The organism is Streptomyces violaceoruber (genome assembly GCF_033406955.1).
In the GTDB taxonomy this organism is placed as follows: Bacteria; Actinomycetota; Actinomycetes; order Streptomycetales; family Streptomycetaceae; genus Streptomyces; species Streptomyces violaceoruber.
Genome location: NZ_CP137734.1, coordinates 2,059,026 through 2,116,696, shown reverse-complemented (window position 1 = coordinate 2,116,696; position 57,671 = coordinate 2,059,026). Strand labels below are relative to the sequence as shown.

Annotated in this window: 43 protein-coding genes and 1 pseudogene (1 of these 44 only partly in view); 19 read left to right on the top strand and 25 right to left on the bottom strand. The window is 69.5% G+C overall.

Annotated elements, in window-relative coordinates; translation table 11 throughout:
• The 8 genes from R2E43_RS09150 to R2E43_RS09115 all read left to right on the top strand — a co-directional run.
• Positions 1-207, top strand: partial view of a thioesterase II family protein gene (locus tag R2E43_RS09150; protein WP_003973126.1) — the final stretch only. It extends 636 nt beyond the left edge of the window; 207 of the gene's 843 nt are visible here — the last part of the coding sequence; its start codon lies off the left edge, out of view; its stop codon occupies positions 205-207.
• Complete coding sequence (locus tag R2E43_RS09145; protein WP_003973125.1) at positions 195-1,283, top strand: SAM-dependent methyltransferase; 1,089 nt, start codon at positions 195-197, stop codon at positions 1,281-1,283. The genes R2E43_RS09150 and R2E43_RS09145 overlap by 13 nt, the downstream gene beginning before the upstream one ends.
• Before the next feature lie 22 nt (positions 1,284-1,305).
• Positions 1,306-4,107 (top strand): PEP/pyruvate-binding domain-containing protein, encoded by a 2,802-nt coding sequence (locus R2E43_RS09140; protein WP_030864001.1) that lies wholly within the window; start codon positions 1,306-1,308, stop codon positions 4,105-4,107.
• Positions 4,108-4,184: 77 nt separating this feature from the next.
• Positions 4,185-5,372 (top strand): aromatic ring-hydroxylating oxygenase subunit alpha, encoded by a 1,188-nt coding sequence (locus tag R2E43_RS09135; RefSeq protein WP_011030519.1) that lies wholly within the window; start codon positions 4,185-4,187, stop codon positions 5,370-5,372.
• A gap of 42 nt (positions 5,373-5,414) precedes the next feature.
• Positions 5,415-6,095 (top strand): DUF1295 domain-containing protein, encoded by a 681-nt coding sequence (locus R2E43_RS09130; RefSeq protein WP_011030520.1) that lies wholly within the window; start codon positions 5,415-5,417, stop codon positions 6,093-6,095.
• Positions 6,096-6,259: 164 nt separating this feature from the next.
• The gene (locus R2E43_RS09125; protein WP_011030521.1) at positions 6,260-7,147 is read left to right on the top strand and encodes a lysophospholipid acyltransferase family protein; all 888 of its coding nucleotides are present in this window, start codon (positions 6,260-6,262) and stop codon (positions 7,145-7,147) included.
• Positions 7,148-7,515: 368 nt separating this feature from the next.
• Positions 7,516-9,591, top strand: coding sequence for an APC family permease (locus R2E43_RS09120; RefSeq protein WP_003973119.1), 2,076 nt, complete (start codon positions 7,516-7,518; stop codon positions 9,589-9,591).
• 52 nt (positions 9,592-9,643) lie between these two features.
• Positions 9,644-11,020 (top strand): class I SAM-dependent RNA methyltransferase, encoded by a 1,377-nt coding sequence (locus tag R2E43_RS09115; RefSeq protein ID WP_332056100.1) that lies wholly within the window; start codon positions 9,644-9,646, stop codon positions 11,018-11,020.
• 283 nt (positions 11,021-11,303) lie between these two features.
• On the opposite strand, the gene R2E43_RS09110 is transcribed toward R2E43_RS09115, so the two are convergent.
• From R2E43_RS09110 to R2E43_RS09035, 16 genes are all read right to left on the bottom strand, one after another.
• Entirely contained in the window at positions 11,304-12,689 is a 1,386-nt protein-coding gene (locus R2E43_RS09110) for an MFS transporter (RefSeq protein ID WP_332056099.1), read from the bottom strand.
• Positions 12,690-12,863: 174 nt separating this feature from the next.
• Positions 12,864-13,679 carry an IclR family transcriptional regulator gene (locus R2E43_RS09105; protein WP_229846770.1) on the bottom strand — a complete coding sequence of 272 codons (816 nt, stop codon included), beginning with the start codon at positions 13,677-13,679 and terminating at the stop codon, positions 12,864-12,866.
• 47 nt (positions 13,680-13,726) lie between these two features.
• Positions 13,727-14,176: a MarR family winged helix-turn-helix transcriptional regulator gene (locus tag R2E43_RS09100; protein ID WP_189557666.1), complete on the bottom strand. Its 450-nt coding sequence runs from the start codon at positions 14,174-14,176 to the stop codon at positions 13,727-13,729.
• A gap of 96 nt (positions 14,177-14,272) precedes the next feature.
• A complete protein-coding gene (locus R2E43_RS09095; protein ID WP_189557665.1) occupies positions 14,273-15,139 on the bottom strand; it encodes a fumarylacetoacetate hydrolase family protein in 867 nt (288 codons plus the stop codon).
• 32 nt (positions 15,140-15,171) lie between these two features.
• Positions 15,172-16,212, bottom strand: a complete 1,041-nt coding sequence (locus tag R2E43_RS09090; RefSeq protein WP_189557664.1) for a cupin domain-containing protein — start codon at positions 16,210-16,212, stop codon at positions 15,172-15,174.
• A 23-nt stretch (positions 16,213-16,235) separates the two neighbouring features.
• Positions 16,236-17,450, bottom strand: coding sequence for an FAD-dependent monooxygenase (locus tag R2E43_RS09085; RefSeq protein WP_332056098.1), 1,215 nt, complete (start codon positions 17,448-17,450; stop codon positions 16,236-16,238).
• A gap of 155 nt (positions 17,451-17,605) precedes the next feature.
• Positions 17,606-18,256 (bottom strand): CoA transferase subunit B, encoded by a 651-nt coding sequence (locus R2E43_RS09080; protein WP_332056097.1) that lies wholly within the window; start codon positions 18,254-18,256, stop codon positions 17,606-17,608.
• A complete protein-coding gene (locus tag R2E43_RS09075) occupies positions 18,253-19,008 on the bottom strand; it encodes a CoA transferase subunit A (protein WP_189557661.1) in 756 nt (251 codons plus the stop codon). The genes R2E43_RS09080 and R2E43_RS09075 overlap by 4 nt, the downstream gene beginning before the upstream one ends.
• Complete coding sequence (locus R2E43_RS09070; protein WP_189557660.1) at positions 19,005-19,802, bottom strand: SDR family NAD(P)-dependent oxidoreductase; 798 nt, start codon at positions 19,800-19,802, stop codon at positions 19,005-19,007. The genes R2E43_RS09075 and R2E43_RS09070 overlap by 4 nt, the downstream gene beginning before the upstream one ends.
• The gene (locus R2E43_RS09065; RefSeq protein ID WP_189557659.1) at positions 19,799-20,551 is read right to left on the bottom strand and encodes an SDR family NAD(P)-dependent oxidoreductase; all 753 of its coding nucleotides are present in this window, start codon (positions 20,549-20,551) and stop codon (positions 19,799-19,801) included. The genes R2E43_RS09070 and R2E43_RS09065 overlap by 4 nt, the downstream gene beginning before the upstream one ends.
• Positions 20,548-21,519, bottom strand: coding sequence for a fumarylacetoacetate hydrolase family protein (locus R2E43_RS09060; protein ID WP_189557658.1), 972 nt, complete (start codon positions 21,517-21,519; stop codon positions 20,548-20,550). The genes R2E43_RS09065 and R2E43_RS09060 overlap by 4 nt, the downstream gene beginning before the upstream one ends.
• 264 nt (positions 21,520-21,783) lie before the next feature.
• Entirely contained in the window at positions 21,784-22,716 is a 933-nt protein-coding gene (locus tag R2E43_RS09055) for a VOC family protein (protein WP_332056096.1), read from the bottom strand.
• A 5-nt stretch (positions 22,717-22,721) separates the two neighbouring features.
• Positions 22,722-23,720: an amidohydrolase family protein gene (locus tag R2E43_RS09050; RefSeq protein ID WP_189558138.1), complete on the bottom strand. Its 999-nt coding sequence runs from the start codon at positions 23,718-23,720 to the stop codon at positions 22,722-22,724.
• Between the two features lie 35 nt (positions 23,721-23,755).
• Positions 23,756-24,886, bottom strand: a complete 1,131-nt coding sequence (locus tag R2E43_RS09045) for an FAD-dependent oxidoreductase (protein ID WP_189557656.1) — start codon at positions 24,884-24,886, stop codon at positions 23,756-23,758.
• A gap of 23 nt (positions 24,887-24,909) precedes the next feature.
• The gene (locus R2E43_RS09040; protein ID WP_332056095.1) at positions 24,910-25,872 is read right to left on the bottom strand and encodes a cyclase family protein; all 963 of its coding nucleotides are present in this window, start codon (positions 25,870-25,872) and stop codon (positions 24,910-24,912) included.
• On the bottom strand, positions 25,869-26,870 hold the full coding sequence (locus R2E43_RS09035; RefSeq protein ID WP_189557654.1) for a fumarylacetoacetate hydrolase family protein: 1,002 nt from the start codon (positions 26,868-26,870) through the stop codon (positions 25,869-25,871). The genes R2E43_RS09040 and R2E43_RS09035 overlap by 4 nt, the downstream gene beginning before the upstream one ends.
• 127 nt (positions 26,871-26,997) lie before the next feature.
• On the opposite strand from R2E43_RS09035, the gene R2E43_RS09030 reads away from it, so the two are divergent.
• Positions 26,998-27,915 (top strand): LysR family transcriptional regulator, encoded by a 918-nt coding sequence (locus R2E43_RS09030; protein ID WP_189557653.1) that lies wholly within the window; start codon positions 26,998-27,000, stop codon positions 27,913-27,915.
• 284 nt (positions 27,916-28,199) lie between these two features.
• On the opposite strand, the gene R2E43_RS09025 is transcribed toward R2E43_RS09030, so the two are convergent.
• Together R2E43_RS09025 and R2E43_RS09020 are read right to left on the bottom strand one after the other, a co-directional pair.
• Positions 28,200-29,243: a LacI family DNA-binding transcriptional regulator gene (locus R2E43_RS09025; protein ID WP_229846769.1), complete on the bottom strand. Its 1,044-nt coding sequence runs from the start codon at positions 29,241-29,243 to the stop codon at positions 28,200-28,202.
• Positions 29,244-29,312: 69 nt separating this feature from the next.
• Entirely contained in the window at positions 29,313-30,362 is a 1,050-nt protein-coding gene (locus R2E43_RS09020; protein WP_332056094.1) for a LacI family DNA-binding transcriptional regulator, read from the bottom strand.
• Positions 30,363-30,631: 269 nt separating this feature from the next.
• Here R2E43_RS09020 and R2E43_RS09015 point away from each other — a divergent pair, with 269 nt between their 5' ends.
• The 6 genes from R2E43_RS09015 (at position 30,632) to R2E43_RS08990 (ending at position 40,931) form a co-directional block, all read left to right on the top strand.
• Entirely contained in the window at positions 30,632-31,951 is a 1,320-nt protein-coding gene (locus tag R2E43_RS09015) for an ABC transporter substrate-binding protein (RefSeq protein ID WP_332056093.1), read from the top strand.
• Positions 31,952-32,036: 85 nt separating this feature from the next.
• The gene (locus R2E43_RS09010) at positions 32,037-32,921 is read left to right on the top strand and encodes a carbohydrate ABC transporter permease (protein ID WP_189557649.1); all 885 of its coding nucleotides are present in this window, start codon (positions 32,037-32,039) and stop codon (positions 32,919-32,921) included.
• Positions 32,922-32,926: 5 nt separating this feature from the next.
• Positions 32,927-33,835: a carbohydrate ABC transporter permease gene (locus tag R2E43_RS09005; protein WP_189557648.1), complete on the top strand. Its 909-nt coding sequence runs from the start codon at positions 32,927-32,929 to the stop codon at positions 33,833-33,835.
• 110 nt (positions 33,836-33,945) lie between these two features.
• Positions 33,946-36,537, top strand: a complete 2,592-nt coding sequence (locus R2E43_RS09000; RefSeq protein WP_332056092.1) for an alpha-L-rhamnosidase — start codon at positions 33,946-33,948, stop codon at positions 36,535-36,537.
• 498 nt (positions 36,538-37,035) lie between these two features.
• Positions 37,036-39,513 (top strand): glycoside hydrolase family 3 protein, encoded by a 2,478-nt coding sequence (locus R2E43_RS08995; protein WP_332056091.1) that lies wholly within the window; start codon positions 37,036-37,038, stop codon positions 39,511-39,513.
• Positions 39,514-39,662: 149 nt separating this feature from the next.
• Complete coding sequence (locus R2E43_RS08990; RefSeq protein WP_332056090.1) at positions 39,663-40,931, top strand: ABC transporter substrate-binding protein; 1,269 nt, start codon at positions 39,663-39,665, stop codon at positions 40,929-40,931.
• Between the two features lie 123 nt (positions 40,932-41,054).
• Here R2E43_RS08990 and R2E43_RS08985 read toward each other — a convergent pair.
• Positions 41,055-41,235: pseudogene (locus tag R2E43_RS08985) on the bottom strand (LysE family translocator); the annotation flags it as partial.
• A gap of 716 nt (positions 41,236-41,951) precedes the next feature.
• Between R2E43_RS08985 and R2E43_RS08980 the strand changes: the two are divergent.
• Positions 41,952-46,544, top strand: coding sequence for a sacsin N-terminal ATP-binding-like domain-containing protein (locus R2E43_RS08980; RefSeq protein ID WP_332056089.1), 4,593 nt, complete (start codon positions 41,952-41,954; stop codon positions 46,542-46,544).
• A 259-nt stretch (positions 46,545-46,803) separates the two neighbouring features.
• Here the strand turns inward: R2E43_RS08980 and R2E43_RS08975 are convergent, their stop codons facing one another.
• The 4 genes from R2E43_RS08975 to R2E43_RS08960 form a co-directional block, all read right to left on the bottom strand.
• Positions 46,804-47,754, bottom strand: a complete 951-nt coding sequence (locus R2E43_RS08975) for a hypothetical protein (RefSeq protein WP_332056088.1) — start codon at positions 47,752-47,754, stop codon at positions 46,804-46,806.
• Positions 47,742-48,911, bottom strand: coding sequence for a restriction endonuclease subunit S domain-containing protein (locus R2E43_RS08970; RefSeq protein ID WP_332056087.1), 1,170 nt, complete (start codon positions 48,909-48,911; stop codon positions 47,742-47,744). The genes R2E43_RS08975 and R2E43_RS08970 overlap by 13 nt, the downstream gene beginning before the upstream one ends.
• Complete coding sequence (locus R2E43_RS08965) at positions 48,908-50,215, bottom strand: HsdM family class I SAM-dependent methyltransferase (RefSeq protein WP_332056086.1); 1,308 nt, start codon at positions 50,213-50,215, stop codon at positions 48,908-48,910. Before R2E43_RS08965 ends, R2E43_RS08970 begins: the two co-directional genes overlap by 4 nt.
• A gap of 390 nt (positions 50,216-50,605) precedes the next feature.
• Positions 50,606-51,730, bottom strand: a complete 1,125-nt coding sequence (locus tag R2E43_RS08960; RefSeq protein ID WP_332056085.1) for a DUF4062 domain-containing protein — start codon at positions 51,728-51,730, stop codon at positions 50,606-50,608.
• 78 nt (positions 51,731-51,808) lie between these two features.
• Here R2E43_RS08960 and R2E43_RS08955 point away from each other — a divergent pair, with 78 nt between their 5' ends.
• The 3 genes from R2E43_RS08955 to R2E43_RS08945 all read left to right on the top strand — a co-directional run bounded on the left by R2E43_RS08955 (position 51,809) and on the right by R2E43_RS08945 (position 54,496).
• The gene (locus R2E43_RS08955; RefSeq protein ID WP_332056084.1) at positions 51,809-52,261 is read left to right on the top strand and encodes a hypothetical protein; all 453 of its coding nucleotides are present in this window, start codon (positions 51,809-51,811) and stop codon (positions 52,259-52,261) included.
• Between the two features lie 184 nt (positions 52,262-52,445).
• A complete protein-coding gene (locus R2E43_RS08950) occupies positions 52,446-53,048 on the top strand; it encodes a hypothetical protein (protein ID WP_332056083.1) in 603 nt (200 codons plus the stop codon).
• Positions 53,045-54,496 carry a hypothetical protein gene (locus tag R2E43_RS08945; protein ID WP_332056082.1) on the top strand — a complete coding sequence of 484 codons (1,452 nt, stop codon included), beginning with the start codon at positions 53,045-53,047 and terminating at the stop codon, positions 54,494-54,496. The genes R2E43_RS08950 and R2E43_RS08945 overlap by 4 nt, the downstream gene beginning before the upstream one ends.
• Before the next feature lie 160 nt (positions 54,497-54,656).
• Here the strand turns inward: R2E43_RS08945 and R2E43_RS08940 are convergent, their stop codons facing one another.
• Positions 54,657-55,691: an IS630 family transposase gene (locus tag R2E43_RS08940; RefSeq protein ID WP_332056081.1), complete on the bottom strand. Its 1,035-nt coding sequence runs from the start codon at positions 55,689-55,691 to the stop codon at positions 54,657-54,659.
• 202 nt (positions 55,692-55,893) lie between these two features.
• Complete coding sequence (locus R2E43_RS08935; protein ID WP_332056080.1) at positions 55,894-57,123, bottom strand: PIN domain-containing protein; 1,230 nt, start codon at positions 57,121-57,123, stop codon at positions 55,894-55,896.
• Positions 57,124-57,671: the final 548 nt, after the last annotated feature.

Sequence of the window (57,671 nt, the reverse complement as noted above, 5' to 3'; positions counted from 1 at the left end):
GACCCCATCGCCACCCCGGAGATGGTCGAGGCCTGGCGGCCCTACACCACCGGCTCGTTCCTGCGGCGCCACCTGCCGGGCAACCACTTCTTCCTGAACGGCGGCCCGTCCCGCGACCGGCTCCTCGCCCACCTGGGCACCGAACTCGACGCCCTCGGCACCACCCCGCACAGGAAGGCAACTAGGGAAGCAACATGGACATTCTGAGCCTGGCCAAGAGCGTCGGCAGCCGCGTCGAGGCGCCGCTGACCGACCTGCGCACCGTGACCAAGGTGCTCGGCAATCCGCACATGCCGCTGCTCCTGGCCCTGTCCAAGGGCTTCGTCGAGCCGGTGTACCGGGCCGCCTTCCTGGCCTCGGCGGCGAGTTCCGGCGTGCTCGCCGCCCTCGCCGTACGCCCCTGCGACCTGGAGTCGCTGGCGGAACGGCTCGACATCGACGACGAGGACCTGCCGCGCCTCAAGGAGTGGCTGGACATGGGCATCCGCCTCGGCGACCTGGGCAAGCGCGAGGGCTGCTACAAGCTGCGCAGCCTGCCCGCCAAGGCGCTCGCCCAGCCCGGCAACGACGCGATCGCCGCCGCGCTGGAGGAGGTCCTGCGCTTCCACGTGCCCGCACTGCTGAACGGCCCCCGCATGCTGCGCGAGGGCCGCCGCTTCTCCCTCGACGACCAGGACGGCCTGGTCATCGCCCGCTCCACCCGGGTGATCCAGCCGCTGGTCGAGGAGGCCATCGCCCGCACCCTGGACCGGAACGCGCCCGTACGGCTCCTGGAGGTCGGCTGCGGCAGCGGCACCTACGTCCGCTACGCCGCCGAGCTCAACCCCCGCCTGTCGGCGCTCGCCGTCGACCTCCAGCAGGACGTGGCCGACAGCGCCGCGGCGAACATGGCCGAGTGGGGGCTGACCGACCGGGTCGAGACCCGGCAGGCCGACCTGCGCACCCTCGACGCGCAGCCCCAGTTCGACCTGGTCACCCTGCACAACAACATCTACTACTTCCCCGAGGCCGAGCGGGTCGAGGCCCTGCGCCGGGCCCACGACCTGCTGGCACCGGGGGGCAGGCTGCTGCTCACCACCTCCTGCAAGGGCGGGAACGTCGGTCTGGAAGCGCTCAACCTCTGGTTCACCTACGCCGACTTCGGCGGCCCGCTGCCGCAGGCCGACGCACTGGCCGACCAGCTCCGCCAGGCCGGGTTCGACGACGTCGAGGCCACCCGGATCGTCCCGGGCGAGCAGTTCCACGCCTTCACGGGCACCAGCAAGCGCGTCGCGCACGCCTGACCGCCGAGGAGACACACCCGCCATGGACACGCACGTCAGCGACACGACGACCCCCGCCGGAGCAGGCGAAGGCCCCGCCGGCCCGGTCACCGACCCGGCCGGGCACGCCGCCTGCGTCGTCACCCTGGGCGCGGGCGGCCCGGCCGGAGGCCACCGGGGGGAACTGGGCGGCAAGGGCACCCGCCTCGCGGAGCTGTCCGCCGCGGGTCTGCCCGTCCCGCCCGCCTTCTGCCTGACCACCGCCCTCTTCGACGCCTACCTGCGGGAGACCGGGATCGCCGCCGAGGCGGCGGGCGCCGACCCCCGCACCCTGCGCGAGCGCATCCTGGGCACCCGGATGCCCGCCGCGATCGCGGACGCCGTCCTCGACGCCTACGGCAGCATGGGCCGCCCCCGCGTGGCGGTGCGCTCCTCCGGACTGCGGGAGGACTCCGCCGCACAGTCCTTCGCCGGCCAGCACGACACGGTCCTCGACGTCTGCGGCGACGAGGACGTACTGGACGCGGTCCTGCGGTGCTGGGCCTCGCTGTGGTCCGACCGCGCCACGGTGTACCGGGACAGGGACGCCCCCGACGCCCTCGCCGTGGTCGTCCAGGAGATGATCCACACCGACGTCAGCGGCGTGATGTTCACCGTCGACCCGGTCAACCCCCGCCCGCACCGCCTCGTGGTGGAGGCCTGCCAGGGCCTGGGCGAAGGGCTGGTCTCCGGGCAGGTCTCCAGCGACTTCTTCGTCGTCGACGACGAGAAGCTGGAGGTCGTCGAGGAACGGGTCCGCTACAAGGTCACCAAGTGCGCGCCCCTGGAGCCCGGCCGCATCGGCATGACGAAGGTCGACGCGGCGGCCCGCAGCGTCCCCTGCCTCACCCACGACCAACTGCGCGAACTCGGCGCCCTGGCCGTCCGCATCCGCGACCTGTACGGCAGCGAGCAGGACATCGAGTGGGGCGTGCGCGACGGCGTCTTCCACCTGTTCCAGACCCGCCCGATCACCACCCGGCCCGCCGCCCCCGCGGCCCCGTCCGGCGCGCTCAGCCCGTACGTCGCCCCGCAGCCGGAGCCGGTCCTCAACGGCACCCTGTGGTCGCGCATGGACATCGGGGAGATCTTCGTCGGCCTGATGACCCCGCTCGGCCTGAGCTTCGCCCGCTACTACCAGCGCAACGTGCACACCGACTGCGCGGGCGCCCTCGGCGTGCGCGACACCGGCGAGGCCGACCTGCACATGGGCTTCTACCAGGGCCACGTCTACCTCAACATCTCCTACAGCTCCTACCTGCTGGCCCAGTGCCTGCCCACCCGCGACCAGCGCCACTTCACCAGCCGCTTCGTCAGCGAGGAGGTCGACCTCGCCGACTACGAGAACCCGTTCGGCACCTTCCCCGGCGGCATGGAGGACCTGCTCTCCACCGTCCACTGGCTCCAGCACACGGCCCGTGAGATGACGCAGATGAAGTCCCGCTCCCAGCAGATGGTCGACGCCCGGCTCTACGAGTTCGACCGGGCCCGCGGCCTCGACCTGACCCGGATGAGCAGGCGCGAACTGCACGGCGAACTCCACCGCGACCTCGCCTGGTTCCACGACATGCACATCGGCTACATGCCGTACTACATCAACGCGTTCGCCTTCTACGGCCTGCTCACCGAGCTGTGCGCCCGCTGGCTCGGCAGCGACGGCGTGGGCCTGCAGAACCGCGTCAAGACCGACATGTCCAGCCTGCGCACCGTCGAGTCGGCCAAGGAGGTCTGGTCGGTCGCCCAGGCCGCCAAGAACGACCCGGCCGTCCTGCGGATCATCAAGGACGAACCGCTGGAGGACATCGCCCGGCTGCTGCGCGAGGACCCCGCCGGACAGCGCTTCTGGGACCGGCACATGGAGCCGTTCCTGCGCGCCAACGGCACCCGCGGCCACCAGGAGATGGAGATCACCCACCCGAGGTGGATCGACGACCCCTCCTACATCTTCCAGATGATCCGGCGCTACGTCGCCGACGGCTTCTCCATCGACGACATCCTCCGCCGCAGCAGCGGCTGGTCCGACGACTCCCGCGAGGTGCTGGGCCGGCTGCCGATGCCCAAGCGCCAGGTCCTGGACACCGTCATCTCCCTCTACGCCCTGTGCAGCGAGCTGCGGGAGACCACCCGGATGTCCATGATCACGTCCATCTGGCTGGTGCGGAACGTGGTCTACGAGGTCGGCCGGCGCCTGGTCGCCGACGGTGTCCTGCACTCCCCGGACGAGATCGCCCACCTGGACTTCGAGGACGTGCGCCGCTACCTCGCCGGCGACGAGGACGCCGTACGCGTCTTCGACCGGGCCCGCATCGACGCGGCCCGCCGGCTGCACGAACACAACAAGCGGCTCCCGGAACCGCCGTTGACCTTCGTCGGCGTCCACGACATCACCGCCTCGGTCCGGCCCGCCGCCGACGGCGCCCGGCTCGAAGGCCTCGCCGCCAGCCCCGGACGGATCGTGGGCCGCGCCCGCATCGTCGAGGACCTGGTGTGGCAGGCCGACGAGTTCGAGGCCGGGGAGATCCTCGTGACCGGGTACACCGACGCCTCCTGGACGCCGCTGTTCGCCATCGCGGGCGGGGTCGTCACCGACATCGGGTCGATGCTCTCGCACAGTTCCATCGTGGCCCGCGAGTTCCACGTCCCGTCGGTGGTGAACACCAAGGACGCCACCCAGCGCATCAACACCGGCGACCTGATCGTGGTGGACGGCGACGCGGGCACGGTCGAGGTCGTCGAGAGCGCGGACACCGACCCGCAGGGCCCGCCCGGGGCCGCCGGGACCCCGGCCGGAGCCACCACCGACTGAAGCCGGCCACCGCCGCAACACCGGACCACGACCGCCCCCCCGAGGGGCGGACCACACCCCAGACGGGAGACGACCCGATGATCCCCAACCAGTGGTATCCCATCGTCGAGGCGCAGGAGGTGGGCAACGACAAACCGCTCGGTGTGCGCCGCATGGGCCAGGACCTCGTGCTCTGGCGCGACATCGACGGCAACCTCGTCTGCCAGGGCGCCCGCTGCCCGCACAAGGGCGCCAACCTCGGCGACGGCCGCATGAAGGGCAACACCATCGAATGCCCGTACCACGGCTTCCGCTACGGAGCCGACGGTGCCTGCCGGGTGATCCCGGCGATGGGCTCCGAGGCCCGCATCCCCGGCTCGCTGCGGGTACCCACCTACCCGGTCCGGGAGCAGTTCGGCCTGGTGTGGATGTGGTGGGGCGACGAGCGCCCGACGGCCGACCTGCCGCCGGTGGCGGCCCCGGCCGAGGTGACGGACAACCGGAAGCTGTACGCCACCAAGCGCTGGACCCGCCCGGTGCACTACACCCGTTACATCGAGAGCCTGCTCGAGTTCTACCACGTGACCTACGTGCACCGGGACCACTGGTTCAACTACATCGACTACCTGCTCCTGTACGGAACCCCGAGCAAGTTCGGCCTCGACGGCCGCGAGCGGTACCTGGCCGCCACCCGGATCACCAACCACCGGGTGGAGACGGAGGCGGAGGGGCAGACCATCCGCTACTCCTTCGACCACTGCCAGGAGGACGACCCCACCAACACCACCCACTACGTCATCACGTTCACCTTCCCGTGCATGGTGCACGTGCAGACCGAGCAGTTCGAGACCACCTCCTGGCTGGTGCCCATCGACGACCAGAACACCGAGCACATCCTGCGCTGGTACGAGTACGAACAGGTCAAGCCCGTCCTGAGGTTCGAACCGCTGCGCCGTCTGCTGCCCTGGGCGTCCCTCTACATGGAGAAGTGGGTGCAGGACCCCCAGGACGTCCGCATCATGGAACACCAGGAACCCAAGATCAGCGCCGGCGGCGTGAACAAGTTCATCCCCGTCGACGAGATGAACGCCAAGTACATCTCGATGCGCGCCAAGCTGATCGCGGACGCCTCGGCCGCGCCCTCGTCACCGGCGCGGGCGGCGGAGCCCGAGCCGGAAGCGGCGGGGCGGGGCGGATCAGCGGCCCGTGCCACGGGCAACGGCAGGGGAGCGGCCGGCGGACGACGCGGCACCAAGCCCAAGGAGGACGCCGCCGCGCGCCCGTAGACCCGAAGACGGGGGACGGACAAGAGAGAGCGAGAGTGAGAGATGTACGGCGGATACGACGCGTCGACCGGCCCCAAGGCCCTGGTGACGGCCTTCAACACCGTCGCCGTGGCCGGCGCCGTGTGGTTCCTGTTCGGCGGCGCGGACACCGTGGCCGACTGGTTCGGCACCGACTTCGACGAGGCGGTGACCCTGCGCCGGGTCCTGCTGGCGACCCTGTCGGTGCTCTACCTGCTGCGCTTCATCGCCACGAACTTCGTGATGCTCCAGCGCAAGATGGAGTGGTCGGAGTCGGCCACCATCGGGATCTGGGTCCTGGTGATCCACGGCACGATGGCGTACTTCGGCGGCACCAACGACGCCGGCGTGAGCGCGTTCACCTGGCTGGGCGTCGTGCTGTACCTCCTCGGGTCCTACCTGAACACGGGGTCGGAGTACCAGCGCAAACTCTGGAAGAAGCGCCCGGAGAACAAGGGCAAGCTCTACACCGAAGGCCTGTTCAAGCACTCGATGCACATCAACTACTTCGGTGACGCCGTGCTCTTCTCCGGGTTCGCGCTGGTCACGGGCACCCCGTGGGCCTTCGCCATCCCCCTGATCATGGTCTGCATGTTCGTCTTCCTGAACATCCCCATGCTCGACAAGTACCTCGCCGAGCGATACGGCGAGGCCTTCGACGAGTACGCGTCCCGGACGGCGAAGTTCGTCCCCTACGTGTACTGACCCCGCCCGTCACGCGCGTACGGCGGCCTCCCCGGGCGAGGGGGGCCGCCGTACCGGGTGGCAACCACAGATCCCACAGATCCCCACAGATCCCCACAGAGCCCCTCCACAGACCCCCTCCAGAGATCCACAGATCCCCTCCACAGATCCGAGACGAGGCACGTATGACCGGAGACATTCCCTTCGGAGAGGCCGAGGCGTCCCTGACCGCCGAGGTGCTGCGCGAGGTCCTGGCCGGCGGCGCCGAGGCGTTCGCCCGGCTGACCTCCGACGAGGGCGCCGTCGACGACTTCGGCTTCGACCCGGAGCTGACCGACGACTACCTGCTCCCCGCCCTGCGCCTGCTGTACGAGAAGTACTTCCGGGTCGACCTGGAGGGACTGGAGAACGTGCCGGCCGAGGGGGGCGCACTCCTGGTCGCCAACCACTCCGGCACCCTGCCGCTCGACGCCCTGATGCTCCAGGTGGCGCTGCACGACCATCACAGCACGCACCGCAGGCTCCGGCTGCTCGCCGCCGACCTTGCCTTCGACCTCCCCGTCGTCCGTGACCTCGCCCGCAAGGCCGGCCACGTACGCGCCTGCCCCGAGAACGCGCTGCGGTTGCTCGGCTCCGGCGAACTGGTCGGCGTGATGCCGGAGGGCTACAAGGGGCTCGGCAAGCCCTTCGAGGAGCGCTACCGGCTGCAGCGCTTCGGCCGGGGAGGCTTCGCGGCGGTGGCACTGCGGTCGCGGCGCCCCATGGTGCCGTGCTCGATCGTCGGCGCCGAGGAGATCTACCCGATGATCGGCTCGGCCCCCACCCTGGCCCGGATGCTGAAGCTGCCGTACTTCCCGATCACCCCGACCTTCCCGCTGCTGGGCGCGCTGGGCCTGATCCCGATGCCGACCAAGTGGACCATCCGCTTCGGTGCCCCGATCCACACGGACGGCTTCCCCGAGGACGCCGCGGAGGACCCGCTGGTGGTCGAGAAGCTCGCCGGCGAGGTGAAGGACACCATCCAGCACACGCTCAACGAGATGCTGGAGGGCCGCGGCTCCCCGTTCGTCTGAGGGCCGCGGCTCCCGGTTCGCCCGAGGGCGGCGGCTCCCGGTTCGCCCGAGGACCGTCCCTCTCGTCCGGGGCCCCGCCTCAGCCCCCCGCCGACGACCCCCGGCGGCAGATGCTGCGAACGCTGGCGAAGGCCAGAACGGCGAGGCCGACGAGCGTGACGCCGCCGCCGACCAGCTCCGCGGACAGATGCATGGGATCTCCCTCAGGGGGACGACGGACGGTGATGGTCATATAGCCATGCGAACCCCGCCGTCCGCCCGATCCGCAGCCGCACCGCCCCGCGAATTCACCCGTAGAGCAGACCGGTGCGGCCGAGGAGGGGTGGCGATTGGGTGGTCGCGCGTTCGAACGCTTACGATCCTCTGTTGTGTCCAAACTGACCGACGTGCCCAAGCGGATCCTCATCGGGCGCGCACTGCGCAGCGACCGGCTGGGTGAAACGCTCCTGCCGAAGCGCATCGCGCTTCCCGTGTTCGCGTCCGACCCGCTGTCCTCCGTGGCGTACGCGCCCGGCGAGGTGCTGCTCGTCCTGTCCATCGCGGGCGTGTCGGCCTACCACTTCAGCCCGTGGATCGCGGTCGCGGTCGTGGTCCTGATGTTCACCGTGGTCGCCTCCTACCGGCAGAACGTGCACGCCTACCCGAGCGGCGGCGGCGACTACGAGGTGGCCACCACCAACCTCGGGCCCAAGGCCGGTCTGACCGTCGCCAGCGCCCTGCTGGTCGACTACGTCCTGACCGTCGCGGTCTCCATCTCCTCCGGCATCGAGAACCTGGGCTCCGCGATCCCCTTCGTCGTCGAGCACAAGGTCCTGTGCGCGGTCGCCGTGATCCTGCTGCTCACGCTGATGAACCTGCGCGGGGTCAGGGAGTCGGGCACCCTGTTCGCGATTCCGACGTACGTCTTCGTCGCGGGCGTCTTCATCATGATCGTGTGGGGGGCGTTCCGCGGACTGGTCCTGGACGACACCATGCGTGCCCCGACCGCGGACTACGAGATCAAGCCGGAGCACGGCGGCCTGGCCGGCTTCGCCCTGATCTTCCTCCTCCTGCGCGCCTTCTCCTCCGGCTGTGCCGCGCTCACCGGTGTCGAGGCGATCTCCAACGGCGTCCCGGCCTTCCGCAAGCCCAAGTCCAAGAACGCGGGGAACACCCTCGCGATGATGGGTCTGCTGGCCGTCACCATGTTCTGCGGCATCATCGCGCTGGCCGCCGCGACCGACGTGCGGATGTCGGAGAACCCGGCCACCGACCTCTTCCACAACGGCGTCGCGGTCGGCGCGGACTACGTCCAGCACCCGGTGATCTCGCAGGTCGCCGAGGCGGTCTTCGGCGAGGGCAGCTTCCTGTTCATCGTGCTGGCCGCAGCCACCGCGCTGGTCCTCTTCCTCGCCGCCAACACCGCGTACAACGGCTTCCCGCTGCTCGGCTCGATCCTCGCCCAGGACCGCTACCTGCCGCGCCAGCTGCACACCCGCGGCGACCGCCTGGCCTTCTCCAACGGCATCGTGCTCCTCGCCGGAGCCGCCATGCTCCTGGTCGTCGTCTACGGCGCCGACTCGACCCGGCTGATCCAGCTCTACATCGTCGGCGTCTTCGTGTCCTTCACGCTCAGCCAGATCGGCATGGTCCGCCACTGGAACCGCAACCTGGCCGGCGAGCGGGACCAGTCCAAGCGACGCCACATGATGCGCTCCCGCGCGATCAACGCCTTCGGCGCCTTCTTCACCGGCCTCGTCCTGGTGGTGGTGCTGGCGACCAAGTTCACGCACGGCGCCTGGGTCGCGCTGCTCGGCATGTGCATCTTCTTCGCGACCATGACGGCGATCCGCAAGCACTACGACCGGGTCGCCGAGGAGATCGCGGCCCCGGAGGACCCCGAGGAGGCACAGAGCGACGACATGGTGCGCCCCTCACGCGTTCACTCGGTGGTCCTGATCTCCAAGATCCACCGCCCCACGCTCCGCGCCCTCGCCTACGCCAAGCTGATGCGCTCCGACAGCCTGGAGGCGCTCAGCGTCAACGTCGACCCGGCCGAGACGAAGGCGCTGCGCGAGGAGTGGGAGCGCCGCGGCATCGCCGTACCGCTGAAGGTCCTGGACTCGCCGTACCGCGAGATCACCCGGCCGGTCATCGAGTACGTCAAGAGCCTGCGCAAGGAGTCCCCGCGCGACGCGGTCTCGGTGATCATCCCCGAGTACGTGGTCGGCCACTGGTACGAGCACCTGCTGCACAACCAGAGCGCCCTGCGCCTCAAGGGCCGGCTGCTGTTCACGCCGGGCGTCATGGTCACGTCGGTCCCGTACCAGCTGGAGTCCTCCGAGGCCGCCAGGCGCCGGGCGCGCAAGCGCCAGGACTGGAGCGCGCCGGGTGCGGTGCGGCGCGGACCGGCCCACCACCACCAGGACCGTGACCGTACGAAGGACTCCTCCTCGTCCACGTAGACTGGACGGCTGTTGTCCCTGTCATCCCCCCGTTCTCTGGAGTCACCCCGCCATGCAGGCAGAACCGAAGAAGTCGCAGGCGGAACAGCGAGCGGTCGCGGAGCCGGTCTCGGAGCCGGTCTCGCTGGTGGGCGAGGAGTACGAGGTCGAGGTCGGCCCCGTCGCCCACGGCGGCCACTGCATCGCCCGCACGTCCGAGGGCCAGGTGCTGTTCGTCCGGCACACGCTGCCCGGCGAGCGGGTCGTGGCCCGGGTGACGGAGGGCGAGGAGGGTGCCCGCTTCCTGCGGGCGGACGCGGTCGAGATCCTGGACCCCTCCAAGGACCGCATCGAAGCCCCCTGCCCCTTCGCCGGCCCCGGCCGCTGCGGCGGCTGCGACTGGCAGCACGCCAAGCCGGGCGCCCAGCGACGCCTGAAGGGCGAGGTGGTCGCCGAGCAGTTGCAGCGCCTGGCGGGTCTCACCCCGGAGGAGGCCGGCTGGGACGGCACGGTGATGCCGGCCGAGGGCGACAAGCTGCCGGCCGGCCAGGTCCCGTCGTGGCGCACGCGCGTGCAGTTCGCGGTGGACGCCGACGGTCGCGCCGGTCTGCGCCGCCACCGCTCCCACGAGATCGAGCCGATCGACCACTGCATGATCGCGGCGGAGGGCGTCAGCGAACTGGGCATCGAGCGCCGTGACTGGCCCGGCATGGCGACGGTCGAGGCGATCGCGGCGACGGGCTCCCAGGACCGCCAGGTCATCCTGACCCCGCGCCCCGGCGCCCGCCTCCCCATCGTCGAACTGGACCGCCCGGTCTCGGTCATGCGCGTCGGGGAGAAGGACGGCGGCGTCCACCGCGTCCACGGCCGCCCCTTCGTCCGCGAGCGCGCCGACGACCGCACCTACCGCGTCGGCTCCGGCGGCTTCTGGCAGGTCCACCCGAAGGCCGCCGACACCCTGGTCACCGCGGTCATGCAGGGCCTGCTGCCCCGCAAGGGCGACATGGCCCTGGACCTCTACTGCGGCGTCGGCCTCTTCGCCGGCGCCCTGGCCGACCGCGTCGGGGACCAGGGAGCGGTCCTCGGCATCGAGTCCGGCAAGCGCGCCGTCGAGGACGCCCGCCACAACCTCGCCGCCTTCGACCGCGTCCGCATCGAGCAGGGCAAGGTCGAGTCCGTCCTGCCCCGCACCGGCATCGACGAGGTCGACCTCATCGTCCTCGACCCGCCCCGCGCCGGCGCCGGCCGCAAGACGGTCCAGCACCTCTCGACCCTGGGCGCCCGCAGGATCGCCTACGTGGCCTGCGACCCGGCCGCGCTGGCCCGGGACCTGGGGTACTTCCAGGACGGGGGGTACCGGGTGCGGACGCTGCGGGTGTTCGATCTGTTTCCGATGACGTCGCACGTGGAGTGCGTGGCGATTCTTGAGCCTGCCCAGAAGGGGCTCTGACCTGCGGTTTTATCGGGTTCTTCAGGTGTGCTCGACGGTGCTCGACCTGTTTTCCGAAGTGGAACGGTTTCAGTGACGGATCGATTTTTGTAGATCGCTGACCTGCGAGTTCGTGAGTGAGGTCTCTGCATGGGCGACGCCCTCAGAAGGGCTTTCGGAAATTCTTGACGCTCGGATGACGCTCGAAGCGGAAGTCTCTGCTGTGCCTCCGCAGGCGCTGCGAGCCGCTATCTTTGGCCCACGCTTTTGGAGCACGGGACTCGACCGCGCCACGTGATACCGGTCATAGGGGCGTCGATGTCCGCTCGGAGCCGCGCGCGACCTTTGCTGTCGGCTGTTCTGCACGCATGGCCAGCAGAAGCAAGCCGGCCGCGCAGAACACCGCACCCGTCGTGATGTACAGGGCCAGTGGTGTCCAGCCCGCGTCCAGCAGCCAGCCAGCCGTGGTGGGTGCGATGATGGCACCCACGCGGCCGACACTGATCGCCGCTCCCACACCTGTCGCCCGCAGCGGCGCCGGATAGACGCTCGGCGTCAGGGCGTAGAGGCCGGCGATGCAGCCGTTGACCGCGACTCCGATGACCGCTCCGATGCAGAAGGCCAGGACGAGTGTGTCGGTGGAGGCCGCGAAGGCCACGGCGAGTGCTGCGGACACGAAGAGGTAGGTACGCAGGACGCTGCCGAGCGCGTACCGCGCGGCCAGTGCGCCCAGGAGTGCGGTGCCGAAGACACCGCCCAGGTTGAGCAGCGTTCCGCCGGTCAGGCTCTGTGTCGCGGACATCCCGGCCTCCACGAGGAGAGTCGGCGTCCAGCTTGTGACGAAGTAGAAGGCGGCCATGACGAGGAAGAAGGCACCCCACAGCACCAGGGTGGGGCGGCGGAGATCCGGCGCCAGAAGGCGGCGGAACCCGCCTGCGGAGGTGAGCGTCGTCGGTTCCTTGTCCGGGAGCGTGGACAGGTGTGGCTGCCCCATGCGGCGGGCCAGCTCGTTGACACGGCTCAGGGCATTGGCGGGTCTCCTGCTGAGGAGGAAGTCGAGCGATTCCGGCAGGAGACGGAAGGCAAGGGGAATGACGGCCAGGGTGGCGAGTCCGCCGGCCAGGAACACCGAGCGCCAGCCGTAGCGGTCGATGAGGGCGACCGAAGAGACGCCGCCGATTGTCGCTCCCACGGCGTACCCGGTGGAGTTGAGGCTGACGGCCAGACCGCGCCAGCGGCGGGAGGCGAACTCACCGGCGATGACGTTGCTGCAGGCGAGAACGGCGCCGATGCCGACGCCTGTGAGCAGGCGCAGCGCCCCCAACTGCTGCCAGTTCTGACTGACCGAGGACAGCAGCATGCCCGCGGCTGCGAGGGCCAGGCCGGCCAGGATGACGGGGCGCCGGCCGATCCGGTCGGCCTGGGGAGCGATGAGCAGGGCGCCCAACGCCATGCCCGCCAGCCCGCTGCTCAGCAGCAGCCCGAGGGTACCGGCATCGAGGTGCCACTCGCCGGAGATCGTCTTCCCGGTGAAGGACATGACCAGCACGTCGAAGCCGTCAAGGGTGTTGAGCAGCACGCAGATGGCGATCGCACCCCACTGGAAGCGGCTCATGGGCCCGTCGTCCAGGGCCTGCGTGAGGCGGGCGGTCACCGGACGGCCTGCGGGGCGGTGGGGCGGTGGGGGCACTTCTCCATGGCAGCACTCCGTTGTCGACTGCGGGATGGCCGAACCGGCTCGTCGGCGCGCCGTGGGCGGCAGCCTCGGGTTCGGCAGTGGGAGCAGTCATGGTGCGAGCGGCGCTCTCGCGCGGCCAGGTGGTTTCCCGGATGCCGGGAAACAAGTGTGGCGGGCCGATGTCCTTCAGAGGTCGGGTGTGTCAAGAGCTCGCGAAATGGCGCGGCCGCATGAGCGGACCAGATCGGCGAGCGCTCCGACGGACGTGGACCCGTGCCGGACCACCGCGGAGACGGCTGCGGTCACCTCGCCGTCGTCGGTGGTGACGGGCGCGGCGACGGAGAGGGTGTCGGTGGACAGTTGCCGGTCGCTGACCGCGTAGCCGCACGTGCGTGCCTGGGCGAGGACCGCCCTGAGCCGGCCGCTGTCGGTGAGCGTGAACGGGGTGTGCCGGGGTATCGTCCGCGCGAGAGCTTCCTCCTGAACGGCTGCCGGTGCGTGAGCGAGCAGCACCAGTCCAGCCGCTGTCGTGGTGATGCCCAGCCGTCCTCCCACTCGTGTCAGCGTGGGCACGGCACAGCTCGGCGCGATGCGTTCGATGAAGACCACCTCGCTTGCGTCACGGACGGCGAGCTGGACGTTCTCACGGACGAGGGAGGAGAGGTCTTCCAGGTAGGGCAGTGCGCGCTCGCGCAGCCCTTGACTGCGCGGAGCCAAGGATGCGACCTCCCACAGCCGCAGCCCGATGCGGTAGCGGCCTTGCGCGTCGCGTTCCAGAGCGCCCCACACGAGCAGGTCACCCAGCATGCGGTGCACGGTGGACACGGGCAGACCTGATCGCCGGGCCAGCTCGCTCAGGGACAGGTGAGGACGTTGTGCGCTGAAGGCACCGAGGATGCGCAGAGCCCGGCCGATGACGGGCCCTGTTGCGGTGGCGGGCGGGGAACCGGATTCCTGCGGGGAAGGGGAGGAAGGCGCGCTGCGCAGGGTGTGACGGGTCAAGGCGTGAGTCCTTCCTCGCTACCTGGACGTCCCGCGCTTCACCGAGCTCACTGGCCGTCGCTGAGTGCCTCGGCGTCCAGCGACGCGATCTTGCGAAGGACGTCGACGGCCAGCTTGCGTTCGTCACCGGGAAGCGCCTCGAGCAGTTGCTCGTTGACGGCCTCGGCCGGACCGATCAGGGAGTCGAGCAGTTCGGCTCCCTGATCGGTGAGACTCAGCAAGGTCCGCCGACGGTCCTCCTCGTCGCGTACCTGACTGACGTAGTGCTGCTCGGTAAGCCGGCGGACGATGTGGTTGACCGTCGAACGGTCCAGTGAGGTGAAGCGCGCCAGGGTGCGTTGGTCGATGCCGGGGTCACGGCTGAGGGCGTTGAGGACGGCGAACTGCTGGGAGGTGATCTCCCTGGACACGTGCCGGTACCACAGGGCGGTGTGCACCTGTTCCGCGCGTCGGATCAGGTGTCCGACGTAGTTGTGCAGTTCCAGTGCGTGCGCCACAGTCTTCCGTCCGTCTGTCGCCGGGGTGGTGCCGGCCGGGTGCCGGCCGGTGGGGGGAGTCTACGAGTGCCGGCACCACCTGGCGGCGAGCGGCGGTCAGCGGCCGCGGTGGCCGGGGCGCTGGTCGTAGGGGGTGGCACGGGAGCCGTCGACACCGACCTCCAGGCGACCGACCTTCTCGATGTCCAGGACCACGCGGTCTCCGTGGCTGAGCGGTCCCACTCCGGCCGGGGTGCCGGTCGCGATCACGTCGCCCGGGTGCAGGGTCATGACGGAGGAGGTGTAGGCGATCAGTTCGCGGACGCCGAAGATGAGGTCCGTCGTGTTGGTGCGCTGCCGGGTGGTGCCGCCGACGTCGCAGCGCAGGTCGAGGGCGTCCGGGTCCGGGATCTCGTCGGCGGTCACGATCCAGGGGCCGAGCGGGGTGAACGTGTCGAAAGACTTGCGGGTGGAGCGGTCCTCGCCGGAGCGGACGGTGATGTCCAGGACGCAGGTGTAGCCGAAGACGTGGTCCAGGGCTTCGTCCGTGCTCACGTGCGAGGCAGTGCGGCCGATGACGACGCCCAGTTCGCCTTCCTGGTCGGTGCGCTTGTCGGAGTAGGGGAGGAGGATGTCCTGGCCCGGGCCGATGACGGAGGAGTTCGCCTTGAGGAACACACCGAGGTCGGCCACCGAGGTGGTGTACTCCATCTCGGCCTTGTGGTCGAGGTAGTTGACCGGCGCGCCGATGATCTTCCCGGGGCGGGGGAGCGGGGCCTCCAGGACCGCTTCGGCCAGGGGGATGCGGGGCCGGCCGGCTGCTTCGAAACGGGCCGTCTCCCCGTCGGCGACCGCCTCGACGTACCGCTGGAGCGCACCGACGGGGCCGGCGGTGTCGGCTCCGGCGACCTGGTCGGTCACGTCGACGAGGTCGTCACCGACGACGAGTCCGAGGCGTCCCTTGTTGAACAGTGCCAGACGCATGCTGGCCTCCTTGTGGGTGTCGGGTGGGAGGGTCAGGCGCCGGGGTCGGCGTCTTCGGTGCGGTAGAGGCCGAGGGAGCGCATGACCGGCTCGTCGCTGTAGGAGAAGAGGACGGCGTCCGCGGAGGCCGAGGTGTTGACGTGCCGGTAGGAGGCCCAGCCGGGGACGGCGAAGGTGTCGTGCTCGGACCACTCCAGCCGCTCGCCGTCGACGATCGTGGCACCCTCGCCGCGGACGACGTTGAAGATGGTCGAGGCCGTGTGGCGGCGGCCGGCTCCCTCGAAGCCGGGGCGCAGCCGCTGGACGCGGCAGCCGATGGTGGGCATGACCGGTCCCCCGGTCCAGGGGTTGGTGTACTCCAGGACGACACCGTCGACGTCGCTGCCGTCGGCCGTGTCGGCGACGGCGTCCAGAGCGCGCTCCGTCTCCTGCCAGGTGTACCGGGTGACGGGGGAGTTGGGGCCCTCCTGGGTGAGCCAGGCGGGCGTGAGCCGGCCGTGCAGGAACTGGCGGCTGCCGGCGTCGTCGGGCTTGGTCACGGCCTGGAGCCGCTGCGGGTACTGCTCGTAGAAGCCGGCTTCCAGGGCGTTGACCAGGGGGTAGTCGAGGGCGTCGAGCCAGATCATCGGCGCGTCACCTCGGTGGGTGTGGTCGTGCCAGTGCCAGCCGGGAGTGAGCAGGAGGTCGCCGGGGGCCATGAAGACCCGCTCGCCGTTGACGGTGGTCCAGGCACCGTCGCCTTCCAGGATGAAGCGGAAGGCATTGGAGGTGTGCCGGTGTGCCTGTGCGGTCTCGCCGGGCAGGATGATCTGGAGGCCCGCGTAGAGGGTGTTGACCGTGGCCGGGGGGTCGGTCAGGCCGGGGTTGACGAGCATGAGGACCCGTCGTTCGGCCTCCTCCAGAGACAGAGTCTTGGAGAAGTGCAGCAGATGCGGGCGGAGTTCACGCCAGTCCCAGCGGTAGGGGACGGCGCGGCTCTTGGGCTGGGCGGGGAACAGGTTGCCGTAGAAGCGCCACAGCGGGGCGGCTCCCAGGCCCTCCAGGGCCTTGTAGGCGAGTTCGTCGGTTGTCATAGTGTCCTCCTACGCGAGCCGGATCACAGGGCGGGAGCAGGTGCGGGGGTGGGGGTCCACACCCAGGAGATGTCGTCGAACGCCTCGGGGCCGCGCGACGAGAGGAGCATGTTGCGCAGGGTGGCTCCCATGCCTTCGAGGTGGCAGATCTCGCCGAAGCGGCGGGCGTTGATCTGGATGAGAGTCGCCCGTTCCCGACGCCGGTCCGCGTATGCGGCGAAGGCTTCGGCGGGGTCCGCGCTCCGGCCGAGAGCCTGGCCGAGCGCCACGGCGTCCTCCAGTGCCTGGCAGGCGCCCTGCGCGAGGTACTGGAGCATGGGGTGGGCGGCGTCTCCGAGCAGCGCGATCCGCCCGTGCACCCAGGTGCTGATCGGGGCACGGTCGTACAGCGGCCAGCGCCGGTCGCGGGAGACGAGCGGCAGCGCGTCGCGCACGGCCCGGCAGGCGCCGGCGAAGCGCTCCTCCAGCTCGGCCTCGGTGCCCCAGTCGTCGGAATCCGGCGTGTAGTGGTCGCTCTCGAACACGGCGACCTGGTTGTACAGCTCGCCGCGACGTACGGGGTACTGCACCAGGTGCATGCGCGGCCCGGTCCACACCATCACCGCTTCCGAGGCGGCGTGCTGGGACATCCGGCCGGTCATCTTCCCGGTGGGCAGGGCGCCGCGGAAGGCGACGTAGCGCGAGCAGACCGGTTCCCCGTCACCGACCAGTACCTGGCGCAGCCGGGAGTGCAGTCCGTCCGCGGCGACGACCGCGTCGGCCGTCAGCGGGGCGTGGCCCTCCGCGAAGTGCAGGTGTACCCCGGATCCGTCCTGGTCTGCCTCGGCGACGGTGTGTCCCGTGCGCAGCGTGACGGCCGGGTGCTCCTGACAGGCGGTCAGCAGTGCGGCGTGCAGGTCGGTGCGGTGGGTGACCAGGTACGGGTGCGCGAAACGGTCGGTGTAGGCCGAGCTGCGCAGATCGAGGGAGGTGACCTCGTCACCGGTCAGGGCATCCATCATGACCAGCCGGGGCGGGGCTACCGCGGATGCCCGGACGGCCGGCAGTACGCCGAGTTCGTCGAGGGCTAGGGAGGCGTTCGGGGCGAGCTGCAGGCCGGCCCCGATCTCGCCGAAGCGGGCGGCCCGCTCCACGAGCGTCACGCGATGGCCGGCGCGGGCAGTCGCCAGCGCGGCGGCCAGTCCGCCGATGCCGCCTCCGACTACGGCGATGTGGAGTGGAGAGGTGAGGACGGGCATCTGGCCTCCAAAAGTCAGCTCGGGAGGACATCGGGAGCGGAGGCGGTCAGACCCGGCCTCCGATGGTCCGTACACCAATCATTGGTGTACGGAATATATTCCGAGAGTGTTTCCCCCGTGTCAATGGATCGTGGAGAAACTCTTCCGACCGCCGGTCAGCACGCGGCGGAGACACTGTCCACCTTCAGGGCGGTGCCGGTGCGGGCGGTGATGTCCTCGACGGTGACGCCGGGTGCGGTTTCGACCAGGGCGAGGCCCTGGGGGGTGACATCGAGAACGCCGAGGTCGGTGATGATCCGGTGGACGCACTGCTCGCCGGTGAGGGGGAGGGCGCACTCGTCGACGATCTTGGGGGTGCCGTCCTTGGCGGTGTGTTCCATGAGGACGATGACGCGGCGTGCGCCGTGGACGAGGTCCATGGCACCGCCCATGCCCTTGACCATCTTGCCGGGGATCATCCAGTTGGCGAGGCCGCCGCGGGCGGAGACCTGCATGGCGCCGAGGACGGCGGTGTCGATGTGACCGCCGCGGATCATGCCGAAGGAGAGCGCGGAGTCGAAGAAGGAGGCGCCCGGCAGGACGGTGACCGTTTCCTTGCCGGCGTTGATCAGGTCGGGGTCGACTTCGTCCTCGGTGGGGTAGGGGCCGGTGCCGAGGATGCCGTTCTCGGAGTGCAGGACGACGTGGACGCCGCGTGGGAGGTGTCCGGGGATCAGGGTGGGCAGGCCGATGCCCAGGTTGACGTAGGAGCCGTCGGTGAGTTCGGCGGCGGCGCGGGCGGCCATCTGCTCGCGGGTCCAGCTCATGGACGTACGGTCCTCTTCTCTATGGGCTTGTCGGCGGCCTGGCCCGCGGTGAGCGCCACGACCCGCTGAACGTAGATCCCGGGCACGTGGACCTCATCGGGTCGGAGCGCGCCCGGTTCGACGAGTTCCTCGACCTCGGCGACGGTGACGCGGCCGGCCATGGCGGCGAGGGGGTTGAAGTTGGCGGCGGCCCGGCGGAAGACGAGATTGCCGTGGTGGTCGCCGCGCCAGGCCCGGACGAGGGCGAAGTCGGTGGTGATGCCGTGTTCCAGGACGTACGGGCGGCCGGCGAAGTCGCGTGTCTCCTTGGGCGGGGAGGCGACGGCCACGGTGCCGTCGGGCGCGTAGCGCCACGGCAGCCCGCCGTTCGCGACCTGGGTGCCGACGCCGGCCGGGGTGTAGAAGGCGGGGATGCCCGCGCCGCCGGCGCGCAGCCGCTCGGCGAGGGTGCCCTGCGGGGTCAGTTCCACTTCCAGTTCGCCGCCGAGGTACTGGCGGGCGAACTCCTTGTTCTCACCGACGTAGGAGCCGGTCACTCGGGCGATACGGCCCGCGGAGAGCAGGATGCCGAGTCCCCGGCCGTCGACGCCGCAGTTGTTCGAGACGACTTTCAGGCCGTTCGTGCCCCGTTCGTACAGGGCGCGGACCAGGACTTCGGGGACGCCGCTGAGGCCGAAGCCGCCGACGGCGAGCGAAGCGCCGTCGGGGATGTCGGCGACCGCTTCGGCGGCGTCGGCGCGGACCTTGTTCACGTGCGGACTGCCTTTCGGTTCGGGGCGCCGGGCAGGACGGTGGACCAGCCGCCGTCCACGACCAGGTTGGCGCCGGTGATGTAGGCGGCCTCGTCGGAGGCCAGGAAGACGGCCGCGTTGACGACGTCGTCGGGGTGGCCCAGCCGCCCGAGGGGGATGTGGCCGGAGATGTCGCTCATCGGGTGGTCGTCGGCGAGCAGGTTGTCGCGCGAGCCCTCGGTGTCGATCATCCCGGGGCTCACGCAGTTCACCCGGACGCCGTGCGGTGCTCCCTCGGCGGCGAGTTGGCGGGTGAGCGCGATGACGGCGCCCTTCGACGCCGAATGGGCCGTCCGGTGGTTGGTGAGGGAACCGGTGAGTCCCGCGGTCGAGCCGACGGTCAGGACGCAGCCGCGGCTGCGCACCAGGTGCGGCCAGGCCGCCCGCACGGTCAGCCACACCGAGTCCAGCTCGGCCCGCATGGTGAACGCGAAGTCCTTGTACGGCTGGCTGTCGATCGGGCCGAACCGCACGGCGCCCGCGTTGGCATACACGATGTCGACGCCGCCGAACGCGTCCACCGCCTCGTCCACCCAGGCACGGACGGACTGCTCGTCGGTGACGTCGAGCGGGCCGGGGGTGAGGGCGGTGCCGCCCTCGCGGGCGATGAGGCGCTGGGTCTCGACGGCTTCCTCGTGCAGCAGGTCACTGCCGACCACGAGGGCGCCCTCGGCGGCGAACCGCAGCGCGGCGGCCCGGCCCTGGCCGCGCGCGGTCCCGGAGATCAGCGCCACCTTGCCTTCCAGCCGCTTCACCGCGCTCCCTCCCGCAGGGCGTCGGAGACGGACTTGACGCCGCCGTGCGCGGTCATGCCGCCGTCCACCGGGATCTCCGCGCCGCTGATGAACGACGCGTCGTCGGACAGCAGGAACACGACCAGCGGCGCCACCTCGCCGACGGAGCCGGTGCGGCCCAGCGGAGTCTCCTTGATGTTGGCCTCGCGGAAGGCGGGCGCGGCGGAGGCGGTCATCTCCGTCTCGATGTAGCCGGGGTGGATCGTGTTGACGCGGATGCCGCGCGGGCCCAGCTCCAGGGCGGCGGTCTTCGACAGGCCGCGCAGCGCCCACTTGCTGGTCGTGTAGGCGACCGGGTAGTGCGCGGTGAGGGCCGCCGAGGAGCCGACGTTGACGACCGAGGAACCGGGCGGCATGAGCGGGGCAAGGTGCTGGATGCCGAGCAGCGGGCCGGTGACGTTGACCGCGTGGACGCGGGTCATGTCCTCGGGGCGTACGTCGCCGACGCGGGCTCGCCAGGTGATGCCGGCGTTGTTGACGAGGCCGTGCACCTGCCCGTACGCCTCGCGCAGCTCGGCGGCGAGTGCGGCCCAGTCCTGCTCGCGGGTGACGTCCAGGCGCCGGCAGCCCGGCGCTTCGACGGCGTCGGTGGCGATGACCCGGGCCCCCTCGCGGGTGAGGGCCTCGGCCTCGGCGGCGCCCTGTCCGCGTGCGGCGCCGGTGACGACGACGACCTTGCCGAGCAGCCTCTTGGGGTGCAGGTCGCTCACGGCCGCTCCCGGGAGCGGCGCCGGCCGACGGGCAGCGGGACGGGCTCGACGCCGGGGACGACGGTGTTGGTGAGGGTGCCGATGCCCTCGACGGTGAGGGTGACGGTGTCGCCGGGCTTCAGCGGGGGTGGGGTCTGCTCGCCGCGCAGGCCCCAGAGTTCGGCGAGGCAGCCGCCGTTGCCGCAGGTGCCCGAGCCGAGGACGTCACCGGGGACGACGCGGGTGCCGCGGGAGGCGTAGGCGGTCATCTCCTCGAACGTCCAGCTCATGTTGGACAGCAGGTCCTCGCCGAGCTTCTCGCCGTTGACCTCGGCGGTCAGGGCCAGGCGCAGGAATCCTTCGCGGTCCCGGTACGGCTCCAGCTCGTCCGCGGTGACCAGGTACGGGCCGAGGGTGGTGGCGGTGTCCTTGCCCTTGCACGGGCCGAGGCCCACCCTCATCTCCGCGCCCTGGAGGTCCCGCGCGGACCAGTCGTTGAAGACGGTGTAGCCGACGATGTGGTCGCGGGCCTGTTCGGCGGTGAGGTCGCGGCCCTCCCGACCGACCACGGCGCCCACTTCGAGTTCGAAGTCGAGCACGGCCGAACCGGGGGGTACGGGGATGCCGTCCCCGGGGCCGTAGATCGCGTGCGGATTGGTGAAGTAGAAGGTCGGGGCCGCGTACCACTGCTCGGGGACGCCGCCGGTGCCCTCCACGGACCGGCGCACCCCTTCCACGTGCTCCTCGAAGGTCACGAAGTCCCGTACGGACGCGGGCTGCAGCGGAGGCAGCAACCGGACCTGGGAGACATGCGGGCCCGGGGGGACGTCCAGGGCCGCGGCGCCGGCGGCGAGCAACCCGGGGAGCCCGTCGGTCCGCTGGATCAGTGCGGTGAGCGAGGTGACGCCCGGCAGGGGGAAGAGGGTGCCGTCCTCTTCCACGACGGCCACCCGGTGGTGGTGTCGGTGTTCGTATGCGGCGAAACGCATGGTGCGGCTCCAGCGGAGTGTGATCAGGAGAGTGGGATGCGCATGAGGTGGTGGCCCACGGTGAGGCGGCCCCGGTAGTCGGCCGCGCCGCCGGCCCGCGACGGGACAGCGGGGTCGAGTGAGGGGCCATCGGGGCGGTTCCTTCGATCGTCGTTGATGCGGGAGCCGTGGGGGGTGAGGAAGGGGGACAGCGGGGCCGGGGACGTGGCGGCGGGAATCAGGGCGTGGACACCGCCGCCGCGTCCCCGGTGCGCGGGGAGCGGATCAGACCGGCGGGGCGACGAACACGCCGCGGTCGGGGTCGTTGAACGATTCCTTGGCGACGAGTTCGTTCATGGGGTTGGCGGTGCCCCACTGGTCGGTGACCTCGGGCTGGGAGAAGTCGTAGACGTGGGGGTGCCAGGTGTCCTCGTCCAGGTTCTCCAACTCGGTGGTGTACTCGACGGTGTTGCCGTGCGGGTCGAGGAAGTACGTGAAGGTGTTGTCGCCCGCCATGTGCCGGCCGGGCCCCCAGATCTTCTTGAAGCCGGCCCGGATGACACGGCCGGAGCCGCGCATGTATTCGTCGATGCCGCGCATCTCGAAGGAGATGTGGTGCAGGGCGGTGTGCGGGCCCTTCGCCAGGGCCATGGAGTGGTGCTGGCTGCTGATCCGCATGAAGTGCATGACCTCGCCCATGTGCGGCGAGCTGAGCGTGTCCGACAGGGCGAAGCCGAGGTGGCGCTCGTACCACTCGCGGGTGCGGTTCAGGTCGGGGGAGTTGAGGACGACGTGGGAGAGCTTGACCGGGATCGCCTCCTTCTCCTCGATCCTGCGGTGCTGCCTGACCTCGACGTCGGCGGACACCTCGATGGTGCGGCCGTCGACGTCGAAGAAGCGGAAGCCGTAGCCGCCGCCGGGGGTGTCGACCTTGCCCGGCCGGGAGATCAACTGCACGCCGCCCGCGAGCAGTCGCTCGGCGAGGGTGTCGACGTCCGCGGGGGACGCGGCGCCGTAGGAGACGAGGTCGAGGCGCTTCTCCTCGGCCCGGCGCAGCCGCACGACGTACTGCTCCGGGGAGCCCTCGGCGGCCAGGAAGGAGATGCCGGAGTCCTCGGCGACCTTGGTCAGGCCCCAGACGCCGGCGTAGAAGTCGAGCTGCTTGTCGTAGTCGGGCACGGCGAGGTCGACGTGCCGCAGGTGGGTGAGCAGACGCATGGCGGTCAGTCCTTCCGGAGGAGGGCGGCGGCGTTGCCGCCCCGGACGGCTCGGAAGTCGGCGTCGGACAGGCGCGCGGCGCGCAGGGCGCCGACCGGGTCCTCGGTGCCCATGTCGAAGGGGAAGTCGGAGCCGAGCAGCACCCGGTCGGCGCCGGCCACCCGGATCAGCTCGCGCAGCACGTGCGGGTCGTGGACCAGCGAGTCGAAGTACAGCCGCTTCAGGTAGCTGCTGGGCAGCTGCGCGCAGCCGGCGCCCGCGTCGGAGCGTGCCGACCAGGCGTGGTCGGAGCGGCCGATGTGGGTGGGCAGGTAGCCGCCGCCGTGCGCCGCGATCAGCGTCAGCTCCGGGTGGCGGTCGAGCACTCCCGAGAAGATCAGGTGGGACAGCGCGACGGCGTTCTCGGTGGGCTGTCCGACCGTGTTGGACAGGTACCACCGGTCCAGTCGCTCGTCCAGAGTGCAGCCGAAGGGGTGCAGGAAGACGAGCGCGCCGGTCTCTTCGGCCCGGGTCCAGAAGGGCTCGTAGGCCGGGTCGGACAGCTCGCGTCCTGGGGCGTGGCTGGAGATCTCCACCCCGGCCAGGCCCTGCTCCAGGGCGTGGTCCAGGGCCCGGACCGCCTGCTCCGGGTGCTGGAGCGGGGCCAGGCCGAGTCCGCGCAGTCGGTCGGGGGCGGCTGCACAGTGTGCGGCCGTGGCCTCGTTGGCGAGCCGGTACAGCTTCTCGGCGGTGTCCTTGTCGGCCCAGTAGTGGTAGTGCGAGGGCGAGGGGCAGACCAGTTGGACGTCGACGCCCTGGGCGTCCATCGCGGCCAGGCGCACGGCGGGGTCGGTCAGGCGGGGGATGCGCTCGCGCACCATGGGGCCGCTGACGGCGAGGGCGGCGGGGCCGTTGCGCCGGGCGTCCAGTTCCTTGGCCTCGGCGTGGCCGGGCAGGCCGGCGACGAGCGCCTCGACCTCGGGCAGCAGGACGTGGGCGTGCACGTCCACGGTGGGCGTGTTCACGGCGGTGGCGTTCACGAGAGCCGTGTTCTCGGCGGTCACGGCAACTCCCGGAGCATGGTCATGGTGCGGCCCATCAGGCCGGGCACATCCGCGTCGCGCACCCCGTCGAGCTGCCACTGCCCGATCTGTACGGACGCCTCCACGACCGGGCGGACGCGGGTGATCCGCCGCTCGTAGTACGCCTGGAACAGCGCGTCGTCCCAGTCGTCGGTCCCGGTCAGCATCTGCGCGAGCACCCAGGCGTCCTCCAGGGACAGTGCGGCGCCCTGGGCGAGGGTGGGCGGGCAGCAGTGTGCGGCGTCGCCGACGAGGACGACCCGGCCGCGGTGCCAGGAGCCCTCGACCAACAGCCGGTCGAACCAGGTGTAGTTGACCTTCGCCGGGTCGGTGATGTGCTCGGTGATCTCCGGCCAGTGGCCGCCGTAGGAGGAGGCCAGGCGCCGCATCTCGTCGGCGTACGACTCCGGCGGGATCGACGCGCGGTCACGGTTGGCCTCGACGACGTACGCGTACAGGGTGGTCTCGCTGGTGGGGCAGTAGCCGGCGATGTAGGCCGGGCCGCCGTAGGCGAGGTCGGTACGGGTGACGCCGGCCGGGCGCGGGGCGGCGATGCGCCAGATGGCCATGCCGGTCGGTTCCGGCTTGTCCGTGATGCCGATCGCGGCGCGGGTGCGGGAGCCGAGGCCGTCGGCGGCGACCACGAGGTCGTAGCGGTGCTCGGTGCCGTCGGAGAGGCGCACGGAGACGCCGTCGGCGTCCTGGTCCAGGATCTCGGCGGTGGTGCCGACGCGGACGGTGGCGCCGCCGGCGCGCACGGCGTCGATGAGGATCTGCTGGAGCCGGGGGCGCTGCATGCCGACGGTGGCGGGCAGGTCGTCGCCGCCGGTGCGCAGGTCGTCGTGGGCGTGCAGGACGGTGCCGTCGGGGGCGGTGATGCCGACGGAGCCGAAGCCGAAGCCGGACGCCTCCACCTGCTCCCAGACGCCGAGTTCACGCAGGACGCGCAGGGCGTTGCCCTGGAGGGTGATGCCGGAGCCGGCGGTGGCGTTCCAGTCGTCCTTGGCCTCGACCAGGTCCACGGTGATGCCGGCGCGGCGGAGCAGGATCGTGACGGCATTGCCGGCCGCGCCCCCGCCGATCACCAGGACTTTACGGGCTTTGCTCATGGGGAACTCCCTTGTTCCGCTGGTTACTTGACGGCGATCGGGTTGACGGGTGAGCCGACGGCCCCGGTGATGGGCAGGGGTGCGGCGGTGAGCCAGAAGGCGTACTCCCCGTCGGTCGCGCAGTCCTCGGCCAGGGCGTCCAAGTCCCACATCTCGCCGATCAGCAGGCCGATGTGGGGGATGGCGACCTGGTGCAGCGGCTGGAAGGCGTGCTCGAACTCATTCGGGCGGACCTCGAAGCCCCAGGTGTCGGTGGCGATCGCGGCGATCTCGCTGCCGTGCAGCCAGCCCGCCGTGGTGAACGACAGCCCGGGCGCGGGCCCGCCGGCGTAGTCACCCCATCCGTCGCGGCGCACCCGGGCGAGCTGGCCGGTGCGGACGAGGACGATGTCGCCGCGCCCCACCCGCACACCGTGCGCCTCGGCGGTCGCGGCCAGGTGCTCCTCGGTGATCGCGAAGCCGTCCGGCAGCTCACCGTCCTCACCGACGACCCGGCCGACGTCCAGGAGCACTCCGCGTCCGGCGACGTGCGGGGCCATGTGCTCGATGCCGGTGACCTGGTCGCCGTCGGAGGTGACGACCTGCTCGGCCGGGCGCCCGTTCCACGCCTTGCCGTGGTCGAAGATGTGGCCGAGCCCGTCCCACTGGGTGGAGCACTGCAGCGGCATCGCTATGACGTCGTCGGCGCCGCCGATGCCGTGCGGCAGGCCCTGGTTGCCGAGGGCCGCGTCCGTGCCGGTGTCCAGCATGGTGTGCACCGGATTGGTGCGCTTGCGCCAGCCCTTCTGCGGGCCGTCGATGTCGAAGCGCTGGGACAGGGAGAAACTAGTACCCCGCCGTATCAGGGCGGCGCCCTCGCGGCGCTTGGCCTCGTCGAGGAAGTTGAGCGTGCCGAGCACGTCGTCCTCGCCCCAGCGGTTCCAGTTGGAGCACGCCTTCGCGGTCCGGGCGATCGAGCCCTCGGGGTCGGTGCGGTCCAGCGTCATCGGGCCGCCTCCGCCACGCATCGCGTGCGCTGGGCACCGAGCCCGGTGATGGAACCGTCCATGACGTCACCGTCGCGCAGCAGCCGGCCCCAGTGCATGCCGTTGCCCGCCGGGGAGCCGGTGAGTACCAGGTCACCGGGCAGGAGGTGGGCGGTCTGCGAGGCGTAGGAGACCATCCGCGCCACGTCGAAGATCATGTCCTTGGTCGACTCGTCCTGCATGGTCTCGCCGTTGAGCTTCAGGGTGAGGCGCAGGTCGCCCGTGTCCGCGATCGACGCGGTGGGCACGATCCAGGGGCCCAGCGGGGTGAACCCGGGGGCGTTCTTGCTGCGCAGCCAGTCGGTCCCGATCTGCGGCATGTCCCGGCGGAAGACGGTGGCCCGGTCGGTCAGGTCGTTGGCGATCGTGTAGCCCGCGACGTGGCCCAGGGCCTCCTCGACGGACACCTGGTAGGCCGGGCGGCCGATCACCGCGGCCAGTTCCAGCTCCCAGTCGGGCTTCTTCGCCCAGGACGGCAGCACGACGTCGTCGTAGGGACCGGTGATCGCGCTCGGCAGCCCGATGAACACGTACGGCAGATCCTCGGCGGCCCGCCGGTCCATGATCTCGGCTGCCTCCGCGCGCCGCTCCGCCTCCGGCCGGTCGTCACCGGGCGCGCGGTGCGCGACGTGCAGGTCGATGACGTGCTGCCGGTAGTTGGCGCCGGACTGGAACACCTGGCGCGGCTCGACCGGTGCGTGCACCCGGAAGTCCGCCAGGGGCGCGCGTCGTGGCGCGCTGTCGCCAGCCAGGGCCGTCAACCGGGGCAGCACCGCCTCCCAGTCGTCCAGGAGGTCCCGCACGCTCAGGTCGGCGTCGTCCAGGGCGTCCCGCAGGTCGATCACCTGGGCGTCGAAGGTGACGAGAGCGGGGAAGGCGGCCCCGTCGAGGGCCGAAAGGGTGGCGAGGGCGAAGGGTCCGGCGAAGAGGGCGGACGCGGCTTCAGGTTTCACGGACATGTCCTCCTGATTGCGATGGCACTAATCTGGACTCGCCACCCGCGATCAGGGAAATAGATTCCGTGGATGACAGTCATCCATGAGTCAAATTTCCGCAGGTCACCGCCGAACAACGAGAAAAGCCGCCGTGAATCTCAGTCGCCTGGACCTCAACCTCGTCGTCGCCCTGCGCGCTCTCCTCGAAGAGCGCAACGTCACCCGCGCCGGACAGCGCGTCGGCCTCAGCCAGCCGGCGATGAGCGCGGCGCTCTCCCGCCTGCGCAGGCACTTCGACGACGACCTGCTGGCCCGGGTCGGCGGCCACTACGAACTCACCGCCCTCGGGCAGGTCCTCCTCGACCGCGCGTCCACCGCCTACGACCTGCTGGAACGGCTCTTCGCCAGCCAGGCGGACTTCGACCCGGCCAAGGAGAGCCGTGAGTTCAAGCTCGTGGCGTCCGACTACGCGGTCGCCGTCTTCGGCGCCGAACTCGCCCGGGTCGTGCATCAGGAGGCCCCCGGCATCCGCCTGCGGTTCGCCCAGACGCCGACCACCGTGGTGGACGCCACGGACACCCTGCTGAGCACCACCGACGGCCTGCTCATGCCGCACGGCGTCATCAGCGACTTCCCCGCCACCGACCTCTACCAGGACCGTTGGGTCTTCCTCGTCGCCGAGGATCACCCGAGCGTCGACGACCGGCTGACCCGGGAAGACCTGGCCCGGCTGCCCTGGGTCACCTACCAGCGCACCTACGACGCCCCGGCCGTCCGACAGCTCGGCATGCTGGGCATCGAGCCCCGTGTCGAGGTCTCCGTCGACAGCTTCCAGATCATGCCGCTGCTGGTCAGCGGAACCCGGCGTATCGCCCTGATCCAGGCCCGCCTCGCCCGGCTCCTCGCGCCGCTCGCCGCCGTGCGTGTGGTGGAGCCGCCCTACGAGGCGGTGCCGCTGCGGGAGGCGTTGTGGTGGCACCCCGTGCACACCCACGACGCGGCCCACATCTGGCTGCGGGAGACCGCCGCCCGGGTCGGCAGGCGGATGGCCGACGAGCCCGGGGGGTGAGCGAGGCCCCGCACGTGAACGGAGGACCTCATCCACGTCACGGATGGAATCCATCCGTAACGTGAATGACGGTGGGGGTGGGCAGGGCCGCCCGGCAGGACGCATGCTCGGACGGGGCCTGTCGGTGCGCTCTCGCTCGACGTCTCTCTCCGACAGCCGGAGATGATCATCGTCTCGGCGGTCGACCCTCCCGTACCGTCGGCCGGAGTTTCGCCGTGCTCGTTTTCCATGCCGTACCCGTGATCGGTTCCGTACACGTTTCCCACGGTCCCGAGTCGACCTGGTCAGCGCGCGGGAGCCGCCAGCGTCGACCGGCGTACGACCAGTTCCGGTTGCAGCACGAGGTGGCGGTGCGTGTGCCTGACTCCGTGGGCCGTGTCCTCGATGAGCAGTCGGCCGGCCTGCCGTCCCATAGCGGATGCCGGTCGTCGCACCGAGGTGAGCGGTACCACGGCGGACGCGGCGAATTCGATGTCGTCGTATCCCACCACAGCGATGTCGTCCGGCACCCTGAGGCCGGCCTCGTACAGGGCCTGCAGGACACCGAGGGCGAGCAGGTCGTTGGCGCAGAAGACGGCGGTGGGTCGCTCGGGCAGGCCGAGGATGCGGTGCCCGGCGTCCTTGCCAGCCGTCACGGTGAGGGTGTCGCAGGACAGTTCTCTCAGCGCGGTGGACGGCAGGCCGGACTCGCTGATCGCGGTGAGGGCGCCGCGGCGGCGGTCCCTCACCTGCTGGAGGCGGTCGGGGCCGCTGACGTAGGCGAGGGAGCGGTGGCCCCGTTCGAGCAGGTGCCGTACCGCGGCCCGTCCGCCCGCCACGTCGTCGATGCCGACGGAGCATGCCGCGGGCTGGGGCGCGTACTGGTCGGCCACGACGAAGGGCACGGCGTTGCGGCGGAAGGCCGCGACGGTGCGCCCGACTCCTTCGCCGGAGGCCAGCACGGCACCGCGGACCTGGTGCGAAGTGATCAGCGACAGGTGACGTGCCGCCTCTGCCGGATCGTGGGCGCCCGTGCAGACCATGACGCCGAGGTCCGCCTCACGGGCGGCCTGTTCCACGCCGGAGGCGAGCGCGGTGAAGAACGGGTTCGCCATGTCGAGCACCATGACGGCGATCACCCGGGAGGCCCAGCCGCGCAACTGCCGGGCGCCCTCGGCCCGGACGTAGCCGAGGGAGTCGATCACTTCCAGGACGCGCGAGCGCGTTCCCTCGGACACGATCTCGGGCCGGTTGAGGACGTTGGAGACCGTACCGAGCGAGACGCCTGCCTCCCGCGCCACGTCCTTGATGCCGACCCGGGGACGTGGGCGGCCGACAGGTTCGGCCACCGCCGTCGCTCCGTCGGAGTCACGTGCGCGGTGAGCTGTGGGGGCGACAGGCGGCCGCCGGTCCACGGCCTAGCGTTCCTGCGGAGCGCCGGTGGTGGAGCGCACCACCAGACGGGGGGTCATCGTGGTCTGCATGGCTCTGTCCCTTCGGTTTTCGACGCGCTCGACGAGCATCCGGGCGGCGGCGGAGCCCATGGTGTGTCCCGCCTGGTCCACGCTGGTCAGTTGGACGGGGGCCAGGGCGGCGAGCGCGGTGTTGTTGTAGCCGACGAGCGACAGGTCCCGGGGGATGCGCAGCCCGAGTTCGTGCGCCGCGCGGTATACGCCCAGTGCGGCGACGTCCGCACCGGTCATCACGGCGGTCGGCGGACGGTCGGCCGTCAGCAGTGTCATGCCCGCCTTGAAGCCGCCGTCGTCGGAGTAGGCGGTGTGGTGGACCCGCGCGAACCGGTCGAGTCCGTGCCGTTGCATCGCGTGCAGATAGCCCTCGCTCAGCACGGCCTCCGGTGTGCGCTTCCACTTGTTGGCCCGGGTGCCCGGGGCCGAGACCAGGGCGATGTCACGGTGGCCGAGCGAGACCAGGTGATCCACCACCAGACCGGCGCCGAGGTCGTCGGCGTCGACGACCGAGTCGTAGGTGTCGGAGGCGTCGTGGTGCCCGATGACCACGGTCGGCGTCGAAGCGGCCGTGTCCAGCACCTCCGCGCGCGGTGTCCCCGGGGCGATGAGGATCAGTCCGTCCATCTGCCGGTCCACCAGGGAACGGATGGTCCTGGCCTGTTCCTCGGGGTCGAAGCCGGCCGCGCCGATCAGCACCGTGTAGTCGGTGTGGCGGAGTTCGTCCCGGATGCCGTCGAGGATGTCGGCGAAGAACGCGTTGCGGACGTTGTCCAGCAGTACACCGATGGTGTACGTCCGGCCGCGCATCCCTCGTGCCGCCGCGTGCGGACGGTAGCCCAGGTCGGCGATGGCCGCCTGGACCTTCTCCCGCATCGCCTCGCTCACGCCGTAGGCATTGCGCATCACCTTGGAGACGGCGGCCGTGGACACCCCGGCGTGCCGGGCGACATCGGTGATGGTCACGCGCTTGTTCGGCTTGGCTGCGGAAGCCCCGTCCATGGTCCACGTCCCGAAGTGAGTAGTCGTAGGTGTAACGGTCTACACGCTACTCCCCGCTGTCCGTCAAGCCCTTCGTTGATCACCACGGTGTTACCTGCTTGTGTCTTGACGGTGGCGGAGGAGCGGTGCAGGGTGTTGCCCACTCGCTGTGGAGAACGTTTTACACGGTCTCTGTCGGGTTGCTGCCCGCGTGCTGCCGGGCCTCGTACTTCGCCCCTGGCGCTGTTTCCCGCACTCACCCCGCTCGTCATGATCCTTGGGAGTCCTCCGTGCCCCTTCGTACCTCCCGCGCCCGTCGTGCGCGACTGAGCCTGCTCACCGCCGGCACCGCCTCGCTCGCGCTGCTCGCCACCGCGTGCGGCGGCAGCGGGGCCGGCGGCTCCTCCTCCGCCCCCGAGAACTTCGACTACCTGAGCGTCACCGAGAACACCACCGTGAAGACGGCGCTGACCGCCATGTCCAAGGGCGAGTGCAAGGCCGCGAACGACGCCCTGCCGCTGAAGGTGGAGACCGTTCCGCAGGCGAGCCTGGACCAGAAGCTCCAGTTGCTGGCCGGCCAGGACGCGCTGCCGGTGCAGTTCGCGGCGGGCAACGCCCCGGCGCTCACCCAGCAGTTGGTCAAGTCCGGCAAGGTCGCCGACCTGGAGGCGAAGCTCAAGGAGCTGGGCGTTCTCGACCAGCTGGAGCCGGCCGCCGTCTCCACCATCAAGGCCCTGTACGGCGGGGAACTCCAGGTCCTGCCGTACGAGTACAACATCGAGGGCATCTTCTACAACAAGAAGGTCTTCGCGGACCACGGGATCAAGGTGCCGGGCACCTGGGAGGAGCTGGTGTCGGCCGCGGCGAAGCTGGAGGCGAAGGGCGTCCAGCCGTTCTCCGCATCCGGTCAGCAGGGCTGGCCGCTCACCCGTCTCATCAGCGGCTACCTCTACCGCAGCCTCGGCCCCGACGCCCTGCAGAAGGTGGCGGACGGCAAGGCGAAGCTGACCGACCCGGAGTACGTGAAGGCCGCCGAGGAGGTCGCGGCCCTCGGCAAGAAGGGCTACTTCGGCAAGGGTGTCGGCTCCATCGACTACGACACGGCGATGAACCAGTTCCTCACCGGCAAGGCCGCCATGTTCTACATGGGCAGCTGGGCACTGGCGAACATCTCCGACGACAAGCAGAACAAGATCGGGGCGGAGGACACCGGCTTCATGCCCTTCCCGGCCGTCACCGGCGGCAAGGGCTCCGTCGACCAGTACCCGTCCAACGTCGGCCTGGGCATCACGTTCGCCTCGAAGTCCTTCGACAAGAAGACCGGCGCCTGGGTGTCCTGCATCGCGAAGAACTACGGCTCCACCGCGCTGAAGGACCACGGCTCCATCTCCGGCTTCAAGGTGAACACCGAGGTCAAGGACGCCAACGAGGTCACCACCCAGGTGCGGGACACCATCAGCGCCTCGAAGCAGAACGTGCTGTGGTTCGAGGCCCTGTTCAGCACCAAGGCGACCACCGTCAGTCAGCAGAACGCGGCAGGTCTGGTCAGCGGCAGCACGAGCCCCGAGCAGTTCATGCAGACCGTTCAGGACGCGCTGGCCGCCCAGTGACCGGCCGGGGACGGCCCGCTCGCTCCTGCCCGCCCCGCCGCGCGCGGGCCGTCCCCGTCCCTCCGAAGAAAGTGGACACCCACCCATGCACCGCGTACTCGGTGACCGCAGGGCCATCGCGCTCCTGCTCGGTCCCGCCCTCCTCGTCTATTCCCTGATCATGCTGGTCCCGATGGTGTGGTCGCTCGGGTACTCCTTCACCAAGGGCAACACGATCAACGGCTTCACCGGAAACGGCGTCGCCAACTTCTCGCGCCTTCTGGACGACCCGGCCGTCCACGACGCCCTGTGGTTCACCCTGAAGTACGCCGTCGTCGTCACCGCCGGGCAGGTGGTCGCCGGGTATCTCCTGGCGCTGCTCTACGTCTTCTTCCTCAAGCGCGCCTCGGCGCTCGTCCGCACCCTGGTGTTCTTCCCGGTCGTGCTGCCCACCGTCGCGGTCGGCCTGCTCTTCCAGAAGTTCTTCCAGGTCGCCCCGCAGACCGGCCCGGTCAACTCCCTTCTCAACGCCGTCGGCATCGACTCGATCGACTTCTTCGGCAGCGCCGGCAGCGCTTTCTGGGTCCTGATCGCCATGGACATCTGGCGCTCCATGGGCTTCTACGCCGTACTCCTCTTCGCCGGCCTCGTCGACATCCCCGACGAGGTCCTGGAATCGGCCCGCCTCGACGGAGCCACGGGGCTCAGGCTGGTCCGCCACATCGTGCTGCCGCTGTCCCTGCCGGTCCTGATGTCCTCGCTGATCTTCAGCATCAACGGCACGCTGAAGGTCTTCGACTCGATCGTCGCGTTGACCAACGGCGGCCCCGGCACGGGCACGACGCCGTTGACCCTGTACATGTTCCAGACGTCGTTCACCTACAGCGACTACGGCTACGGCAGCACGATCGCCCTGCTGCTGACCGTCGTGTGCTTGCTGGTGAGCCTGGTCGTCTACCGCGTCTCGCGGCGCGACCTCACGGAGGGCTGAGAGACATGGCCACCATCGACACACCCGTGAAGACCTCCGCAGGCGGCTCCGGGCAGGCGCCCGTGCGTGCCCCGCGGGCCCGGCGCGGCCGTCCGGGAAGCCGCCTCTGGGTCAAGGTCGTCGTCGCTCTCCTGCTGGTCGTCGAGGTCTACCCGATGATCTGGATGTTCCTCACCTCCCTGAAGTCCAACGACGACTACCTGAACAACTCCACCTGGAGCCTGCCCACCACCTGGGAGTGGGGCAACTACACCGAGGCGTGGACGACCGGCAACATCGGCCTCTACGTACAGAACAGCCTGCTCGCCGTCGTCCCCGCGCTCGCGCTGATGCTGCTGCTGGGCACCGCCGCCGGCTTCGCCCTGCAGGTCATGGTGTGGAAGGGCCGCAGCCTCACTCTGCTGGTCTTCCTCGCGGGCATGATGGTCCCGCCGCAGATGATCCTGTTGCCCCTGTTCACGGTGTACTTCCAGACCGGCCTGTCCGGCACCCTGTGGCCGCTGATCCTCACCTACACCGGCACGGGCCTGCCCCTGACCGTCTTCATGATGGCCACCTACTACCGCAGCGTGCCCCGCGAGCTGTTCGAGGCCGCCACGATCGACGGCGCCGGCATCCTGCGGGCCTTCTGGACCATCAGCCTCCCCCTGGTGCGCAACGCCCTGCTCACCGTCGGCCTGGTGCAGTTCTTCTTCATCTGGAACGACCTGCTCATCGCGCTGACCTTCACCAACAACCAGGACCTGCGCACCATCCAGGTCGGCCTGCTCAACTTCACCGGCGACTTCGGCGCCACCCAGTACGGCCCCCTCTTCGCGGCCATCTGCATCAACGTCTTCGGCACCCTCGTGATCTACCTCTTCCTCAATCAGAAGGTCATGAAGGGCCTCACCTCGGGAGCGTTGAAGGGCTGACCCGGTCCTCGCCCCGGCCTGCCGTCTCCCCGGCCCCCGGCTCCGGGGAGTTCGCCGCGCCCACCCGTCACGCTCCCGACTGTGACCACACGTGAAAGAAGGGTCGCCCCTTGCTCCCCCCTCAGCCCTCCCCGGTCAGCTTCGAACACCTGCCGGACGGACTCGGCATCGGAGTCGCCTCCCCCCGGTTGACCTGGACCTTGCCCGCAGGCACCGGCCGCCAGGTGTCGTACGAGCTGGAACTCGAACGCCGTGGCGGCATCCGCCGCACCGGGCGCGTCGACAGCGCCGAGCAGGTCCTCGTGCCGTGGCCCGGCGACCCCCTGACATCCCGGGAACGCGTCACCGTCCGCGTCCGCGTCTGGACCTCCGACGCCGCAGGCCCCTCGGAGTGGAGCACACCGAGAGACGTCGAGGCGGGGCTCCTCGACGCCGCCGACTGGCAGGCCGTACCCGTGGGCGCCGACTGGGACGAGGACCCCGAGGGCGAGCGCCGCCCCGCCCGCGTGCGCAAGGACTTCCGTCTCGACCGGCCCGTCGCCCGCGCACGCCTCTATGTCACCGCTCACGGCCTGTACGAGGTGGAGATCAACGGACGCCGCGTCGGCGACGAAGCGCTCGCACCGGGCTGGACCGTCTATCCGCACCGGCTGCGGTACCGCACGCACGACGTCACCGCCCACCTCACCGAGGGCGCCAACACCGTCGGTGCCTGGCTCGGCGACGGCTGGTACCGCGGCAAGTACGGCTTCGACGGCGGCACCCGCAACATCTACGGCACCGACCAGTCCCTCATCGCCCAGTTGGAGGTGGAGTACGACGACGGCACCACGCATGTCGTCGCCACCGACCGGACCTGGGAAGCGGCGCCCGGCCCGATCCTCACCAGCGGCCTGTACGAAGGGGAGACCTTCGACGCCCGCCTGCACGATCCCACGTGGGCCACACCGCCCGCGGCCGGCACGGGGGACTGGACGCCGGTCCGCACGGGCGCACGAGATGCCGGCACCCTCGTCGCTCCTCTCGGACCGCCCGTGCGCTGCACCGAGGAGGTCACCCCGGTCACCGTCACCCGCACCGGCGACGGGCGTCACCTGCTCGACTTCGGGCAGAACCTCGTCGGTCGTCTCCGGGTCACCGTCGACGGACCGGCCGGCACCACACTCACCCTGCGGCACGCCGAGGTCTTGGAGGACGGCGAACTGGCCACGCGCCCGCTGCGCGAGGCGTACTCCGTCGACACCCTCATCCTTTCCGGCGGCGGACCTCTCACCTGGGAACCCCGCTTCACCCTGCACGGCTTCCGCTACGCCGAGATCAGCGGCTGGCCCGCCGAGCTGACGGCCGGCCAGGTGACCGCCCGCGTGTACCACACCGACATGCGCCGCACCGGATGGTTCGAGTGCAGCGATCCGCTCGTCAACCGCCTGCACGAGAACGTCGTGTGGAGCATGCGCGGCAACTTCGTCGACCTGCCCACCGACTGCCCCCAGCGCGACGAACGCCTCGGCTGGACGGGCGACATTCAGGTCTTCGCCCCGACGGCGAGTTTCCTCTACGACTGCGCCGGCCTGCTCGACTCCTGGCTCACCGACGTCGGCATCGAACAGCTCCCGGACGGCACGATCCCCTGGTACGTCCCCGTCATCCCGGGCGAACCGATGTGGACGCCGATCCACCCCGGCGCCGCATGGGGAGACGTCGCCACCCTCACGCCCTGGACGCTCTTCCAGCGCTACGGCGACCTGGAACTCCTGCGCCGCCACTACCCCATGGCCAAAGCGTGGGTCGAGCTGGTCGAACGCCTCGCCGGTCCCACCCGCCTGTGGGACACCGGCGTCCAGCTGGGGGACTGGCTCGACCCGGCCGCCCCACCGGACGACCCGGCCGCAGGCCGTACCGACCGCTACCTGGTCGCCACCGCCTACTTCGCCCACTCCGCGCGACATCTCGCCCTGGCCGCAGCGGAGTTGAGGTTTGACGCGGACAGCGAACGGTACGCGGCACTCGCCGCCGAGGTAGCCGACGCCTTCCGGCGACGGTACGTCCTGCCCTCGGCCCGCCTCACGAGCGACAGCGCCACCGCGTACGCGATCGCCCTGGCCTTCGACTTGCTCACGCCGGAACAGCGCGGACCGGCTGCCGACCGCCTCGCCGAGATCGTGCTCGCCGACGGCGCGCGCATCTCCACCGGCTTCGTCGGCACCCCGCTCATCTGCGACGCCCTCACCGACAACGGTCACCTCGACGTCGCCTACCGCCTGTTGCTGCAGACCGAGTGCCCCTCCTGGCTCTACACCGTCACCATGGGCGCCACCACGATCTGGGAGCGCTGGGACAGTCTGCGGCCCGACGGCACCCTCAACCCGGGCGGCATGACCAGCTTCAACCACTACGCGCTCGGAGCCGTTGCCGACTGGCTGCACCGGGTGGTCGGCGGTATCAGCGCCACCGCTCCGGGCCACCGCCGGCTTTCCTTCCGCCCCCGTCCGGGCGGCGGCATCAGCTGGGCCCGTGTACGCCATGACACTCCCTACGGGACGGCCGCACTGTCCTGGGAGCTCACCGCCACCGGCATGACGGCCGACATCACGGTGCCGGAAGGCTGCACGGCCACAGTGGAACTCCCCGGCTGCGCACCCCTCGCCCTCGGGCCGGGCGACCATGCCCTGGACACCGCGGAACTCGGAGCGGCGGCCTGACCGTCTCCCGTACGCGAAGAGGGACAGCCCGACGCATCACGCGATGAGTCGGGCTGCTATGTGTCTGCTATTTGTCTTGTGAATTCAGATCATCCAGGGCGTCGATGGCAGAGAATTCCATCGGTCCGTTCAATTGAAATTTCAGGACCCTATTAAAATTCCAAGGCGGTAACCTGCTGGTCAGGGTCTATTTTAAAGAGGAGGTCCCGGAGGGTTGACCTTGCCTCGGAGGAGGCCATAGTTTCCAGCCTGCTGGGAAGAACTTCGTGGCCGAATACGGCCGTGGCGCCGAGAGCTCACCGTGGGACGCGGCGAGTACTCTGCCGCCGAGAAGTGAAAAAAGGGAAATGCGATCCCTCGGGGCTCCGCGACCACGCGGCTGCTCCCAGAGCCCCATCGAGCCGGGGCCGGCCGTGACCTGACCCCTCGGCCGGCCTCACCTCCCCCCAACCCGCGGCGGCGCGTCGTACTGCCGCCATCTCAGTCCGGAGAGCCGCTGTGAACCGACGAACGTTCCTCTCTGCCGCAGCCTTCACGGCCCTGGCCGCAAGCATGGCTCCCGCGGTCACCAACCGAGCGGTCGCCGCGCCACGGACCGTGGCGCAGGACCGGGCCGCCGAACTGCTCGCCCGTATGACGGCCGGCGAGAAAGAGGCCCTCGTACGCTGCGACTTCGCCGCCGTGGCCCACCTCGGCATCCCCGCCCTCACCATGGTCGACGCCTCTGCAGGGCTGCGCGGCGAGACGGGCGTCACCGCCTTCCCCGTACCCGTGGCCCAGGCGGCCACCTTCGACGAGGCGCTCGCCGGCCGGATCGGGAAGGCCATCGGCATCGAGGGCCGGGCCAAGGGGTACAACAACGCCCTCGGCCCCACCATCGACCTGACCCGCACCTGGCACTTCGGCCGTCAGGCCGAAGCCATGGGCGAGGACCCGGTGCTCGCCGGACGGCTGGGCGCCGCCCTCACCGTGGCCATCCAGTCCCAGTACATGGCGGCCACCCTCAAGCACTTCGCCGCCTACACCCAGGAAGTCAACCGCTTCTTCATCGACACCAAAGTGTCCGACCGAGCGCTCCACGAGTACTACCAGGCGCCCTTCCGCCGCGTGATCGCCGCCGCCCCCGCCACCTCCGTAATGATGGCGTACCCGAAGATCAACGGAACGTTCGCAACACGGCACACCGGTCTGTTCGACGACCTGAAGAAGGGCATGGGCCTCCAGGGCTACACCGTGCCCGACTTCTGGGCCGGGGACGACCAGGTCGCCGCCGCCCGGGCCGGCATGGACCTCGCCGGACTCGGCCCCGGCGGTGTCCAGATCCCGGCGGGTTCCCTCACCGGCGGCGCGATACCGGCCGCCCGGCTCGACGACGCGGCCCGGCGCATCCTCGTCACCATGTTCGCGAACGGCCTCTTCGACCACCCCGTCCCCGCCCCCGCGGACAACGTCAGCACCCAGGCGCACAAGGACCTCGCGCACGAGGCGGCCGTCGCCTCCACGGTGCTCCTCGCCAACCGCTCCGCGGCCCTGCCGCTCACCAGCGCGGTGAAGTCGCTCGCCGTCGTCGGCCCGGCCGGGTCCGACACCTTCACCGGCGTGTCCGGCTCCACATACGTGGACCCCGGGACCTGGACCACCCCGCTCGACGCGATCCGCGCCCGCGCCGGAAGCTCCGTCAAGGTCACACACGCCCAGGGAACCAAGGGTGACCTCCCCCTCACCACGGTCCCCTCCACCGTCCTGCGCACCCCCACCGGGGCGGCCGGCCTGACGGCGAGCTACTACACCAGTGCCGACGGCACCGGCACACCGGTCACGACCCGCACCGACACCACCGTCGACTTCACCGCCGCCCCCGTCGAGGGCCTGCCGCAGGTGTGGTCGGCCAAGTGGACCGGCACGCTGACGCCGACCTCCACCGGCCTGCACCGCTTCTCCCTGCTGCCGTCCGGGACGACCACGCTGAAGATCGACGGCAGGACGGTCGTCTCCGGCACCCGCCAGATGGCCCGCTTCTTCCTCGGCCCCTACGACTACCCGCTCCAGGGAACCGCCGAACTGACCGCCGGACGCGCCGTCACCGTGGAGATCACCTACAACAACGCCACCGCGGAACCCGGAACGTGCGGCCTGACCTTCGGCTGGCAGCCCGAGTCCCTCATCCCCGCCGCCGTGACGGCGGCCCGCGCGGCCGACGCCGCCGTCGTCTTCGTGAACCGGGTCGCCGGCGAGGGCATGGACCACGACGGATACGCACTGCCCGGCGACCAGGACCAGCTCATCACCGCCGTCGCCGCCGCAAACCCCCGCACGATCGTCGTCCTCAACACCGACGGCCCCGTCGCCACCCCCTGGCTCAATGACGTGGAGGCCGTCGTGCAGACGTGGTACGCGGGCCGCGGTGCCGGCACCGCCATCGCCGCCGTCCTCTTCGGCGACAGCGACCCGGCCGGCCGCCTCCCGGTGACCTTCCCCACCGACGCCACCCAGGGCCCCGGCACCACCCCCGCCACCTACCCGGGCACGAGCGGCACCGTCTCCTACGACGAGGGCATCGCCGTCGGCTACCGCTTCTACGACGCCAGGAAGCAGGAACCCCGCTTCCCCTTCGGCCACGGCCTGTCCTACACGACCTTCGCGCACGGCTCCCTGGAAGCCACCTACGACAAGGCCGCCCAGCAGGTCATCGTCGAGGTCACCGTGACCAACACCGGACGGCGCGAGGGCACAGAGGTCCTCCAGGTCTACGCCACGCTTCCCGCCTCGGCGGCGGCAGAGCCTCGCCGCCTGGTCGCGTTCCAGAAGGTCACCCTTCCAGCGGCCGGCTCCAAGCGACTGAGCCTGACGATCCCGGTCCAGGACCTCAGCGTCTGGTCGTCGGGCGCAATGACGCTCACCCCGGGTGTCTACACCTTCGCGACGGCGCGTTCCTCCCGCGCCGTCACCGCACAGCGTGCCCTCACACTCGGCTGACCACCGTCGGCCCCTGGGGCGCGGGCGGCTCGTGTGACCGCTGCACGGTCGAGTGAACGTCACACGAGCCGCCGCCGGCCGATCCGGCCCTGACACCCCACGCCTCGCGCCAGCCAACCTCATTCCTCCTTCCCGCCCGGAGTCCGTCCGTGACACGCACCTCACACCTGCTCGGCCTCGCCATCAGCCTGGCGCTCGCGGCCACCACGACCACCGGATGCGGCCCGTTCGGGACCGAACAGGACGGGCCGGTCGAGTTGTCGGTCAGGGCAAGCGTCACCGATAGGTCCGCGATGGACGCCGTTGTCGCCGAGTTCCACCGCCTCAACCCCGACACACACGTCACGGTCGACTACTCCGACACCGGCGACCTCCAGCAGAAACTGCCAGGCCGGCTCCGCGCGGGTGACGGCCCCGACGTGTTCACCGTCTGGCCCGGCAACGGCAATCCCGCCTCCGTCACCGCGCTGGAACACGACGACCTGCTGGAGAACCTGAGCCTTCGCCGCTTCAACCGCACGATGCCCATAGGCGTCAAACCGGTCACTGACGTGAACGGCAGCACGTTCGCGGTACCTGTGACCTTCAGCGGCATCGGAACGGTCTTCTCCACGGAAGCACTGGAGGCCATCGGAGGAGCACCCCCTCGGACCTGGACAGAACTCCTCACCCTCTGCGACAAGGCCCGCGACCACGGCAAGGTCCTCCTCGCCCTGGGCAACGCCACCCCCTGGGTCACCCAACTCATCACCTACGCCCTGGTCGCGACAACCGTCTACGCCGACGAACCGGACTTCGACACCGACATGGAACTCGGCAAGGAAACCTTCGCCAACTCCGGCTGGCGAACCGCCCTGCGCAAATACATGGAGATGGACGGGCGCGGCTGCTTCAACGCCGACCCACTGGACACCACGTACGAGGAAACGCTCGACCAGGTGGCTACGGGCCGGGCCGTGGGAGTCGTCCAGGTCGCGAGCGTACTGTCCGAGCTACGCGCCGCCGCCCCTGGCCTGACACTGCGTATGACCGCACTGCCGGCCACAGATGACCCCGACGACACACGGATGCCCGGTGCCGTATCGGCCGCCTATGGCCTCAACCCCGACACAAGACACCGCAAGGAAGCCTTCGCTTTCATCGACTTCCTGGGCTCCGCTCGCGGACAGAACCTGTACAACCGCTCCGGCGCCACCCTCCCCGCCATCCCGAACCCCTCCTTCACCGTCGACTCCGCGATCAGGGAAGTCGCGGAGCGGCAGAAGGCCGGAACTACCGTTCCCTTCATGGATCAGCGCTGGCCGAACTCCGCCGTTCAGCAAACACATTTCGCCCAGGTCAAAGCTCTCTTCTCCGGGATCACGGACATTGGAGGGGCCTTGTCCGCTCTAGACAAGGCTTATCGAGAGCGACCTTGACGCAGGCATGAGAAGTGCACCCATGATGACCGACGTGGCGAGTGCCGTCGGAGCGGGGGAGACCGTGGTGAGGGGGCCGGGCAGTCTTCGGCTGGAAGACGTTGCTCATCAGACTGGACCGTCACCGACCAGTTCGACCCCCGTGTACGCGGTGGCTGACGCGAGGTCAGGACGGCGGTGAGGCCGGCAGCACGCTCCAGACCAGGAGCCCCGCGGTGATCTCGCCCGCTGTCCGTAGCCCGTCCTGACAGCCGGAGGTGGCGGCCCGTCTGGTCACGACGGCCATGTCCGGCCCGGGCAGCATGGTCAGCACAGCCAGGACACCGACGGCGCATTCCTCCAGTCTCACCTCCGAGGCCGATGCTGTTGTTCACGGGCTTGCTGCTGTCTGCGGAGGTAGCGGACCACCGATTCCACCTGAGTCCGGGCATCTGCCGTAGCTCCGCGTCCCACGCGGATGGTCTGTCGACCGTGACGCTCGTTTGACGCTCACGGCACCCATTCGATGCAGGGCGAGTCGAGAAACCCGCTCTGACCTGGTCTTTCTCTCAGCGGCCGCGGACCGACATCTTTCCGATGACGTCGCACGTGGAGTGCGTGGCGATTCTTGAGCCTGCCCAGAAGGGGCTCTGACCTGCGGTTTTATCGGGTTCTTCAGGTGTGCTCGACGGTGCTCGACCTGTTTTCCGAAGTTCACCGCGTGGAGCCTGCTGTAGGTAGTCGCCGCGTGGTTCACCTGCGGTTTCACAACGGGAGCGTGAGTCCAGAACGCTCTGCTCAACTCCGTCAGGGACGGGTTCAAGGCATGTCTTGACGCTCGTTCGACGCTGTTCCTGACGGAGTGTGAGGTTGAGGTGCTAGGACCGGATGGCGCGGGCCAATCGACTTTTCGGGCTCAGCCCGTCGAGTAGCGCGTTAGGTCTGCTCTATGGACTTGAGCTATACAGCGACAGGTCTCGGATAGACGTGTGCTGATTGCGCTGGCCTCGTTACCCTGTGTCGCAGGGAGTGTCGAGGTACGTGGGGGCGCAGATGAGCACGGGGGATGCGGTGCGTCGAACGGCTGCGGTGGAGCAGGCAATTGCGTCCGCCGATGCGCTCTTCTCCATGGAGGGCATCCCAAAAGGAGCCGTCGTACCGGAGCCGGAGGGTGAGGCGGCGACTGAGGCGGCGGTCGAGCGACTCGGCAGCCGGTTCGCGCGACTGGACGGCCAAGTACGGCACGCGTTGAGACGTACCCGAGATCACGCGGGGAATTTGTCGAGCGACCGTCTCCAGGGGCTCTCGGAGATCGTGCAGAACGCCGAGGACCTCGGCGCCACGGACGTACGCATTCTGATGTGGGGATGTGAACTCCTCGTCGCCCACAACGGCAGTCCCGTACGGTTGCCGGACGTTTTGGCCCTGGCGATGCCCTGGCTGACGAGCAAGGCAGAGCAGGCGGAATCCACCGGTAGGTTCGGGATCGGCCTGATGACCCTCCAGTCCCTCTCCCCGCATCTGGAGGTTCACTGCGGGCATTACCGGTTCCGGGTCGGCGATCCTGACATCGCCGTGGCCAGGCCGTTCCCGTTGCCTGACTGGTTCGCGGGCGACACCTGGACGGTTCTCCGGGTTCCACTAGAGCCGGGCGTGCTCGGCGCGGACGAGGTGGACGCGTGGCTTGCCGCGTGGGGAGACAGCGCGCTGCTCTTCCTCGGCAGTGTCGGCAGCGTCACGCACCTGGACGAGCAAGGTCGTGTCCGGCACCGGCTGGCGCTCGACCGTGAGACCGGCGAGCCGTTCGAGGCCGTGGTGGGCGGGCAGAGCGCCGAGGTGGAGACCGGCGAGGCACGCGCCGGTGACGGGTCCCGGTGGTTGATCTGCCGTACGACCGTTCCCAGCCCCTTCGGGATCACCCGGTCTCACAAGGCGGTGGGGTCCACCACCGCAATCGCTGTGGCTCTTCCTCTCGGCCCCGATGACGCTGGGCGGATCTACGCCGGTCTTCCGGTCGCGGACACCGCTCTGTCCCTCTGTATCAGCGCCCAGTTCGATCCGATCGCCAGCCGTCAGGCGCTCGACGACACCCCGTGGAACCGCGCACTGCATGAACTGGTGGGTGACCTGTGGACGGCCGCCGCCCTGTGGCAGTTTCGGCGGGATCCGGCACGGGCCTGGCGCGCCGTGCCGCTCCCCGACGACGTGCGCGACTCCCGCGACCCGGTCGCCGCGCTGGAGCGACTACTCCTCGACCGTGCCAGGGCGGGCGTGTCCCACGGTCTCGTTCTGGACGTCCCGGGGTACGGGCCGCTTGGCCTGGATGATCTCGCGGTGGAGGACGAGACGCTGGTGGGCGTGGTCACCGAAGAAGAGATCTCCCGCGTCGCCGAGCGGACCGCCGTGCTGCCCAAGGTGGCGCGGGACGAGGACGGTCGATGGCGGGAGGTGCTGGCGGACTGGGAGCACCACGACAGTGCGGTTCCCGTGACGGTGGACCTTTACGACGCGTTGCGCCTCCTCGACGACGAGACCCGGTCGCCGCAGGCGAACATCCGCCTCGCCGCGGTGGGACTTGCCTCGAATATCTACTCTTCCTTGCTGTCGAGCCGCTGGCTCGTGGACAGCTCAGGGGGCCGTCACCGTGTGCCCCGGCCGGCGGAGCCAGCGGTGTTCACCGACGCCCCGCGGGGCCTCGGCGCCAGTCTCGGATTCTCCCGGGAAGTCCATCCGGCATTCCTCGCCGACACCGACGAGGCGCGGTCGGTGAGGACATGGCTCCGTAAGCGGGAGGCGCTACTGACCGACGCGGACGCGGTGGCCGTGATCCGGCGCCTCGCGGCCATCGGCGCGGCGGGGAGCGGCGGCCCGAATGCACTGCGGCTGACAGATGACCAGCTCATCGAACTGCGCGACGGGTTCGCACGTGTGCCGGACCACGAGCGTGAGACCTTGGGGCGGGACGTGGGCCATGCAATCCGGCTGCAGGGGCATCGCTACGACCGGGCCGGAAAGCGTGAAGACATCGACGTTGCTCCCGCCCGGGCGTACCTACCCGCCCGACTGGACAGTTCGGAACGCGAGGAGAGCTTCGCCTTTGCCGCCGGTCGCACGGCCGGGTTGGTGTGGCTGCGGCCTCGGTATGCCGAGGTCCTGCAGCGCGGCGGCGCTGGGATGGGCGCCCGTAAGTTCCTGAGGCTCCTGGGCGCGGAGACCGCGCCCAGGTTGCGCAGGCACCCGGGGGCGCGGGAACGCTTCACGCAGAGCCCGAAGGGGGTGCCGGCGGAAGTTATCTCGGGACCTCGAGCACGCACTGATGCCCTGCGCGTTCTGGAAGCGACCTTCACGCTCGACGACTACGAAAGCCCCGACCTACGTGCCGTCGCCTCTGGCATAGCGGCGGAGCAGGACCCGCAGCTCCGCAGGCGCAGGGCGGCAGCGCTGTTTCATGTCCTCGGGCGGGCATGGAGCCGCTTTTCCGACCACGACGAGGTGGATGCTGTCTACGACTACTACGCATGGCAGAACCGGGGCAGGACCGCAGCTTTCTGGCTCTGGCAGTTGCGCGACACACCATGGCTGGACGCCGGTAACGGCGCAACTTCCGCCCCGACTCGACTCCGCATGCGGACCACCGGCACGGTCGCGGTGTACGGGGCGGACGACGAGCGATTCCTCCATCCCGAGATCCAGCAACTGGTCGGCAGACGCAGTGATGTGCTGCGCGCCCTGGGCATTTCTGCGGAGGCCCGCACCGAGGACCTCGTGGAATGTCTGCAGCGCCTGCGCCGACGGGAGGAAGAGGGCGGCGACAGGGATGTGCCCGCGGCGCTGATCCTCTACCAAGCCCTGGCCGAGCGCGCCTTCGGCCGTGGCGCGGGAGCCTCGGGGGAGATGTCCCTGGGCTCGGTCCTTCGGGCATTCGGCGAGGGGAGCGGCCTCGTCCTCACGGACTCCGGCTGGTGCCGGCCGAGCCAGTGCCTGCGCGGAGCGCCGCTCTTCGGTCCGCTCCGTGCGTTCGCTCCCACGTTTCCAGGCAGCGAGGAGTTCTGGCAGCGGCTCGCAGTGCGCCTGCCGACTGTGGACGACGCCACGGCCGTGATCAAGGAGCTGGCCCAGCGGGACCGGAAGCAGGGTCGGGACGAGCCGGACGGGACGACCCAGTCCATCGTCCTGGAGACCCTGAAGATGCTCGCCGCTCTGGGCCGTACTCATCCCGGCGCGTTGACGGCCAAGCGCCTGGGACGCCTCCCTCTTTGGACGACCCAGGGCTGGCGAAGCAAGCGGCCCGTGTACGCCGTCGAAGACCCGGTGGTAGCCGAGGCGCTGGGCCGGGAACGTGCGGTGTGGTGCCCGGGAGCCGAATTGGAGCAGTTCCGACCGTTGATCGGAGCCCTGCGCGTGAGCGAGCTCGCCGCAGAGCATGTCTCCGTGTACAGCCCTGGCCCGGCCCCGGCGGACCCGGACGCCACAGCGCTGGTCCGGTCAGCCGTCACCCATCTCCGCGAGGACCTGCAGCGCAACGCCGCGAGCGTTGCGCAGTCCCTGGACTGCTCGTGGGACCAGCTGGCTGACCTGACTGTATGCATCGCCCCTCACCTGGCCTGCTGCCTCGATCTTCCGGACGTGGGCGAGACGGTGCACGTGCCCGTGGACGCCGGGATCGACTGGTCCTCGGGCACGTTGTACGTACGTGACACTGCCGCTCTGAAACGTACATCCGGGGTGGGCCGGTCGATCGCCGCCCGGTTTCCGGGCAGCCGCCGCGAGGTGGCCCTCGCCTGGGGAGCGGCGTGTGACCAGGCCGAGAAGGGCCGTACGGCCGTACAACTGAGCCTTGCCGACGACCAGGTGCGGCGCGACCGGGAAGCGGCGGAGGCCGAACGCGAACGACGGCTCCGGGAACTCGGAAGCGAGGTGGACCAACGCCGTGCCGCGTTCAAAGCGGAGGCCAGCACAATGCCCGGTACCCCACCGACGGCAGTGATCCTGCTGCCTGCTCCCAGCACACCACCGCCCGCCGGGCCGGCAGCCCCGCCTGTGCCCCCCGCCGCTCCACCGAGGAGGCTCGTCGACCCCGGCAGGCTCCGACTCGTCGATCCGAGCGGCATCATCACGCCGCCGAAGCCCTCGGCTGCGGGCGCGCCCAGCGCACGGCCGAGCGGGTACACCTCGGGTACGTCCGGCCTGCCGCAGCCCCGCGCCGGATCGGCGATCCCTCAACAGCACACGCCACCGCGCCCCTACACGGGTACGGAGCAGGAAAAGGTGGCGCTGGACGTGGTACGCAAGGCACTCGCCACCGACGACGACTGGCTGCGCGACCTGCGGGCCCAACGCGGCCTCGGCGCCGACGCGGTGGACGCACTGTCGCGATTCTACGAACTCAAGGCATATAAGGACGCCGAGCCGGACACGGTGCTGCTGACGCCCGCGGAGTTCCAGCGAGCAGCGGAGAGCGACGATTTCTTCCTCGTCATCGTCTCGGGGCTGGAGGCCGGAACCGGTCCCGTCTCCGTACGCATCATCCCGCAGCCGCTCCATCAGCTGACTTGCCGTCCGAGCAGCAGCGTGACGGTCACGGGTATCAGAGGGGCGCACAGCCGGGTGTACCAACTCGAGGAGGATAGATAGGCCAGCCAGCCGTGGCGATCCGAGACGTGGCGCCCGAGGCGATGACATCCGCCAAGAGCCGTGTGTGCAGCCCGGCGACGGCTCGCGATTTGGCATGTCGGCGCCCAGCCCTTGAATCGGAGGTGGTGCCGTTGAGCAGGCTTTGACGGGCGATGGTTGCGAGCCCGGCGGACAGCCTGTCCCAGCCGCCCTCGCCCTTCGGACTGCCCAGCTCTCTGACGCCGTGGGCATTCAGTTTCCGTACTCTCGTAGCACGCCCCTAAGCCCACCACTCCGTAGGCATCTCCCGCACGAGGTAGCTCCACGGATCGTTCCGAAGAGCCGGTGGTGGGTCTTCCTCGTACAGCAGGCGAGAGACCTCCTGGCAGACGAACTGCGTGAGGCCACGGAGGGTCACCCGCAGGTGCTCCCAGCCGTGCGTATCCTCGATGACTTTTACGAACTGTTCTGGACGACGCGCATCGTCCGTGATGTGTGACAGGGCGTTCCGGCGCGCCCCGAAGCGGCTGAAGTGGTTGTTGAGCTGGGAGAAGACTGGCTGTGAGAGCAAGGGCCGCGATTCCGCTAGCAGTTCCAGGAGCGCTCGGCCGCCATCCCCGGCCCCCGGTTTCAGTGCCTCTGCGATCCCGTAACCGCGCCAGTAAGTGGACGTCTGCATCATCTCGGGCCACGGCTCGGCCATGCCCTCCAGCGCGAGGACGTGGTTGACGAGCCCGAGGTACGCCGCGACGAGGTTATCGTCGTCAGGCATGCTCGCCGGAGCGACGGGGTCGACTGGTACGTCAGTCGAACTCAGACTGACGACTTTGCCGAGAGTCCACCCGTATATGACCGGGTTGAGGACCGATGGCAGAGGCATTCTTAGATCGGGGACCTCGCTGACCGCACGCCTATGGACGTTCGCCCTGAGCGCCGAACTCAGCGTGTTGTCGTCGCCTGTGTTGCGAAGGCCGGCCAGCACCCAGGTAGCCAGGAGGGCATGCTCGACACTCTCGACCGAGATGTTCTCGACGCCTTCCGCACCGGCCAGTTCCAGCTGCATCGCCCAGTACTCGTCGTAGGCGTCGGCAGCGGTACTCAGCCACGCGGGGGCGTACCCGATCTCGCTCAGCCGCTCTTCGAGGTCGTCGTACCGCTGCTTGTCCGCGGCAAGCAACCGGTACAGCTCGGCGTAGACGAGCGGCGAAAGCGTGCAGCTCATACCGTCCACAAGACCTGCTCCAATTGATCCGCCAACCCCACGTCCGGCTCGACGTCTCCTTCGAACTCGAGGGCTTCTGCTGGGATCGGGAATCTCTCGATGTCCGTCCTCCGCAGGGACGGAACCGTCACGCCCCGCAAGAACATGCGCCTCCTGGTCTGCCCCTCGCGCCCGTTTAGGAAGTGCGCGAGCGCAGGTCCTTGTGACTGGTCATGCAGCCGGAGGACGAAGATGCCCGGATCCGCGACGGCCGGGCGTTGCGCGATGGTGGCGTACGAGTACTCGCCCACGCGGGCGATCAGGAGGTCGCCCGGGGCGATGAGGGTGACGGTGGTGGACTGCGGCGCGGCCCATCGCCGGGTCGGACGGCCCCCCAGGACACTCACGTCCACGACCGGAAGCGTGCCCGGCAGTTCCGTCGGCACCTCGAAGCCGCGGGTTGAGCGGGACGGCTTCATCTCCCGTACGAAGGAACCGAGCGGTTCGCCGTCCTCCAGGAGCTCGGGACGAGGAGTGGCGAGCATGATCCCCCAGTCGTCCCGGAGCCGAAGGTCAGCCGTGACCCACCACGTCGACTCCGACGGCTCCTCCTCGCGATGCGTTCCCGCCTCGATCGAAGCCAGCACTCTGTCGAGCCGCTGGACCTCCACAAGGGGCGGCAGGGGCACGCCCATCTCCAGCAGATCCGGCGTCTTCACGGACGCCATAGTGGTACCTGTGGCGAGCGACGCCCGACGAGCCTGTCCCGCCCGCGAGTTCAACACGGCCCAGATCCACCGGGAAAACACCGGATCGAGAGGCCGGAGGGCCGTGAACCGGGATGAGAGGAGCGCACCGTTCAGCCGGTCGTCGACAAGAATGGCCGGCCCGGACGGCGAGGGCGGCACCAGGACATCACCACGCCGAAGGCCGCGCGTTCCGACGGTGAATGCCTTGCCTTGGTACTTGGTGCTCCGCCGCCGAATCGCCCCGGTCCGCGCCACCAGGCCGGCGGGCGTGATGACTGGGGAACCAGCGGTCGCGACACTCCCCGCCCGGACACTGGTAACGAGTTCACGCAATGGGACCACCGACGCCGCTGTCGGCCAAGCGAAGGTGGAACCAACCAGGCGTCCTGGATCCCAGTCGGCCTCGCCCCGCAGATCAACTGTCAAGAAGCTGCTCATGACCGTCCTGCGGTACGTGGCCGGTCGTCTTCTGCGTCGACGAACTCCAGGACGGCATTCAGCCCGGGACCTTCCGGGCCGAGTTGCGTCTCCCAGTCCTCACCGAGATGGGCGACCAGCGTCTCCGCGGGCTCAGTGCGGTCGATGACGACGAGAACGGAACGGACACCGGTGCCCGTGATCGCTCCTGCCGGAAGCCCGATAAGAGCGGCTACGTGGAAGTTCTCGGCCAGGAACATCCTGTATGCCGCGTACCGGTCCGCGAAGGTGAACGAGTGAGCGATATGCAGGACAGCGCGTCCTCCGGGCTTCAGCGCCCGCACACACTTGTCCAGCGCTGCGACATTGCCGTCGGACGTGGTCGATCCGTCCAGGAGAAGGTGGCGGTCGGCCAGGGAGAGACCGACAGGCGGCGCCGTGACTACGACGTCGGCATCCGCGAGGTCCCTCTGGAAGGAGTCGCCCTTCTCGATCACCACGTGCCTCGGCGCGTCCCGACCGATCCCTGCCGCGAGTTCGGCGAGCTGTGCGTCGAACTCGTAGCCGATGAACTTCGCCGCGACGCCTTGCTCCGCAGCACGGTCCAAGGCCGTCCAGAGGAACGATCCGGTTCCGCAGAACGGATCCAAGACGGTGCCAGCTAGATGCTTCTCAACCAGCGCCGAAACGGCGGAGGCAACCACTCGGGGTGAGCTGAACTCTCGGTGTCTGCCACGAGAGGCGAACTCGGTCAACGCGTCCCGCTTCGCGCGCCAGAGTACGTCTGCCCGAACCGGCACGAACCCACCGTCGGGCAGTTCGATACCCGGCCTCCCATTTCGGGAAGACGTCAGGACGTCCCCGGAAGGAAAGTACCGGTCGGCTGAGACCCCGGAGTTGCGGAGACGGTCCGCCTCGAACCACAGACGTTGCACCAGGAGGGAGGTAGCCAGCGACCGGTCGGTGACCAAGCCTTGCGAGCCGTGCTCGGGCGGAGTCGGGCCGTCGACCGGCTGCAAGGAACGGACACCACGGTCGGCCTTGAACCACTGCCCATTGATCACCGCGTAGTGCTCGAGCGTACCCAGCAGGTCCCGGCTGCCCGCCAGGGAGGGAAGGACGAGCTCGGGCTGCCGGAGCTTCTTGTTCTTGTACTCGACAACCGCCCACGGCACGAGTTCCCCGTCGGCATTCGACGCCCACGCCAGTACATCCGGCCGAAGGTTCGACAAGTTTTCAAGCCGCGGTTCGACCTGCAGAATCGTGTAGCCGACGGCACGCATCGCGGCACGAACCTCGGCGATGTCGGACCTGTGATTCGGCATGGGGCTCCCCTCCCTTCTGCCGCCTTCCGCAACAAGGCAGCCCGGCAGGCTATCGCGCCTGATCATGCCCTGCCAACAGAGGCGCGACGGGTACGGAGGCCGGTCCGCGCCTTCGACTCGGGCACCGGTGTCGAGGCTGGGGCGCGATTGGCCCGTGCGGCCCCGGAGACACGAAGTGACACTGGCGTTCGACCTGTACCCTTCCGTCCGGTACATGATTCACGCGGTGGAACTCGTCTGGACGGTCCGGTCAGGGTGGTGTGCTCAGTAGGTCGACCGTCCGCTTCAGTCGCTGGCAGAAGAGGGCGTCGATCGCCAAGCCGGTTCGGACCTTGTCAAGCGTCAAACGAGAGCAGGCGGCGGCCGTGCCCGCTTGCTGTCGAAGCGGCCTCAGGCAGCGGAGGGGTGGTGCGCGATCAGTGCCCGCGCGAGATGTTCGGCGACTTCCTCGGCTCCGTCCTGCAGGGCCGCCAGGGTGACGGACTCGTCGGGCTCGGTACGCAGGGCGAATGACCTGCCGAAGCCAGCCAGACTGGCTGTGCGCCGTGACTGACGTGGGTCGAAGGTATCGATGCTGGTCATAGCGGGCTCCGACACGCCAGCAGCCACCACGATGCGGTCCTGCCTGATGATGTTCAACGAGCCGGTGAACTTGAGCAGTTCGGCGATTTGCTTGGGCAGGGCATTGGGATCGAGGATCGGCCCCATACTGTCCTGGGGGAGCAGGGCCCGGGTGGAGAGCTGGCCCGTCTTGTACAGGCGGACCTCTACGAGCTGGCCCGGACGGGGCGTGTCCCACGAACGGGGGCGGCTGGCCGGGACGGAGACGGCCATATGGTCCTGCGATCGGGAAGAGCTGAGGGGGACATCGTCCTCGACCATACCGGTGAGGCGCACACGGCCCGGCAGCGAGTGGCCGAGCGCCTCCAGTTCCCTAGCCGAGTAGCCAGCAGAGTCCAGTGGTAGGACGTGCAGTTCCAGAAGGGTGGTCACGCCGGCGGTCTGCAGGCCGCCTGTACCCTCCTCGAGGGTCCAGTGCAGGGCGGGTGGCTGGGCCAGCTTGGCGAAGGCCAGGGGGGACGGGCCCGACTCCAGCTCCCGGATCTTCCCGGCGACCTTAGGGAGCAGGTCCGCGGCCGTGCGGAAGCTGTCGCGGAATACGCCGGTGGCGTACGCCTCCACTACGCGTACGAACTCGTGCTGACTGGGCTCGAAGGTCACGTCCAGCTTGCGATAGACGAGGCGGGGCATACCTGCTTGCTGGGCTGCTACCCACTCGTCATGGGTTGCTGACTGCCCTGTCTCGGGGAACACGTGGCCGTAGTTCGGGCCTAGGAGAAAGAGGCACGCGTCGGCGGTCGACAGAGCTTTCAGGCAGGTTTCCCGGCTCGGCGTGGTCTGAGCTGAGAAGTCCTCGAACCGGACCGGGGTGTGACCGAGAGCGCGGACCAGCCCGTCAAGGGCGTCACGCTCCTCCTCCAGGCCCTTGCGGGCACTGCTGATGAAGATCCTCACGCTACGGTGTCTCCACTGCTGAGGGTTCTGCTGTGAGGCGAACCGGGTGGCTGGTGCCGGCATTCAACTGGGGGTTTGATGGCCGAGACGTCGGAAGAGGCGATACGCGCCTATTGGAAGGAGCACCGGGAGCAACTGCGGCAGTGTGAGACCCAGCGCTCCACATTGACGAACCTCCTGCTCATCGTCACGGCAGCCCTGAGCGGTCTGATCGTCCAGCAGAAGTTCACGCTGAACGTCATGCCTTTGTGCCTCTTCGTCGCGACGACTGGAGTCTACGGGGCTGTGGCGGTGGCCAAGTACTACGAGCGGGCCTCCTACCACCTCACCCAGGCACGGGCGTTGACCCGAGACCTGGCGGACCGGGGCGTGCTGGGGTCCGATGAAGGGCTCGCCCGAGCACGCGCGGCGCACTACCGCAAGTTTCCCCGGCTGCACCGCATTCGGCTTCACCGCCTGTGGGTAGGGCTGCACCTCGCTATAGCCCTGTACGGGCTCTCCCTCCTTCTCGTCTGTGTGATTGTCGCCTGACGACTCAGGGAGGAGGAGCCGCCTGAGCAGAGGCTGTCGCCCTGCCTGCGTGGATCCTGTGGTCCGCTCCGCTCCTTCGCGGCACCGCCAGGTTGTCTGCACAGCACTCCCCTGCTCTGAATCAGGGACCGCTCGCTAGTACGGCCATCAGCCGCCGCCCCTCCGCGGCGCTTAGACTCTCACCGTGGTAGGAGAGGACGCCCACTTAAAGGGAATCTCGGGAGCGAAGAGAGCCAAGCTCTACCTCGAGGGCACGATGCGGATCTGCGGGGCCTTCGCGAACACGGACTCGGACGCCTGGGCGAGGAAACTGACACTCGCCTGGCCGGAGGGCGGACAGACCTTCTCCTTCGACCTGGGCGGGTCGATGCGGGGCGCCCCGTACCATGGCGACCAGTTCTGCGCGGAGGTCAAGCACTATCAGGGGCCGGCGGACCAGGGCACTCACTTCGTCGAGTTCCTCGCCAAGTGCTACGTCGCGCACCAGGAGAAGTACCTCTTCGGCGATCACTACATGTGGATCACCTGGGCCCCGTTCAACGTGAACAATTGGTCGCAACTGCACGATCCGCAAAGGATCGAGTCCGCTGTCGTCCGGCACCGGCAACGCATCTTCGGTGACGTCTCCGAGGACGAGGCCAGGAAGAAGATCGACGCGATCGCGGTGCAGAGCGTGTCCGAGCGCGTGTGGCGCATCGTCCTGTCAGAAAAGCAAGAGGGCCTGCTACCCCTCACCGAGTGGCGGGCCATCCTGGCGCACGAGCTGACCCTAAAGGGGGAGTGGTGAACGCCGTCGCATCGTCGATCGCTGAGGCACTCGAGGCGGACGACCCGTACCGCTCGTTCGCCGAGATCAAACGACTCCTCGAACAGCACCTCCGGCAGATCAATCCGCAGATCCGGACCAGGCGCACCGGATACTACAACCACACCCACATGCCGGACCTGGTCATGCGATGGCCACACGACGACGACCTCAGCGACCGATACGTCTACCTGCGCAGCACGACGGACGCGGACGAGCTCGTATTCGACATCAGGCGCCTTGCTCGCCAGGACCGGCCCATTGTTCTGGCGCTCGGCGCCCTCCGCCCGTCCTTCGACGCCCGCGCCCTGGATTCGCTCGCGATCGACCACCACACCCTGGTGTTGGACCTGGCGGCTTTCGCGGAGCTGACCTCTGGCGAGTCGGCCGACGCCGCGTTGAGGCGTCTGATCGCGAACACCGTCATTGAAGGTGGCCAGGGTCTCCTTGACGAGCGCTCCGTGTCCCGGCTGGCCCGTGCCATGACGACCGGCGCGCAGGCAGCCCGCCGCGGTGAGCGTGGGGGGACTGAGGACGCGCTTGCCTTTGCCTCGGACACGCTGTCCCCACCGATCGCGCGCCGCCTGACGGCCTTCTTGGGTACCTTGTGGCGCGCTAGTGGTGCACCGGTAGCCGAGCTCGAACGCGCTCCCAGGTATCCGCAGCAACTGGACGAGTCGTCGCTCGATTACCTCCTCGAAGGCCAGGAGATCCCTGATGGGAACTTCTGGAGCCGTATCGCCCGTGAGATCACTCTGACCGATCTGCTGCGGCACGGCAGGATCACCGCCACCGACAATCTCCAGCACCTCATGCGCGCCGCGCTGAGCACATGGAACGCCCGGGTTTGCGGCGTAGCCCCCTCCTCCGTCGCCGCTCGCCGTGGCGCAGCCCCCCTGCACTGGACTAAGGGCGAGGGAGCCCTCAGCTTCGACGCGCCCGGCTTCGTTCTCACGCTCGCCCAGAAGGTCGACCACCTGACATCGTCGGCGGCACGGGCGGCGTACGAACTGCCGGCCCTCGACGAGGTCGGCAATCGTCTGCCGCTCCTAGAGCTGAGCCTCAAGGCCATCACGCTGGTCAACGGTGGCGGGAAGGTGGCGTACGAAGGAGAGGTGGGCGCTTTGCATGGGGACCGGCTCCGCCACCTCAGCGAATCCCTCGGACCGGGAACCCTGGTCAAGAATCTCGAAGCCCTACCGCCAAGTGGCGTACCGGTGAGGTACAACTTCTCCACCCGGACCGCCTCGGTAAAACCGCCCCGCGGCAGTGTCCCACTACTGGAGCTCGTGAACACGTCCATCCGACTCTTCACGGATCTATCCCGCGAGGAGGAGGAACGCCTCGTCGAGGTGATCCCGTCGGGCGGCCGCACCCTGCATGCCGGAATCGAGCACGACATGCCGGGGGCAGAGTCACCCGCCGACTGACCCGCGGTGGGTCCACTCCGCAGTGGGCATACCGATGCGCCCGGCCCTGGCCCACCGTCCGCCTGGAGGACCGACGCTCGGCTTTCGGTGAAGTGCTGTGCGGTCCACCCGCGCTGCTGGGTCGTGCCCATCTCCTGACCGGAGCCCGCACCCACTGCACCTAAGCGGCTTGCCTGAAGTTCTGCGCGTAACGCTTCGGTAGCCAGGGCGAGGCCCAGGGTGCGGCGGTGGTCAGCATCTGGGTGGGTGAGCGCTGCCGGAAGAAGGCGTGGACCTGACGCTGGCGGCCCGGCCAGGTGACGGCGGTGTTGGCGAGGCGGGCCTTCAGTGCGGCCCAGATACGCTCGACCGGGTTGTCGTGCGGGCTGTAGCGGGCGCCGAACAGCAGGCGCAGGCGGGGGTGGTCGGCCAGGTAGGTGGTCACCGCCTTCGCGTGGTGGATGCTGTCGTTGTCGCAGAGCACCGCGACGGCCGGGGCGTCGGGGTAGGCGGTCAGCAGCAGCTGGAGGAAGGCGATGAACGCGGCGGTATTGCGGCGGGAGAGGGTGTAGAGCCAGGCGCCGGTGGCCACTTCCAGGGCGCCGAAGACGGTGGTCTGCCGGTTCTTTCCCGGGGAGGCCACCTGCTGCCGCGTCCCGCGCGGGATCCAGCTCGCCCGGATGTGCGGCAGCAGGTGCAGGTGGGTCTCGTCCTCGGCCAGGGCCACCGACCCGGGCGGCAGGGCCCGCAGTTGGCGGCGCACGGCGGCCAGGACGCGCCGCCGGTCGGGGTCGCCCCTGGCCGTCAGGCGGGGCCGGCGCCAGGCGGCCTGCTCGCGAGTGCGCCGGTGGACGGTGCGCGAGCTGATCTTCGGCCGGCCCAGGCGGTGGTGAATCCGGCGGATCGTCCACGGGCCGGGGTGGGTCAGCAGCCGTCTGATGCGCTCGCCCAGTCTCGGCCCGCCGAGCCGGGGTCGTCCCGGCCGGGGGTGGTCGGCCAGGCCCGGGGCGCCGTCGGTGTTGTAGCGGTGGATCCAGCGGCGCACCGTGGCCGGGTGGCAGCCGAGCAGCTCGCCGATCTCGTCCGCGGTCAGGCCGGCCCCGGACAGCAGCACCATCACGACGCGGGCGGCCTCCCGCCAGCGGTGATGCAGCAGGTGGTACAGGTGCTGGTACGCCGGACCGGAAGGGTTGGCGAACACGGATGCCGGACGCATACCGACCTTGACCTCGCCGGGTTTGCCACGTTTTGGTCAACGTCGATGCAACACCCGGCGAGGTTTTCGTGCCATCGGGGCCGTCGCGCCCGGCCGACGCCGCCGCCGCCGATTCCACGCAGAACTTCAGGTCATCCGCTTAGACGTGGCCCCCGGGCCGCCCGCAGGTGCAGCGGCCGATGACGAGCAGCCGGAGGCTGCCCTACCCGTCCTTACGCCGGCTACCGGCCCACAAGGCCATAGCCATTAGAGCGCTCCGCAAGAGAGTCGGCTTCTCGGCTTCCTGCCACTTCGCGAGCTGTTGCCACACCTCCGCCGAGTAGCCGGGGAGAGAGGCGGATGCCGCAGGGACCGAAAGCCGTTGGAAGTCATCTGCGGTGAGGGGCCTTGGAGAGCTGCTGCGCAGGATAGTGAGCTGTGACTCAGCCCTGGTTGGGCTCAACAGCAGGCGCGTCTCCCAGGCGCATCCTACTCGTCCGAGCCCCGATTGCCTGCCAAGTAGAGCCAGGCCGGTGAGCAGCCAGCGCACCGTTGCTGTGCACCATACGTGGTCGCCGATGCGGTAGGCGCTTACATCGCTGACGAGGTCCACCTGGGCGTAGGGCGTCGTAATCCAGGGGCCGGCACCGCCCATAAGGGGGCGTTCGCTGTCGTCCGAGTCGGGCCAGAGTGTTCCCAGGAAGGTGGGTGCGTCGAACGCGTGCATGCTCTCCACGTCGACACCCCACTTGGCACCCGCCTCCCGGGCGATGATCGATGCCACCTCGGGAGTACCCACCTGCTCCTGCACCAAGGCATCGTCCACCTCGGTGGGCTGAGTGAACTCGGCGACGACGGGGTCGAGGGATGCATAGTGCTTGAAACGATCCCCCAACTCCTGGATGTCCCGCCACAGTCTCGCCCGTCCCTTGTACGAGGAGCCGTCACCGAAGTCGTTCGTGTTCTTGCTGACGAAGTACACCGTCTCGTCTGGGTGCTCGCGCGCGTACTCGACGGCGGTCAGCCATATCGCGGCATCACGCGAGCCGGTCTTCACCGGCTTGTTCACCCCCTTCATCTCCAGCTGCTTGCATGGCGGGATGACATTTGCCTCCCGGTAGGCAGCCTCTTGCAGTACCGACGCGCTCGGAGGCAGCACCTCCAGGATGGCGGCGAAAGCATCCCGCCAGTACCGCCGCACCTTCTCGGTTTCGAGAGGCTGCATGACGGCGTTGGTCTCCCAGGGCGTGATCAAGCGCAACGCCTTGTGCGCGTGGAACGCGGCGTCGTACTTCTCCTGGTACTTCAGCGCCCGTTGCGCGGCCAGCTCCTCCATGACCGTCCACGGGACGGCGACGCCTTGCACCCCCGTCGCCCGGATGGTCTTGAGCAGGTCGACACTCGCGTTGTCAGGAGAGACACCCCACAGCATGTTCGTGTCCAGGATGATCAAAGTAGGTGGCTCCGTCCCCGGGCGGCGTGCAGCAGGCGGGACAAGCCTCCCAGGCCCGGAGCGGCCTCGTCAGCGAATTTCGATCACACTGCCCCTTCAACGGCGAGCCTCTCGTACGCACTGGGCGCACCGACGTGACGCCACCGACGTGAGGCTCCGTACCGGGGGAGGCGCTGCGTAGGTAGGCATGACGCGCCAGATTGTCGGCGCCGAATCGATGTAGGGCCGTGACGCTCATTTGACGCTCCGGGCGCCCGGCGGCCCTCATTCGGGACCCACATGCATCTCTGACCTGCGGCTTTCCTGCCTGTGTCCAAGCCGACATCTTTCCGATGACTGCGCACGTTGAGTGCGTGGCGATTTTGGAGCCCGCCGCAAAGGGGCTGTGACCTGCATTTTTCTTGGTTGGATCAGGAGCGGCCTGTTGCGCTCGACCTGTTCTCCAAAGCGCACGACGTAGAGCTTGCGGACCGCTCGTGAAAGCCGCCTGACCTGGCGTTGCACGAGCGGTGCCGCGATGTCGGCGTGGTCGGCCCTTCTCCTGGCGC

What these genes read in the sequence shown, in the direction of transcription:
- R2E43_RS09060 (WP_189557658.1), bottom strand. Translation starts at nt 21,519, where the DNA reads ATGCGTTTCGCCGCATACGAACACCGACACCACCACCGGGTGGCCGTC.
- R2E43_RS08965 (WP_332056086.1), bottom strand. Translation starts at nt 50,215, where the DNA reads ATGCCGAATCACAGGTCCGACATCGCCGAGGTTCGTGCCGCGATGCGT.
- R2E43_RS09140 (WP_030864001.1), top strand. Translation starts at nt 1,306, where the DNA reads ATGGACACGCACGTCAGCGACACGACGACCCCCGCCGGAGCAGGCGAA.
- R2E43_RS09080 (WP_332056097.1), bottom strand. Translation starts at nt 18,256, where the DNA reads ATGAGCTGGACCCGCGAGCAGATGGCCGCCCGCGCCGCCGCCGAACTC.
- R2E43_RS09040 (WP_332056095.1), bottom strand. Translation starts at nt 25,872, where the DNA reads ATGACGCTGGACCGCACCGACCCCGAGGGCTCGATCGCCCGGACCGCG.
- R2E43_RS09125 (WP_011030521.1), top strand. Translation starts at nt 6,260, where the DNA reads ATGACCGGAGACATTCCCTTCGGAGAGGCCGAGGCGTCCCTGACCGCC.
- R2E43_RS09115 (WP_332056100.1), top strand. Translation starts at nt 9,644, where the DNA reads ATGCAGGCAGAACCGAAGAAGTCGCAGGCGGAACAGCGAGCGGTCGCG.
- R2E43_RS08970 (WP_332056087.1), bottom strand. Translation starts at nt 48,911, where the DNA reads ATGAGCAGCTTCTTGACAGTTGATCTGCGGGGCGAGGCCGACTGGGAT.
- R2E43_RS09130 (WP_011030520.1), top strand. Translation starts at nt 5,415, where the DNA reads ATGTACGGCGGATACGACGCGTCGACCGGCCCCAAGGCCCTGGTGACG.
- R2E43_RS09090 (WP_189557664.1), bottom strand. Translation starts at nt 16,212, where the DNA reads ATGACAACCGACGAACTCGCCTACAAGGCCCTGGAGGGCCTGGGAGCC.
- R2E43_RS09020 (WP_332056094.1), bottom strand. Translation starts at nt 30,362, where the DNA reads ATGGACGGGGCTTCCGCAGCCAAGCCGAACAAGCGCGTGACCATCACC.
- R2E43_RS09010 (WP_189557649.1), top strand. Translation starts at nt 32,037, where the DNA reads ATGCACCGCGTACTCGGTGACCGCAGGGCCATCGCGCTCCTGCTCGGT.
- R2E43_RS09135 (WP_011030519.1), top strand. Translation starts at nt 4,185, where the DNA reads ATGATCCCCAACCAGTGGTATCCCATCGTCGAGGCGCAGGAGGTGGGC.
- R2E43_RS09145 (WP_003973125.1), top strand. Translation starts at nt 195, where the DNA reads ATGGACATTCTGAGCCTGGCCAAGAGCGTCGGCAGCCGCGTCGAGGCG.
- R2E43_RS09085 (WP_332056098.1), bottom strand. Translation starts at nt 17,450, where the DNA reads ATGCCCGTCCTCACCTCTCCACTCCACATCGCCGTAGTCGGAGGCGGC.
- R2E43_RS09005 (WP_189557648.1), top strand. Translation starts at nt 32,927, where the DNA reads ATGGCCACCATCGACACACCCGTGAAGACCTCCGCAGGCGGCTCCGGG.
- R2E43_RS08940 (WP_332056081.1), bottom strand. Translation starts at nt 55,691, where the DNA reads ATGCGTCCGGCATCCGTGTTCGCCAACCCTTCCGGTCCGGCGTACCAG.
- R2E43_RS09045 (WP_189557656.1), bottom strand. Translation starts at nt 24,886, where the DNA reads ATGAGCAAAGCCCGTAAAGTCCTGGTGATCGGCGGGGGCGCGGCCGGC.
- R2E43_RS08955 (WP_332056084.1), top strand. Translation starts at nt 51,809, where the DNA reads ATGGCCGAGACGTCGGAAGAGGCGATACGCGCCTATTGGAAGGAGCAC.
- R2E43_RS09095 (WP_189557665.1), bottom strand. Translation starts at nt 15,139, where the DNA reads ATGCGTCTGGCACTGTTCAACAAGGGACGCCTCGGACTCGTCGTCGGT.
- R2E43_RS09055 (WP_332056096.1), bottom strand. Translation starts at nt 22,716, where the DNA reads ATGCGTCTGCTCACCCACCTGCGGCACGTCGACCTCGCCGTGCCCGAC.
- R2E43_RS09035 (WP_189557654.1), bottom strand. Translation starts at nt 26,870, where the DNA reads ATGTCCGTGAAACCTGAAGCCGCGTCCGCCCTCTTCGCCGGACCCTTC.